Origin of the sequence: Streptococcus moroccensis (assembly GCF_030812835.1) — a bacterium.
GTDB classification, from domain to species: Bacteria; Bacillota; Bacilli; order Lactobacillales; family Streptococcaceae; genus Streptococcus; species Streptococcus moroccensis.
The window spans coordinates 1-57,671 of sequence record NZ_JAUSTM010000001.1 but is presented as its reverse complement, the minus strand read 5'-3'; the positions used below and the strand labels follow the sequence as shown (position 1 = coordinate 57,671).

Annotated in this window: 55 protein-coding genes and 1 pseudogene (1 of these 56 running past the window's edge); 48 read left to right on the top strand and 8 right to left on the bottom strand. The window is 42.3% G+C overall.

Features of this window, described 5'->3' with window-relative positions:
• From J2S23_RS00285 to J2S23_RS00235, 10 genes and pseudogenes are all read left to right on the top strand, one after another.
• Window positions 1-473 carry the 3' end of an HsdM family class I SAM-dependent methyltransferase gene (locus J2S23_RS00285; protein WP_307120766.1) on the top strand. 1,510 nt of this gene lie to the left of the window's left edge, so the window shows 473 of its 1,983 coding nt (coding positions 1,511-1,983); its start codon lies beyond the left edge, outside the window; its stop codon occupies window positions 471-473.
• On the top strand, window positions 466-1,476 hold the full coding sequence (locus J2S23_RS00280; RefSeq protein WP_307120765.1) for a virulence RhuM family protein: 1,011 nt from the start codon (window positions 466-468) through the stop codon (window positions 1,474-1,476). The genes J2S23_RS00285 and J2S23_RS00280 overlap by 8 nt, the downstream gene beginning before the upstream one ends.
• A pseudogene (locus J2S23_RS00275) lies at window positions 1,469-3,090 on the top strand (restriction endonuclease subunit S). Before J2S23_RS00280 ends, J2S23_RS00275 begins: the two are co-directional and overlap by 8 nt.
• A gap of 2 nt (window positions 3,091-3,092) precedes the next feature.
• Window positions 3,093-4,052, top strand: a complete 960-nt coding sequence (locus J2S23_RS00265; RefSeq protein ID WP_307120762.1) for a ribosome-binding factor A — start codon at window positions 3,093-3,095, stop codon at window positions 4,050-4,052.
• Entirely contained in the window at window positions 4,052-6,700 is a 2,649-nt protein-coding gene (locus J2S23_RS00260) for a valine--tRNA ligase (RefSeq protein WP_307120761.1), read from the top strand. The genes J2S23_RS00265 and J2S23_RS00260 overlap by 1 nt, the downstream gene beginning before the upstream one ends.
• A 190-nt stretch (window positions 6,701-6,890) precedes the next feature.
• Complete coding sequence (locus J2S23_RS00255; protein ID WP_307120760.1) at window positions 6,891-8,141, top strand: hypothetical protein; 1,251 nt, start codon at window positions 6,891-6,893, stop codon at window positions 8,139-8,141.
• Window positions 8,142-8,236: 95 nt separating this feature from the next.
• Entirely contained in the window at window positions 8,237-9,469 is a 1,233-nt protein-coding gene (locus J2S23_RS00250) for a DNA cytosine methyltransferase (protein WP_307120759.1), read from the top strand.
• A gap of 69 nt (window positions 9,470-9,538) precedes the next feature.
• A complete protein-coding gene (locus J2S23_RS00245) occupies window positions 9,539-11,122 on the top strand; it encodes a hypothetical protein (RefSeq protein WP_307120758.1) in 1,584 nt (527 codons plus the stop codon).
• Between the two features lie 8 nt (window positions 11,123-11,130).
• Window positions 11,131-11,298, top strand: a complete 168-nt coding sequence (locus J2S23_RS00240) for a hypothetical protein (protein ID WP_307120757.1) — start codon at window positions 11,131-11,133, stop codon at window positions 11,296-11,298.
• Between the two features lie 380 nt (window positions 11,299-11,678).
• The gene (locus tag J2S23_RS00235) at window positions 11,679-12,779 is read left to right on the top strand and encodes a plasmid pRiA4b ORF-3 family protein (protein ID WP_307120756.1); all 1,101 of its coding nucleotides are present in this window, start codon (window positions 11,679-11,681) and stop codon (window positions 12,777-12,779) included.
• Window positions 12,780-12,848: 69 nt separating this feature from the next.
• On the opposite strand, the gene J2S23_RS00230 is transcribed toward J2S23_RS00235, so the two are convergent.
• Together J2S23_RS00230 and J2S23_RS00225 are read right to left on the bottom strand one after the other, a co-directional pair.
• Window positions 12,849-13,697 (bottom strand): metallophosphoesterase family protein, encoded by an 849-nt coding sequence (locus J2S23_RS00230; protein ID WP_307120755.1) that lies wholly within the window; start codon window positions 13,695-13,697, stop codon window positions 12,849-12,851.
• Between the two features lie 11 nt (window positions 13,698-13,708).
• Entirely contained in the window at window positions 13,709-14,578 is an 870-nt protein-coding gene (locus J2S23_RS00225) for an RluA family pseudouridine synthase (RefSeq protein WP_307120754.1), read from the bottom strand.
• A 187-nt stretch (window positions 14,579-14,765) separates the two neighbouring features.
• Here J2S23_RS00225 and J2S23_RS00220 point away from each other — a divergent pair, with 187 nt between their 5' ends.
• The gene (locus J2S23_RS00220) at window positions 14,766-16,058 is read left to right on the top strand and encodes an adenylosuccinate synthase (protein WP_307120753.1); all 1,293 of its coding nucleotides are present in this window, start codon (window positions 14,766-14,768) and stop codon (window positions 16,056-16,058) included.
• 115 nt (window positions 16,059-16,173) lie between these two features.
• Here the strand turns inward: J2S23_RS00220 and J2S23_RS00215 are convergent, their stop codons facing one another.
• The gene (locus tag J2S23_RS00215; protein ID WP_307120752.1) at window positions 16,174-17,550 is read right to left on the bottom strand and encodes an NAD-dependent succinate-semialdehyde dehydrogenase; all 1,377 of its coding nucleotides are present in this window, start codon (window positions 17,548-17,550) and stop codon (window positions 16,174-16,176) included.
• 253 nt (window positions 17,551-17,803) lie between these two features.
• Between J2S23_RS00215 and J2S23_RS00210 the strand changes: the two genes are divergently transcribed.
• From J2S23_RS00210 to J2S23_RS00160, 11 genes are all read left to right on the top strand, one after another.
• A complete protein-coding gene (locus J2S23_RS00210) occupies window positions 17,804-18,232 on the top strand; it encodes a hypothetical protein (RefSeq protein WP_307120751.1) in 429 nt (142 codons plus the stop codon).
• Window positions 18,233-18,326: 94 nt separating this feature from the next.
• Window positions 18,327-19,382, top strand: coding sequence for an MmcQ/YjbR family DNA-binding protein (locus J2S23_RS00205; RefSeq protein WP_307120750.1), 1,056 nt, complete (start codon window positions 18,327-18,329; stop codon window positions 19,380-19,382).
• A gap of 26 nt (window positions 19,383-19,408) precedes the next feature.
• Window positions 19,409-19,948, top strand: a complete 540-nt coding sequence (gene rsmD, locus J2S23_RS00200; RefSeq protein ID WP_307120749.1) for a 16S rRNA (guanine(966)-N(2))-methyltransferase RsmD — start codon at window positions 19,409-19,411, stop codon at window positions 19,946-19,948.
• Between the two features lie 13 nt (window positions 19,949-19,961).
• Window positions 19,962-20,255: a hypothetical protein gene (locus tag J2S23_RS00195; protein WP_307120748.1), complete on the top strand. Its 294-nt coding sequence runs from the start codon at window positions 19,962-19,964 to the stop codon at window positions 20,253-20,255.
• Window positions 20,256-20,263: 8 nt separating this feature from the next.
• A complete protein-coding gene (locus J2S23_RS00190; protein ID WP_307120747.1) occupies window positions 20,264-20,533 on the top strand; it encodes a hypothetical protein in 270 nt (89 codons plus the stop codon).
• A 25-nt stretch (window positions 20,534-20,558) separates the two neighbouring features.
• The gene (coaD, locus tag J2S23_RS00185; RefSeq protein ID WP_307120746.1) at window positions 20,559-21,053 is read left to right on the top strand and encodes a pantetheine-phosphate adenylyltransferase; all 495 of its coding nucleotides are present in this window, start codon (window positions 20,559-20,561) and stop codon (window positions 21,051-21,053) included.
• Between the two features lie 25 nt (window positions 21,054-21,078).
• Window positions 21,079-22,089 carry a SepM family pheromone-processing serine protease gene (locus tag J2S23_RS00180; protein WP_307120902.1) on the top strand — a complete coding sequence of 337 codons (1,011 nt, stop codon included), beginning with the start codon at window positions 21,079-21,081 and terminating at the stop codon, window positions 22,087-22,089.
• A 250-nt stretch (window positions 22,090-22,339) separates the two neighbouring features.
• Complete coding sequence (gene ndk, locus J2S23_RS00175; protein ID WP_307120745.1) at window positions 22,340-22,759, top strand: nucleoside-diphosphate kinase; 420 nt, start codon at window positions 22,340-22,342, stop codon at window positions 22,757-22,759.
• Between the two features lie 447 nt (window positions 22,760-23,206).
• On the top strand, window positions 23,207-23,920 hold the full coding sequence (locus J2S23_RS00170) for a YutD family protein (RefSeq protein WP_307120744.1): 714 nt from the start codon (window positions 23,207-23,209) through the stop codon (window positions 23,918-23,920).
• A 78-nt stretch (window positions 23,921-23,998) separates the two neighbouring features.
• Window positions 23,999-25,078 (top strand): dual-specificity RNA methyltransferase RlmN, encoded by a 1,080-nt coding sequence (gene rlmN, locus J2S23_RS00165; protein WP_307120743.1) that lies wholly within the window; start codon window positions 23,999-24,001, stop codon window positions 25,076-25,078.
• Window positions 25,078-25,626, top strand: coding sequence for a VanZ family protein (locus J2S23_RS00160; RefSeq protein ID WP_307120742.1), 549 nt, complete (start codon window positions 25,078-25,080; stop codon window positions 25,624-25,626). Before rlmN ends, J2S23_RS00160 begins: the two co-directional genes overlap by 1 nt.
• Here the strand turns inward: J2S23_RS00160 and J2S23_RS00155 are convergent.
• Entirely contained in the window at window positions 25,603-26,256 is a 654-nt protein-coding gene (locus J2S23_RS00155) for a prepilin peptidase (RefSeq protein ID WP_307120741.1), read from the bottom strand. The two genes, J2S23_RS00160 and J2S23_RS00155, sit on opposite strands and share 24 nt — an antisense overlap.
• A gap of 120 nt (window positions 26,257-26,376) precedes the next feature.
• On the opposite strand from J2S23_RS00155, the gene J2S23_RS00150 reads away from it, so the two are divergent.
• From J2S23_RS00150 to ileS, 17 genes are all read left to right on the top strand, one after another.
• A complete protein-coding gene (locus J2S23_RS00150) occupies window positions 26,377-26,880 on the top strand; it encodes a Dps family protein (protein ID WP_307120740.1) in 504 nt (167 codons plus the stop codon).
• Window positions 26,881-27,071: 191 nt separating this feature from the next.
• Window positions 27,072-27,821: a metallophosphoesterase gene (locus tag J2S23_RS00145; protein WP_307120739.1), complete on the top strand. Its 750-nt coding sequence runs from the start codon at window positions 27,072-27,074 to the stop codon at window positions 27,819-27,821.
• 210 nt (window positions 27,822-28,031) lie between these two features.
• A complete protein-coding gene (locus J2S23_RS00140) occupies window positions 28,032-28,256 on the top strand; it encodes a YqgQ family protein (protein ID WP_307120738.1) in 225 nt (74 codons plus the stop codon).
• The gene (locus tag J2S23_RS00135; RefSeq protein ID WP_307120737.1) at window positions 28,249-28,641 is read left to right on the top strand and encodes a rhodanese-like domain-containing protein; all 393 of its coding nucleotides are present in this window, start codon (window positions 28,249-28,251) and stop codon (window positions 28,639-28,641) included. The genes J2S23_RS00140 and J2S23_RS00135 overlap by 8 nt, the downstream gene beginning before the upstream one ends.
• A gap of 151 nt (window positions 28,642-28,792) precedes the next feature.
• A complete protein-coding gene (gene typA, locus J2S23_RS00130; RefSeq protein WP_307120736.1) occupies window positions 28,793-30,634 on the top strand; it encodes a translational GTPase TypA in 1,842 nt (613 codons plus the stop codon).
• 25 nt (window positions 30,635-30,659) lie between these two features.
• The gene (locus tag J2S23_RS00125) at window positions 30,660-30,932 is read left to right on the top strand and encodes a DUF3165 family protein (RefSeq protein ID WP_307120735.1); all 273 of its coding nucleotides are present in this window, start codon (window positions 30,660-30,662) and stop codon (window positions 30,930-30,932) included.
• Between the two features lie 260 nt (window positions 30,933-31,192).
• Entirely contained in the window at window positions 31,193-32,554 is a 1,362-nt protein-coding gene (gene murD, locus J2S23_RS00120; RefSeq protein WP_307120734.1) for a UDP-N-acetylmuramoyl-L-alanine--D-glutamate ligase, read from the top strand.
• Window positions 32,555-33,628: a UDP-N-acetylglucosamine--N-acetylmuramyl-(pentapeptide) pyrophosphoryl-undecaprenol N-acetylglucosamine transferase gene (locus tag J2S23_RS00115; RefSeq protein WP_307120733.1), complete on the top strand. Its 1,074-nt coding sequence runs from the start codon at window positions 32,555-32,557 to the stop codon at window positions 33,626-33,628. It begins immediately after the preceding gene.
• 17 nt (window positions 33,629-33,645) lie between these two features.
• Window positions 33,646-34,884 carry a cell division protein FtsQ/DivIB gene (locus tag J2S23_RS00110; protein WP_307120732.1) on the top strand — a complete coding sequence of 413 codons (1,239 nt, stop codon included), beginning with the start codon at window positions 33,646-33,648 and terminating at the stop codon, window positions 34,882-34,884.
• 124 nt (window positions 34,885-35,008) lie between these two features.
• A complete protein-coding gene (gene ftsA, locus J2S23_RS00105) occupies window positions 35,009-36,364 on the top strand; it encodes a cell division protein FtsA (protein WP_307120731.1) in 1,356 nt (451 codons plus the stop codon).
• Between the two features lie 25 nt (window positions 36,365-36,389).
• Window positions 36,390-37,643 carry a cell division protein FtsZ gene (ftsZ, locus tag J2S23_RS00100; RefSeq protein ID WP_307120730.1) on the top strand — a complete coding sequence of 418 codons (1,254 nt, stop codon included), beginning with the start codon at window positions 36,390-36,392 and terminating at the stop codon, window positions 37,641-37,643.
• 2 nt (window positions 37,644-37,645) lie between these two features.
• Window positions 37,646-38,317 carry a YggS family pyridoxal phosphate-dependent enzyme gene (locus J2S23_RS00095; RefSeq protein WP_307120729.1) on the top strand — a complete coding sequence of 224 codons (672 nt, stop codon included), beginning with the start codon at window positions 37,646-37,648 and terminating at the stop codon, window positions 38,315-38,317.
• Window positions 38,318-38,328: 11 nt separating this feature from the next.
• A complete protein-coding gene (locus J2S23_RS00090) occupies window positions 38,329-38,877 on the top strand; it encodes a cell division protein SepF (protein WP_307120728.1) in 549 nt (182 codons plus the stop codon).
• A gap of 3 nt (window positions 38,878-38,880) precedes the next feature.
• A complete protein-coding gene (locus J2S23_RS00085; RefSeq protein WP_307120727.1) occupies window positions 38,881-39,168 on the top strand; it encodes a YggT family protein in 288 nt (95 codons plus the stop codon).
• On the top strand, window positions 39,168-39,968 hold the full coding sequence (locus J2S23_RS00080) for a YlmH family RNA-binding protein (RefSeq protein WP_307120726.1): 801 nt from the start codon (window positions 39,168-39,170) through the stop codon (window positions 39,966-39,968). The genes J2S23_RS00085 and J2S23_RS00080 overlap by 1 nt, the downstream gene beginning before the upstream one ends.
• Complete coding sequence (locus J2S23_RS00075; protein WP_307120725.1) at window positions 39,968-40,723, top strand: DivIVA domain-containing protein; 756 nt, start codon at window positions 39,968-39,970, stop codon at window positions 40,721-40,723. The genes J2S23_RS00080 and J2S23_RS00075 overlap by 1 nt, the downstream gene beginning before the upstream one ends.
• Before the next feature lie 254 nt (window positions 40,724-40,977).
• Window positions 40,978-43,770 carry an isoleucine--tRNA ligase gene (ileS, locus tag J2S23_RS00070; protein ID WP_307120724.1) on the top strand — a complete coding sequence of 931 codons (2,793 nt, stop codon included), beginning with the start codon at window positions 40,978-40,980 and terminating at the stop codon, window positions 43,768-43,770.
• A gap of 88 nt (window positions 43,771-43,858) precedes the next feature.
• Here ileS and J2S23_RS00065 read toward each other — a convergent pair whose 3' ends face one another.
• On the bottom strand, window positions 43,859-45,733 hold the full coding sequence (locus tag J2S23_RS00065) for a subtype A tannase (protein ID WP_307120723.1): 1,875 nt from the start codon (window positions 45,731-45,733) through the stop codon (window positions 43,859-43,861).
• A gap of 125 nt (window positions 45,734-45,858) precedes the next feature.
• Here J2S23_RS00065 and J2S23_RS00060 point away from each other — a divergent pair, with 125 nt between their 5' ends.
• Complete coding sequence (locus J2S23_RS00060; protein WP_307120722.1) at window positions 45,859-46,500, top strand: Crp/Fnr family transcriptional regulator; 642 nt, start codon at window positions 45,859-45,861, stop codon at window positions 46,498-46,500.
• 97 nt (window positions 46,501-46,597) lie between these two features.
• On the opposite strand, the gene J2S23_RS00055 is transcribed toward J2S23_RS00060, so the two are convergent.
• The 3 genes from J2S23_RS00055 to J2S23_RS00045 form a co-directional block, all read right to left on the bottom strand.
• The gene (locus J2S23_RS00055) at window positions 46,598-46,906 is read right to left on the bottom strand and encodes a DUF1827 family protein (RefSeq protein ID WP_307120721.1); all 309 of its coding nucleotides are present in this window, start codon (window positions 46,904-46,906) and stop codon (window positions 46,598-46,600) included.
• Between the two features lie 39 nt (window positions 46,907-46,945).
• Window positions 46,946-47,389, bottom strand: coding sequence for an NUDIX hydrolase (locus J2S23_RS00050; RefSeq protein ID WP_307120720.1), 444 nt, complete (start codon window positions 47,387-47,389; stop codon window positions 46,946-46,948).
• 158 nt (window positions 47,390-47,547) lie between these two features.
• Window positions 47,548-49,797, bottom strand: a complete 2,250-nt coding sequence (locus J2S23_RS00045) for an ATP-dependent Clp protease ATP-binding subunit (RefSeq protein ID WP_307120719.1) — start codon at window positions 49,795-49,797, stop codon at window positions 47,548-47,550.
• A 177-nt stretch (window positions 49,798-49,974) separates the two neighbouring features.
• Between J2S23_RS00045 and argF the strand changes: the two genes are divergently transcribed.
• From argF to J2S23_RS00005, 8 genes are all read left to right on the top strand, one after another.
• A complete protein-coding gene (gene argF, locus J2S23_RS00040; RefSeq protein ID WP_307120718.1) occupies window positions 49,975-50,964 on the top strand; it encodes an ornithine carbamoyltransferase in 990 nt (329 codons plus the stop codon).
• Window positions 50,965-50,996: 32 nt separating this feature from the next.
• Complete coding sequence (gene argC, locus J2S23_RS00035) at window positions 50,997-52,016, top strand: N-acetyl-gamma-glutamyl-phosphate reductase (RefSeq protein WP_307120901.1); 1,020 nt, start codon at window positions 50,997-50,999, stop codon at window positions 52,014-52,016.
• Window positions 52,017-52,027: 11 nt separating this feature from the next.
• Window positions 52,028-53,221: a bifunctional glutamate N-acetyltransferase/amino-acid acetyltransferase ArgJ gene (gene argJ / locus J2S23_RS00030; protein ID WP_307120717.1), complete on the top strand. Its 1,194-nt coding sequence runs from the start codon at window positions 52,028-52,030 to the stop codon at window positions 53,219-53,221.
• A 45-nt stretch (window positions 53,222-53,266) separates the two neighbouring features.
• A complete protein-coding gene (gene argB, locus J2S23_RS00025; RefSeq protein WP_307120716.1) occupies window positions 53,267-54,007 on the top strand; it encodes an acetylglutamate kinase in 741 nt (246 codons plus the stop codon).
• A gap of 18 nt (window positions 54,008-54,025) precedes the next feature.
• Window positions 54,026-55,156: an acetylornithine transaminase gene (locus tag J2S23_RS00020; protein WP_307120715.1), complete on the top strand. Its 1,131-nt coding sequence runs from the start codon at window positions 54,026-54,028 to the stop codon at window positions 55,154-55,156.
• Between the two features lie 405 nt (window positions 55,157-55,561).
• Entirely contained in the window at window positions 55,562-55,792 is a 231-nt protein-coding gene (locus J2S23_RS00015) for a DUF1797 family protein (RefSeq protein WP_307120714.1), read from the top strand.
• Between the two features lie 316 nt (window positions 55,793-56,108).
• Entirely contained in the window at window positions 56,109-56,789 is a 681-nt protein-coding gene (locus tag J2S23_RS00010) for an amino acid ABC transporter permease (protein WP_307120713.1), read from the top strand.
• Window positions 56,790-57,524 carry an amino acid ABC transporter ATP-binding protein gene (locus J2S23_RS00005; RefSeq protein WP_307120712.1) on the top strand — a complete coding sequence of 245 codons (735 nt, stop codon included), beginning with the start codon at window positions 56,790-56,792 and terminating at the stop codon, window positions 57,522-57,524.
• Window positions 57,525-57,671: the final 147 nt, after the last annotated feature.

Here is a 57,671-nt window from a genome sequence, read left to right as displayed (position 1 = left end):
TTACTCTCAATAAAAATACCTTTTATGGTGTTGGAACAAATCCTTGTATTGCAGTTTTTACAGCAGGTATCCCACACAGATCAGACAAAGAGTGTAAATTTATTAACTTTGAAAATGATGGTTTTGAAGTATCCAAACACATAGGTTTGGTTGAGACCGCCTCTGCTAAAGATAAGAAGCAACACTTACTTGATGTTTGGTTTAATCGTATAGAAGCAGAAACAAAATTCTGTGTTCAAACAACCATTGAGCATAGTGATGAGTGGTTACATTCATTCTATTATTTCAATGATGAAATTCCATCTGAGACTGATTTTCAAAAGACTATTGCAGATTACCTCACTTTTGAAGTGAATATGATTACCCATGGACGAGGCTATTTGTTTGGTATCGAAGAGGAGGAACTATCATATCCAGAGGCCGAAGAAGAGGAGATACATCTTGTAGCAGAAGGTGAAGCAGATTATGAGTGATATTTCAAATTTTGTTCTTTACACAACACCTAGTGGTGATGTCCATCTTGATATTCTTTTACAAGATGAAAATCTCTGGTTAACACAAAAAGGAATTGCAGAACTATTTGGTGTTGCTAAATCAACAGTGAGTGAACATTTAACTAATATTTATAACGATGGTGAGTTGGAAAAACTAGCAACTGTTCGGAAATTCCGAACAGTTCAAGAAGAAGGTAATAGAACAGTTCAACGTGAATTAGAGTACTACAATCTCGATGCTATTATCTCAGTCGGTTATCGTGTTAACTCTAATAAGGCGACTCAATTTCGGATTTGGGCGACCAATACCTTGAAAGGATTTATCATCAAGGGCTTTGTACTCGATGATGAACGTTTGAAACAAGGACAAACTGTTTTTGGACAAGATTATTTCCGTGAGCTCTTAGAGCGCATTCGTTCAATCCGTGCTAGTGAGCGTCGTATTTATCAGCAGGTGACCGATATCTTTGCGGAATGTGCCATTGATTACGATAGAAATTCAGAAATTACTAAAAATTTCTATGCTATGGTGCAAAATAAATTTCATTTTGCCATTACTGGAAATACAGCTGCTGAAATTATTTACCAGAAGGCTGATGCAGAAAAAGACCAAATGGGTCTAACAACTTGGAAGAATGCCCCAGATGGTCGTGTGCTGAAATCGGATGTGACTGTTGCTAAAAATTATCTGCAAGAAAATGAAATCCGTCAGCTAGAACGAGCGGTCACTTCTTATTTTGATTATATCGAAGGTTTGATTGAACGTCGCAATACCTTTACTATGAAGGGGTTAGCTGAAAGTATTGACCGTTTCTTATCTTTTAATGAATATGAAATTCTAGAAGGTAAGGGAAAAATTTCCAAAAAACAAGCAGAAGAAAAGGCCAACCAAGAATATGAAAAATTCAATCGTACCCAAAAAATCGTGTCAGATTTTGATAAGCATATCCAAAAATTGATGGCAGGTGACAAAGATGAGTAAGTTAACATTGACCGATGTGGAGTGGAGGGAGTTTTTCATAGGAGGTCGTGAAGGACTTTTTGAGATCACATCAACAAAGAGTGGTATCGATAAGAATAAACTCAATAATACAGAAGGTAGCGTTCCTTATATTACTAGAACTGATTTACAAAACGGCATAAATCTATTTATTACTGAAAATCAATCACCAAAGTTCAAAGTAGATGAAGGAAATGTTATTACAATTGGTTTAGACACTCAAACTGTCTTTTATCAGCCAGTCTCATTTTATACAGGCCAAAATATTCAAGTTTTAAGAAATGAAAATATAAATAAAGAAGTCGCAATGTTTATTATTCCATCTCTTAAAATTCAGATGAAGAAATTTAATTGGGGCGGAAATGGAGCAACTTTAGGGAGACTTAATCGAACCCGTCTCATGCTCTCCATTGATTCCCAAGGTCAACCTAACTGGCAGTTCATGGAAGACTACATCAAGCAGGAACAAAAAGTTCAGGCACAGCAAGTGATTGACTACTATGAACGTAAGTTGATTGAGTTAGCTGGAGGTGTGGTTGGCTTGGATAAGGTTGAATGGAAAACATTTCGCTTAGGAGATGTATTTGATTTAATTACAAAAGGTAGTAAGGGGCTTAATCATCTAGAAAAAGGACTTTCTGAAGGAATCAGTTATGTAGGAGCAACTAATCGTAATAACGGTGTTTTAGACTTTGTTGAACAAAAAGAAAATCTGTTATACTTAGGGAATGCTATAGCGTTTATCCGAAATGGAGAGGGCTCAATGGGTTATAGTGTTTATAAAAAAGAAGATTTTATCGCTTCTCAGGATATAACAGTTGGTTATAATGATAATCTTAATGAATACAACGCTAAATTTATAACAACAATAGCTGATCAAGTGCGAGGAAAATATAATTTTGGGTACAAACGAAACCAAGAAAGATTAAAACGAGAAACTCTAACGCTTCCTGCTGACAAAAATGGTAACCCCAATTTTCAATATATGTCAGACTTTGTGAAAAAATTAGAACTTGATAAAGTCCAAGAAGTGCTTGAATATATATATATATATATATCAAACTGACTAACATTCTATCCGAAAAAGTTTGTGAAATTTCTTGGAAGGCATTTTGGATCGAAGATGTTTGCGATGTAAAATCAGGTGTGCGTCTAACTAAAGCTAATCAAGAAATGGGAGAACGTCCTTTTATTGGAGCTAGTGATAATGAGAATGGCGTAACTGCTTTTGTATCCAATACTAATAAAAGTCTCGATGAAAATGTACTAGGTGTTAATTACAATGGTAGTGTTGTCGAAAATTTCTATCACCCCTACCAAGCTATTTTTTCTGACGATGTGAAACGAGTGAAATGGAAAGACAAGAATCAGGGCAACAAGTACACCTACTTATTCTTAAAAGAGATGATTTTATCACAAAAGGTTAAGTATGCCTATGGTTATAAATTCAATGGTGAACGCATGAAACGTCAAAAAATTATGCTACCAGTTACTGAGGCTGGATTGCCAGATTATGACTACATGAAAACATACATGAAGAAACAAGAATTGGAGCAAATTTTTAAGATTTTGAATTATTTATATAGGGAGGAATAGAATTGTCAAGACCTGATTCAATTTTATCGGATAGTCAAATTAAACAAATTGATGAGAAGTACGCTAAATTAAGTGATAATGATACTATCGAACTCTTAGCCTATTTAAAGGTTGTCAATGATGAAAAGCAAATGGTAATTTCGGATATTAAACCATCTGAGGGACTGCTGCTAATCTCTGAGCAAATTTGGGATATAAAAAAAGATTTTCAAAAAATAAAAACGATGTTTGAGTTATTTGTTTCAGATGTTTCAGACTTTTTAAGTATTAAAAACAAACTTGAGTCTAAAAAGCTATCAATTGAAGAAGTAAATATAAACCGTTTTATGCTCCATCTATTGTCGAGTGGGAAACTGTTTGTTGATTTCAATGAAAATCAGATTAAGCAGAAATATTCTAAGAATAGTGTGGAGTTTGAACATATACACAGACTTGCAAATTATCAATACGATGTTAACTTTGCATATCGATTTTGTTATTCATTGAGAAACTTTTCGCAACATATTGATTTACCAATACATCGAGTTAAAGCTGTCAGTCCAGATGATGAGACGGTTATAGTGGATTTTTATATTGATTTAGATTATCTTTTAAACTCTAGTTTTGATTGGAAGAAGTTAAAGAAGGAATTGTTAGAACTTAGAAATGAATCGTCTCATATTGATGCTATCGTGCTAGTTGAAGATTATCTTCAGGCTATTGCGGAACTGTATAGTAATTATTGTAAATTATTTTTAGAGTTAAATCATAATAGATTAGTTACTCTCAAATCCAAATTAGAAAATTATAATTTGGAACATGCTAGATATTATATTTCAAAAATTAGTAAATATGATTTAAAACATAATCCCGGTAATTATAACTTTTCTCCAATTGCCACCCTTGCTGAGATTGAAGAGTTATATATTGAATTATCAAAAATTGGCTTGGTAAATATCGTTAAAAACAAGGAGAAAAACTAATGTCAAAAGAATTATCACCAAAATACAATCCAGCCGAGGTTGAGGCTGGTCGTTACACCAAATGGCTGGAAGCGGATAGCTTTGCGCCGTCAGGCGATGCTGAGGCCAAGCCTTATTCTATCGTGATTCCACCGCCAAACGTGACAGGCAAATTGCACCTGGGACACGCTTGGGACACAACGCTTCAGGATATTATTATCCGCCAAAAACGCATGCAGGGCTATGATACCTTGTGGTTGCCAGGGATGGACCACGCAGGGATTGCGACTCAGGCTAAGGTGGAGGAGCGCCTGCGCGAGCAGGGGATTTCCCGCTACGACCTCGGTCGCGACAAGTTCCTAGACAAGGTCTGGGAATGGAAGGACGAGTATGCGTCTACCATCAAGGAGCAGTGGGGCAAATTGGGGCTTTCCCTTGATTACTCACGCGAGCGCTTCACCCTTGATGATGGCCTCTCTGACGCGGTTAAGAAGGTCTTTGTGGAACTCTACAAAAAAGGCCTCATCTATCGCGGTGAATTTATCATCAACTGGGATCCTGCTGCCCGCACAGCACTTTCTGATATCGAAGTCATTCACAAGGATGTCGAAGGGGCTTTCTACCACATGAACTACCTCTTGGAAGACGGCTCTGGTGCCCTTGAAGTTGCGACCACGCGCCCTGAGACCATGTTTGGCGATGTGGCTGTTGCGGTCAATCCAGAAGACCTACGCTACAAGGACTTGATTGGCAAGAACGTTATCTTACCAATCGTGAACAAACCTATTCCAATCGTTGGTGATGAGCATGCTGATCCTGAATTTGGAACAGGTGTCGTAAAAGTCACCCCAGCCCATGACCCCAACGACTTTGAGGTCGGCAAGCGCCATGACCTGCCACAAGTCAACGTCATGAACGATGACGGGACCATGAATGAGCTTGCTGGTGAATTTGTCGGCATGGACCGATTTGACGCCCGCAAAGCGACGGTTAAAAAATTAGAAGAGCTTGGCCAGTTGGTCAAGATTGAACAACGTGTCCACTCTGTTGGCCACTCGGAGCGTTCAGGTGCCGTGGTGGAGCCACGCTTGTCCACGCAGTGGTTTGTTAAGATGGACCAGTTGGCCAAAAATGCCATTGCCAACCAAGAGACCGAAGACAAGGTATCCTTCTACCCACCACGTTTCAACGACACCTTCCTCCAGTGGATGGAAAATGTTCACGACTGGGTGATTTCCCGTCAGCTCTGGTGGGGTCACCAAATCCCTGCTTGGTACAATGAAGCTGGGGAGATGTATGTCGGCGAAGAAGCACCAGAAGGCGACGGCTGGGTTCAAGACGAAGACGTCTTAGACACTTGGTTCTCATCTGCCCTTTGGCCATTTTCAACCATGGGTTGGCCAAACGAAGAGGCGACTGACTTCAACCGTTACTTCCCAACCTCAACCTTGGTAACAGGTTACGACATCATCTTCTTCTGGGTGTCTCGCATGATTTTCCAATCCTTGGAATTCACAGACCGCCGTCCATTTAAAAACGTTCTAATCCATGGGCTCATCCGTGACGAGCAAGGTCGTAAGATGTCCAAATCACTTGGCAACGGGATTGACCCGATGGACGTGATCGATCAGTACGGTGCGGATGCCCTGCGCTGGTTCCTCTCAAACGGCTCTGCCCCAGGACAGGATGTCCGTTTCTCATATGAGAAGATGGACGCTTCATGGAACTTCATCAACAAAATCTGGAACATTTCCCGCTATATCCTCATGAACAATGAAGGGCTGACGCTGGCAGATGCCAAGGCTAATGTCGCAAAAGTAGCGGCTGACAAGGCTGGTAACGTGACCGACAAGTGGATCCTCCACAACCTCAATGAAACCATCGGCAAGGTGACCGACGCCTTTGAGAAATTCGAGTTTGGGATTGCGGGTCACCAGTTGTACAACTTCATCTGGGACGAGTTTGCGGACTGGTACGTGGAGCTGACCAAGGAGGTCCTTTACAGCGACAACGAAGACGATAAAGTCATCACACGCTCTGTCCTCCTCTACACCTTGGACCAGATTCTCCGCCTCTTGCACCCGATCATGCCATTTGTGACCGAGGAAATCTTTGGCCAAATCTCAGAAGGTAGCATTGTGTCGGCAGATTATCCAGTGGTGACTCCTGCTTTTGAAAATAAAGCTGCGCACCAAGGCGTGGAAAGCTTGAAGGACCTGATCCGTGCTGTGCGAAATAGCCGGTCAGAGGTAAACGTGGCCCCAAGTAAGCCAATTACCATTCTCATCAAGACCGCTGACAGCCAGCTGGAAGACTTCTTCACAGCCAATGTCAACTACATCAAACGCTTTACCAACCCTGAACATTTGGAAATTAGCTCAACGATTGCAGCGCCAGAATTGGCCATGTCCAGCGTCATCACCGGAGCTGAAATCTTCTTGCCGCTGGCAGACCTTTTAAACGTGACCGAAGAATTAGAACGCCTCAACAAAGAACTAGCCAAGTGGCAAAAAGAACTCGACATGGTTGGCAAAAAGCTCTCTAACGAACGCTTTGTCCAAAACGCCAAACCAGAAGTCGTGGACAAAGAACGCCAAAAACAAGCCGACTACCAAACCAAATACGATGCGACCAAAGAGCGCATCGCTGAGATGGAGAAGCTTGTCTAGTGGTCTAAAATCACTTGAAACTTCGTCAACTCACCTTGCCGTACTCAAGTACTGTCTGCGGTTTCGTTTCCTAGCCTCAAGATGATTTTAGCCACACTAGAACATTCCGAGTAAAGACAAATGCCCAGCCTAAAAGGTTGGGTTTTGTTATAATAATCATGATAAACTTAAAATAGATAAGGGTTAAATTATGGAAAGTAACCTAGTTTCTTTAACAACTATAAAGACTAGCATTGAAGAGTTACAGAATTATTCAGGTTTGTTAGGTAAAAAAGAATTGCAAAAGATTGCGAAATTAAATGATGAACTTAATGACATGAGCGAACAGTATATTACATTTACCAAAAACTTTTCTGATTTAGGGTGGTGTGTGTACGAAAGTCTGGATTATAATCTAGTAAAAAAAGTTAATAGAGAGTTCTTGAATAGCGATATTGAAAGTGCTGAGCGGATTTTACTTGACTATTTTAAAAATGATGCAAAAGAAATAGTTCACTGGATTAAAAAAAGTTCTAAAGAATTTTCTGATAGAGCAGATTTATTACAAGTTTTTTTTGAGAACCATTTTCAAGGTAATTATATTTCAAGTGTTCCATTAGGATTATTAATAATTGATGGAGCAGTTAATGATTATACAAAACGTAAAGGTTTTTTTGCCGAAGGTACAGATTTAAGTGCATGGGATTCATTTGTAGGAAGTGATGAGTCCTTGGGAAAGTTGAAAACAATTTTTACAGAGTCTAGAGTAAAAACAAATAAAGAAGAAATTAGACTGCCATATAGAAATGGAATCCTTCACGGGAGAGATTTGAACTATGGAAATGAATACGTATCCTGTAAGTGTGTTGCTTTAATCTTTGCTGTGGCAGATTGGATTAGAATGAAAAATACTGAAATTGACAGGCAAAATGATTTTATGAAATCTCAAATATCTGTTGATATGACTAGTCAGATAAAATCAATAAATCATTTAAAACAATTCGATAGGGAAATCCAAGCCTGGAAAAAGAAAACATTAATAATAGGAAAAGATATTCCTGAAAGTGGACAAAAAGAAGAATATAAAGATTATTCTTATCTTAATCCACTGTTAGAAATGTTTGAGTTTTGGGAAAAAAGAAATTTTGGTAAACTTTCGAATTGTTTGAAAGAAACCGATATTAAGCCACAATCTAGAGATAAAAGAGCCGGAAAGTTACGGAAAATCTTTGAAAATAAGAACTTTAAGTCATTTAGATTTATATTGATAGAAGAAAAAACATATGCTAGAACTGAGGTTACTGTAAAAGTTGGTTGGGAAGAATGTGGTTATCTTAGAGAAGAAGTCTTGAGATTCAATTGTGTATATAATAGTATTGAAAAAGATAACAAATTTGCCGCTCCGTGGAGAAATAATGGTGAGTGGACACTTATACCACTTGATATTGAAAAAATTTTTTAGTAGTTATTCGTATTATTGAAAATTATCCATATATATTTTTTACGTTTAACATGTTATACTAGTTTAGTTATAAAATATAGAAAGCAGGTGCTTACATGACAAATTCTGTAAGTTCTCCACAGGCTGAGAAGTATGCGATAGCAGCATTTTTCTCGGGTGTTGGTGGAATTGAGTTGGGCTTTGAGCAGACCAACGAGTTCAGAGTGGTGTATGCCAACGAGTTTGATAAGTATGCGAGAATGACTTATCAGTTGAATTACCCCGATACATTTTTGGATGGGCGTGATATTCACGCGGTTGAGGCAGAGGAGATACCTTCTGAAACAGTCGATGTGATTGTTGGTGGTTTCCCTTGCCAGGCCTTTTCGATAGCGGGTTACCGTAAGGGATTTGAAGACGATCGGGGGGATTTGTTCTTTGAATTGCTTCGCATGATTGAAGCCAAGCGACCAAAGGCTATTTTTGTGGAAAACGTGAAAAACATGGTTTCTCATGATCACGGAAATACCTTTAAAGTCATTCGTGAGGCTTTGACGGAGAACAATTATTTCATCAAGTGGAAAGTGCTAAACGGTAAAGACTACGGTAATATTCCTCAAAATCGTGAGCGGATTTACATTGTTGGTTTTGATAACAAGGAAGCTTATGACCTCTTTGAATTTCCAGAGGAAATCAAGCTAACAACTACTTTACAAGATGTGATTGACTTTGGTGCAGAACCAACGGAAAATTATTATTACCGTGAAGGCAAACAACCTTTCTACGAAGAATTAAAACATGCCATAACGAGCCAAGATACGGTTTATCAATGGCGGAGACAGTATGTCCGTGAGAACAAAAACGGTGTAGTACCGACCCTGACGGCTAATATGGGGACTGGTGGGCATAATGTTCCTCTGATTTTGACAGATCAGGGAGAGATTCGCAAACTCACGCCTAAAGAAACCTTCAATGTTCAAGGTTATCCAAAGACGTTCAAGATTCCTGAGAATGTTTCAAATGGGCAACTTTATAAGCAAGCTGGGAATAGCGTTGTAGTGCCTGTGATTAAGCGGATTGCGGCCAACATCGCGACAGCGTTGAATCAAGCAACCGCCCCGTCAGCAGTAGATCGGACTGGAGATATTGCTATTATCTATACAAAGATGAATGGCCAATTTGAAGGGCAGTCCTATGTGAGAGACTTTGTTGATACTTATGAGCAAGCCCTTGAAACAATGGAGGCCTACCAAGATGGTTTAGGAATCTTATCAGATGAGGACTATCTCAGATTGGTTAAAAAAGGTGGTCATTTAGAGTTTTATAGCATTGCTTTTACGAATAAATAAGTATTAGAGGGATTAGTGAAAAACTAATCTCTTTTTGGTATACTAAAGAAGATAAAGTGAGGTAACGTTATGTGGGAAAATCTGAAAACGGAGCAGAAGGAAAAATATCGGACCCTGATTACGAATTTTGCCAGTTTGAGTGAAGCTTTTTCTCAAAAAGCAGAGTTGGAAGATGAGAAAGAGGGATCAAACTATGTGGCTCCGATAGTAAACTCCAAGTTTCAAGAGACTGTTTTCCAGAAGGCTTTTCATGCAGTTGCAGAAGATATCGCCAATACTTCTTATGATGCGTCTGTTGTTGTAGATGATAACCACAAGTACCTTGTAGGGATTAAATCTTTTGGGATCAATTCTGGTGATCAGAAAGTTGCTCAGTTCAAGAAAGATTCTCAGTCATGGACGGACATTCTCAATGCCATTAAGTTCTATGCGGATATTGCTCCTGATAAGGAAACCGCTGATCGTGAGAACAAGGACCGTTATAAAGACTTGGCTGTTCGAATTGCCTTGCTTCGAAATCAATGCATTGCGTCTTCTAAGGCTCAAATCAAAGGGTTTAAGTCAGATGATGTGTCGGTTGATTCGGTGTACCATGTTCTTATGCCAACGGCTAAAGGACAGTCACCTCAGATTTTTGTAGGAGAGACTTCCTATCTGCCAATTGAGATTGATAAGCTCGAAGTTCTAGGCTCTACAAGTCATAAAACACCGACCAATTTCCGCTTTACAGATGGGAATCATACCTATAAGTACACAGCAGCGGATAGTCAGCTTCACATGACCTTCAATAACAAAGAAATTGTTGTGGACCAATGGGATGTCAACTATATTGAGGATCCGTTTTCAGTTTTTGAACAGTTGCATTTATTAACAGGAACAAAAAAAGAATCGGAAATTCTTGAAACAGTTTCATGGGTCATCACAGACAAGCATGGGCATGTGGAAGAAAGTTCGGGTTTTAATGCTTTTGATGGTGGCTCAAAATTAGCAAAGAAAGACCGCATTGCTCGCATTGAAAAGATTCAAGACCACTTTAAAGATGAGTTGTCGTCTGAAGAGAGAGCCTATGTCACGGAAGCTCTTGAAGCGATTTTGTTGAAAAAATGGACGACTAAAGAAGAAAAAGTAGAAATGAAGGCACGTCGTTCGGAACTACTTGCTTTTGCGAAGTCATCTGGCGTGAAAAACCTAACCAAAGAAATCGAGAAATTGGTCTTTCGACCAGTTAGTGAAGTCTACATTCCATTGCCAGATTCTAAAAATTTCCACGAACAGAATCCTCATTTCTTTGGTGTCAATATTGGAACCTTTGAAAAAGGAAGCAAAAAATTGGCTCTACCAAAGGAGAATCGCACCTTTGATTTGAAATTCTTGTCTTCTGGTGACGTGATCAAGGCCTATATCAATCAAGAAACGGGCAAGGCGATTCAATCAACGGAAAAGCAGGATATTCTAGGAGAATGGATTTTGCGTGGGGTTTTCCAGTTGGAAGAACGTGAAGTCTTGACGGGCAAAAAGTTAGAAGAACTGCAGATCAACGGTATTCGCCTGAGCAAATTTAAAGATGGTGTTATAGGGATTGAATTTATTTGGATTGATGTTGACAATCCCCCGAAAGATGCGATTGGTTGGGTGACGAAGAATAAAGGTTAGGAGAAGATATGTCTAGAGAGATATTTTTTAATTTGCCAGATGAGTTAGATGAAAAATTAACATTGTGGGCAAATTTCCATAATATCAATAAATCTGAATTTATTGTACAGGTTTTATCTGAGAAATTAGAGGCTCTTTATGCAATACAAGATGCAGACAGATCTTTGCAAGAATGATTAGATGATGATCGAGCTAATTTGTTTCTACTTATAGTTGGTATCAATGAAGCAAGAGGTATAGGGGTGATTTTCGCAAAAACTCTTAAGTTTTCTTCAAGTTTTCTTTCAGGTTGCCTTAAGAAAGTAGCGCTATACTATGATCATCCTAGAAATAGGACTCCTAAATTTTTTCTTTTTTCCTAAAGGAATCCGTACCCGTCAACTTGCTTTGCTTCGTACGGTTACGTATCATATCTCCGAAAATGAGTCCGGCCGTGTGGCTGGGCTTGTTTTTTTGTGAGGCTAGCTGGTTTAAATGATGATTGTTGTATAAAATACTATAAAGATAATTGAACAATCAGATAATCTGGTATAATTAAAACAAGGAGGACTAAGTGATGGAAATTGCCTTAACTCAGAAACTTAAAAAAAGATTGCCCAATGTGATACTTGATTCAGGAGAGGACCTGGATCCGTTTTATAAATGGACGATCAATGTGACGAATGTGTTTGAAGATGGAGAGGATGATCTTTTGGTTATGACTAATCAAGAGACACGATTTCCTGTTTTAATCTACAATATCGATGAGTTTGAACTCGAAGAAATGCCCCAAGAAGAGTTCATAAGGTTCTTGATGGATAAATTACGGGAAAGTTTAAAGCAATACGGCTATAGTAACAAAGCTATCGAAGCATATTGCGATCAGGCGGGAGCAGTCACTTTTACTAAAAATAGCCAAGCGAAACAAACCTCATGGAACACGAACACCGCTTTAAAAGCTTCTCTTTATATTGGTGATGAGGTGAATAGCGAGCGGCTTGTGGAGGAAGAGCCAAATCAAGTATTATCCTATCTTTTACGGAATTTCCCGTTTAAGATTGGCGATGACTACCACACACCAAATGAAAGTATGTCTGATAGATTGGAAGCATTGACAGAAGAATCGGTCTATGAGCAAGAGGCATTTGAACTGAGGGTATCTCTGAATTTGGAAACTTTTACCATTGTTAGACAGATAATGCTATCAGCTTCGGTTAGTTTTCTAGAGTTGCATAAAGTGATTCAGAAATTAATGCGATGGCAAGATTATCATTTGTATCTGTTTGAACTAGAGAAAAATGGCAGTGTTGAGAAATTCTATCCGTTTGAGGATGAACTGTGGGATGGTAAACTAGCCAGGGATTACCGCTTAGAATCCTTCTTAGAGGTTGGGAATAAGTTTTCTTATACCTATGATTTTGGAAACAATTGGGAATTTGACATAGAAGTACTATCCTTTCAACCGAACTTCCAAAAGGAATTACCATATGTCATTAAGACTAAGGGAAATGCTCCTTCCGAGGATGCGTCTTTTGATGATTCCTACTTCAAAATTCTGGAGGTTTTAAGCGATCCTGAACATCCTGAATATGATGCCGTCAACACGATCTTTGGTAAGGTATTTTATGAAGAGCGTGAAGTTGACTTGCCACTATCAAAAACGAATATTTTTTGGTGATTTATACACTATACACCAGTACCAAAAAGAACCAGAGAATTACTGAATGAGTTTTCTGGTTCTTTTCTGTTAGTTTTTTCTCCCCTCCCCAAAATACTGCATGACGTCTTGGTAGTAACCACGGTCTTGGTTGATTTGAGTAAGGAGAGGTTTGTCGTGGGTATGGGCGATGCCGTCTTTCATGATCTCGGTGTAGAGGTCTAGGTAGGGAAGGTGGGCTTCGCGGGCTCGCTCGAGCTCAAGGTCTAGGTCAAAGCTGACTTTTTTAAAGAGAACTTGACTGACACCCTGTTCATCAATCTCAAGGATGGCGTACTGGGCGCGGAGGTCCTTTCTGAGCTTGTCCCAGGGGTAGTAGGGCTGTCCGATAGAGCCTGGATTGATGACCAACTGGCCTTTGCTGGCATAGCGCTGGGTCTGGACATGGATGTGGCCATAGATGGCGATGTCCGCGGAGCTATCTATAAAGAGGTCATCTAGGCGTTCAGCCGGTGCATCGTAGACCAATTCGCGCCCGTAATTTTTTTGGGGCAAATGATGGCTGACACTGATGGTTAAGCCATTGATGGTACGGGTTTCCTGCAAGGGAAGCTCTCGTAGCGTAGCAATTTCCCTATCAGAAAGATGAGGATGAAGGTACTGGCTGAGTTTGGCAAGATAGATATCTGTTGGATTATTTGGGTCAAAGCGGTTGTCTAGGGACTCTAGGAAACAATCTTCCCAGTTCCCTCGAACTTGAAGAGAGATGGGGATGGTATCGAGAAGAGCGATCAAATCGCGCGTGCCGGGACCAGGCATAAAAATATCGCCGAGAAGCCAGTAGCCGGTAATCTCTTGATTTTTAAGGTCTTCTAAAACGGCCTCTAAGGCTGTGCGATTGCCGTGGATGTCCGAGAGTAGGGCGATACGGTGTTTCATAGGGTCTCCAATCAGGATAGGCTGTCTAAATAGCGGTCAAAGCTCGCTGACGTAGCAGTGACCGTTAGTGTTTCAAGGGTAAAGGGGTGTTGGAAGCTCAAGGTCTTAGCATGGAGCATGAGACGAGGGGCTTTCTGAGGATGATAGAGGGGGTCGCCAATCAGGGGATGGCCGTGATGGCTCAGGTGGACCCGAATCTGGTGGGTCCGTCCGGTCTTGAGTTGACAGTTAACCAAACTATTTCGCCCGTGATGGCTTTGGAGTGTGACATGGGTTTCAGCGGTTTGCCCTTTTCGGTTATCAACTAGTCGCTTGCGCCGATCGTGGCGATCGCGTCCGATCTTATCGGTAATGACCCACTGGTCTTTGGCAATCTTTCCCTGACAGAGCGCTAGATAGGTTCTGGAAATCTTGCGGTCTTCTAGGAGTCTATTTAAGATAGGCAGGACAAAGGGATTCTTGGCAAAAAGCACTGCGCCACTAGTCTCCATATCCAGACGATGCACGACATAGCAAGTCGCACCGACTTCAGTAGAGACATGGTTTAACAGAGCGATTTCAGTAGGTTCATTGCCATGTGTTTTCATGCCTTCTGGCTTATTGACGATGACCAAGTGCTCGTCCTCGTAGAGGACCTCGATTACTCCTTTTTGCCCAGCAGGCAGACTTTTCTTTGGGTAATCATCTTGATCAAAGGTTAGGCTTAGCAGGTCACCGGGGCGGATGGTTGACTGCCAATTGATCAACTCGCCGTTGACCTGCACGTGTTTTTTTGTCCGCAAAAAATGCCTGATTTTCCGTGGAATCAGGAAATAATCTTCTAACACTTCTTTGACGGTCATCTCAGGAAAGGCTTGGGGTATGGTAATTGTGTACTGCATGACCCTATTTTAACATAAAAAGGGAAAAAGAGGAGCTTGCAATAAACGAACGTTACGGGTCTTATCTTGAAAAAAAACAGCAAATTCTGTATAATAGGAAGGTATGAGCAAAACTCGCAGGTGAGATTCCTGCCATGTTTGATCAAGAAAGGATGGGAGTGGCTCGCCGCTTCCAAAAGTAGAGGATATGACATCAGTTGTTGTTGTTGGAACCCAGTGGGGTGATGAAGGTAAGGGTAAGATTACGGATTTCCTATCTGCCAATGCCGAGGTGATTGCGCGTTATCAGGGTGGTGACAATGCCGGCCATACCATCGTTATCGATGGCTTTAAATACAAGTTGCACTTGATTCCTTCAGGGATTTTCTTCCCCGAAAAAATCTCGGTGATCGGAAACGGGATGGTGGTTAACCCTAAATCTCTCGTTAAAGAATTGGCTTACTTGCATGAAAACGGCGTGACAACGGATAACCTCAGAATTTCAGACCGTGCCCATGTCATCTTGCCTTACCACATCAAGTTGGACCAGTTGCAAGAAGACGCTAAAGGGGACAACAAGATCGGAACAACCATCAAGGGAATTGGCCCAGCCTATATGGACAAGGCTGCGCGTGTAGGTATTCGTATCGCAGATCTCTTGGACCGTGAGATTTTTGCGGAGCGCCTCAAGATTAACCTTGCGGATAAAAACCGCCAGTTCACCAAACTTTACGATTCTGATGAAATCAGCTTTGATGAGATTTTTGAAGAGTACTATGACTACGGTCAGCAAATTAAAAAATACGTGACGGATACCTCTGTAATCCTTAACGACGCCCTTGACCAGGGCAAACGGGTCCTTTTTGAAGGGGCACAAGGGGTGATGTTGGATATCGATCAAGGAACTTACCCTTATGTAACGTCCTCTAACCCGGTCGCTGGCGGGGTAACCATCGGTTCTGGTGTCGGCCCAAGCAAGATCGATAAGGTAGTAGGTGTCTGCAAGGCCTATACCAGCCGTGTAGGAGATGGGCCATTCCCTACCGAACTCTTTGATGAAGTAGGCGACCGTATCCGTGAAGTTGGTAAAGAATACGGGACAACCACTGGTCGTCCGCGTCGCGTCGGCTGGTTTGACTCTGTTGTCATGCGCCATAGCCGCCGTGTATCAGGGATTACCAACCTCTGCCTTAACTCGATCGACGTTCTATCAGGTCTTGATACAGTTAAGATCTGTGTGGCCTATGACCTTGATGGTGAGCGTATTGATTACTACCCAGCAAGTCTTGAAACCCTCAAACGTTGCCAGCCAATCTACGAGGAAATGCCAGGATGGTCTGAAGACATCACAGGCGCTCGCAGTTTGGACGATCTACCAGAAAATGCCCGCAACTATGTACGCCGTGTCAGTGAGTTGACCGGTATTCGTATCTCGACCTTCTCCGTTGGTCCAGGTCGTGAGCAGACCAACATCCTTGAGTCTGTTTGGTCTAGTAAATAAGACTGGCTCAAGATAATGGCTATTAGCCATGGGCTTCACTATATTGTAAGTTAGCAACATGACATCATCAAAAAAGCCTTCTGACATCCTAATTGTCAGAAGGCTTTTGGTGTGCTTAGGCTTTTTTAGGTGTAAACACCAAGTGTTCATTGATAAAGGTATCAAATCCGAGTTGGCTAAGTTCACGCCCATAGCCTGAATTCTTAATACCACCAAACGGAAGTTCAGGTAGGGATGCCCAACCAGAATTGATGAAGGACATACCGGTTTCAATCTGGGCAGCAACACGCGCAGCATGGTCTGGATCGCTTGAAAAGACTGTTCCACCAAGGCCATAACTTGAATCATTGGCGAGGGCAATAGCCTCTTCTTCTGTGTCGACTTTGTAGACAGAAGCAACCGGACCAAAGATTTCTTGGTTAAAGATTGGGTTATCTTTGGTGATGTCTGTCAGAATGGTTGGCATAACAAAGTTACCAGGATGGTCGATCGGCTCATTGCCATAGACCAGACGAGCACCATTATCAAGAGCTAAGGTAATCTGTTCAAGGACTTCTTCCTTAGCACTTGCTGAAGAGAGCGGTGCTAGTGTCGTATCAGCCTCCATTGGGTCCCCCCATTTAGCAGCCTTAAAGCCTTCAGTTAATAGCTCTAGGAAAGCATCGTAATGCTCAGCCATGACAATAAAGCGTTTTGATGAGGTACAGACTTGTCCAGCATTGTAGAGGCGAACATCTGGAATCACTGCCTTAAGCTCCTCCCAATCGGCATCGTCAAGAATGATAAACGCATCATTACCGCCAAGCTCAAGAGATGATTTTTTCAGGTTTTTACCAGCTTCAGCAGCGATAGAAGCACCACCACGTTCCGAACCGGTCAAGCAGACACCTGAAACGCGTGGGTCAGCAATGACCTTAGAGATTTGATCGTAATCCGCAAAGAGATTTTTATAAGCACCTTCGGCGACTCCAGCTTCAGCCACAAGGTCCTCAAAGGCTTGAGCAGAGCCTGGACAGATTGAAGCGTGTTTTAAAACCATGGGATTACCAATCATAAAGTTCGGCGCAAAGACCCGCATGATTTGATAAAATGGGAAGTTCCAAGGCTCCACCGCTAGGAGGACACCTGTTGCCTGTTTCAGATAGTAGGCTTCACCAGCATCTGTTTCCAGTGGAACAGGCTTCAGGAAGTCTTCAGCCTTATCAGCATAGTAATCAGCGATTGAGGCACAAAGTTCAATTTCACCTTGAGCTTCTGAGAAAAGTTTCCCCATATCTTTGGTCATGACTTCGGCATACTTGTCTCGATCGCGCCTTAGAATGTCAGCAACCTTATGGAGCTGTTCTTTTCGCTCTTGGAGTTTATCGTCTTGACGCCAGGTTTTGTATAACTGGTGACCTATTTCAAGAGCCTTGTCGATGTCTGCATCAGAGCAGTTGTCGTAAGTCTTTAAGACTTCGTTTGTGTAAGGGTAAATGGTTTGGTAGGCCATAACTAATCCTCCTTTTCTCTATTTCTAATAGTGTACCATGTTTTGGTAAGCGTTTTCAAGCACAAACCGTCAAATGGTGCGAAAAATCAATCCTCTTGTCCGAGGGATGAAATGTTAGCCCCTCCTGAAATACCTTTGAAAAAATCAGGATAAGGTCAGGATTTCTGCTAGCTGCCCGGATAATGCGTTTTATCTTGACAAACAGGCTGGCCCAGTGATAGACTTATATCAAAAAGTAAAGAGGGAGATTGAAGTGACTATTAAAAAATCATCGCTTACCCCAATCTTACAATTTATATTCAGTGCTTTCATTTTAATTGTAACCAGTAGCTTTTACCTAAAAACCTACCAAGAAGCGGTTGATGTCCGTAGGCAAGCAGAAGCAGCCAAAGCAGTCGAGGTGCAAGCAGAAACACCTCAAGCAGAAGAAAAAGAGGAGATAGCCAGTGAGCCTGTTGCAGAGGAAGTGGCTGAAGCGGTAGCTGTTGTAGAGCAAGTCCAAGAGGTCGCCCCTGTCTATGTGCAGGAAACGCCTGTTGTCGATTATGTGGCGCCAGTCCCAGCAATCGAGGAAGTTGTGGTTGCTGAAAGCCCCGTTGTTCTTGAACCTGCTCAGGAGGAGCCAGCTGTTGCAGCCGTTGCTGAAGAAACGCTTGAAACAGAAGCCGTTCCTGCTGAATAAGTGACCTAAAGAATAGTATACGTTACAGAAAGTATAAAGAAGCCATCACTCTGGGGGTGACGGCTTCTTTTTTCACAAGAGAGGAGTGTGTTTGATGTCTTTTGAAGCAACATTTTTTGAGAAAAAACAGGTTGATTGGGCACGGTTAGCTGCCTTTGGTTTTGTCAAAGAGGGTGAAAGCTGGGCGTATCGGGAAACATTTTTGGAAAATAGTTTTGAAGCTTATATCCGTGTTTTAGCAGATGGGGAAGTTGTGGGAGAAATCATTGATCTTGATCTGGGAGAACCCTATCTCGCCTATCAGGTGGTAAGTCCTGTTGGCGCCTTTGTCAATCAGGTGAGAGATCAGTATGCTCAGATTTTAGAAAAGATAGCCCAAGCTTGTTTTACAGATCACCTGTTCCGGTCAGACCAAGCCAATCGCCTGGCTCAAGCTATAGTAAAAACTTATGGAGACGTCCCTGATCATCCTTTTCAACGCATTCCAGATGCGGTTGTTTTTCGCAGTCCAGTTAATCAAAAATGGTATGCTCTTTTCATGTCCGTAACACGTGACAAGGTTGACCATGGGAAATCAGGGCGATCAGAACTGGTCGATATTCTAAACATCAAGATAGATGAAAAAGTCCTGCCCAGTCTCCTGGGTCAAGATGGCTACTATCCCAGTTATCACATGAATAAGAAGAGTTGGCTAACCATTATATTAGACAATTCTGTTTCTGATGAAGCCATTCTCGCTTTAGTTGGAAATAGTCGTCACTTGGTTTCGCCAAAAGGCTATCAAGCTAGAGATGGGGAACCAGATTATTGGATCATTCCTGCTAACCTCAACTTATATGATATTGGTCTGGATTTTGCGACCAGTAAGGAGCAAATTTGGCCCCATAAAGGCAACATCAAGGCTGGAGACACGATGGGCATCTACATCACAGCACCGACACGCGCCATGCGATACCTCTGTCAGATCACGGCTATTTTTAAGGAAGGTGGCAAGGACTGGATGAAGGTCTCTTTATTAAAAACGTTAACTGACACAGATTTTCCCATTGGACGCTTGAGTGAGTTGGGCGTAACAACCGTTCGAGGACCAAGGCGGATGACGCCCGATTTAGTAAGGGCTGTTCAGGCTGTTTTGGCAGATGTCAAATAGAATAGGATTGTGCTATAATAAGGGTTATGAGAATTGTATCAGGTTTATATGGTGGTAGACCTCTAAAAACCTTGGATGGCAACACCACTCGCCCAACCTCAGACAAGGTGAGAGGTGCCATTTTTAACATGATAGGGCCTTACTTTGATGGTGGTCGCGTTCTGGACTTGTATGCTGGCAGTGGAGGCTTAGCGATTGAAGCAGTCTCTCGTGGCATGTCAGAGGCTGTCTTAGTTGACAAGGATCGTCGTGCCCAATCCATCATTTCAGAAAATATCAGTATGACCAAGGAACCCCAAAAATTTGATTTGCTTAAGATGAATGATCAGCAGGCCTTAAAGCAACTATCCGGGGCCTTTAACTTGGTGTTTCTTGATCCGCCCTATGCCCAGGAGCAAATTGTTGCTATGGTGACTTTGCTCGATCAACAAGGACTTCTCAGTCCAGACGTCATGGTGGTTTGTGAGACGGATAAGGGCGTTGATTTGCCAGAGGAAATTGGCGCCTTAGGGATATGGAAACAAAAGGTTTATGGGATATCAAAAATAACGGTTTATATTCATTGATGAGGTGTGATTGATGACCAAAGTCTGGCTTTACGTATTGATTGTTAGTGTCATAGTCATCTTGATTTATCTCTTATGGCGCTTGAACCGCTTGGAGAACCTTGTTCGTCACTACAAGCTCAAGAATCAAGAAGGTGTGGGTGCTTGGACGAGAACGCGCAATCCCCTCTTTTTAGTTTTAGCTTTTTTTCAAGGGATATACTGCTTAGCGGATTGGATCAATACGGGGTTTGAGCCCAGTGATGCCTATCGCTTTTTGCTCTTGGTTGGATTGCCTTTATACCTCTATTTTAGAGATGATACTTAGGAGATAGGATGACTGAATTTGTAGATGTTTTGACTTGGGTATTGGTTGTCTTTGCCTACCTTATGATGATTTTTTTAGTAAGAGGGCAGTTAGCAGGGCGTCTTGATAAACCCAAGTGGAAACCAGCTCTGTGGCTTTTTGTTCTCCTGCTCATTTTGCTAGGGGCAGAAATCCTTTTAGAGGGATTTGATCAAAGACCAGTTGGTCGGTTCCTCCTTATTTTAGCAGGGGCGTATTTTTCTGCTAGTCATACCGCTATCAACGAAAATGGCAACTAGTCATCCAGATGAGGAGATAAAAAACATGTCAAAAAAAATTGGATTGTTTACAGGATCGTTTGATCCCATGACTCTGGGGCATTTAGACCTTATCGAGCGAGCTAGTCAGCTCTTTGACGAGTTGCTTGTCGGAATTTTTTATAATCCTCATAAACAGGGCTTGCTTACGCTTGAACAACGGTTAGCCGTGCTCGAAAAAGCCCTGTCTCATCTGGATAATGTTCGGGTGTTGACTGCGGAAAATCAATTGGTGGTTGAAGTTGCAAGAAGAGAAGGGGTGACGCATTTGGTCCGTGGCCTTAGAAATGCGTCGGATTTAGAATATGAGGCCAGTTTTGATTTTTACAATCGAAATCTTGCTCCTGAACTCGAGACGGTTTACCTCTTAGCTAAGCCTGAGTACAAGTATGTTAGCTCAAGCGGTGTTCGTGAATTAATCACCTTTAAGGCCGATTTTTCAGCCTATGTCCCTGACAGTATTGCAGTAGAATTGGAGAAATATCTTGAAACAAAACAATAGCCGACGGAAAGAACGTCACCTCTTGATGAGTTTAGTCTTGTTGTTGGTTGCCTTGCTTGCAGCCTTTATAGTGCCCTTGCCTTATTACATAGAGGCACCTGGTGGCGCTCAGGATGTCAGAACAGTCTTAACAGTAGATGGTGAAACAGACTCGGAAGACGGCTCCTATAATTTCACCTACATTACCATGATGCCTGCTACACTTGCTGGTTTAGTTCATGCTTGGGTCACACCTTTTACGGATATTTATTCCCAGAATGAAGTGACTGGAGGCGCCAGTACAGAGGACTTTACGCGAATTAATAATTTTTATATGGAAACCTCACAAAACATGGCCGAGTATCAAGCCTTGACCTTGGCAGGGGAAGAGATTTCTATGGATTATTTGGGTGTCTATGTCTTGCAAATCATGGAGGATTCAACTTTTCAAGGGATCCTTCATATCGCTGATACGGTAACAAAGGTCAATGGGCAATCCTTTGAATCGTCACAAGACTTGATCGATTATGTTTCTAAACAGGAGTTGGGGGATGATGTGGAAGTGACCTTCCAATCCAATGGCCAAACCTTGACCGAAAAAGGCCAAATCATCAAGTTAGACAATGGCAAAAATGGGATTGGTATAGGCTTGACCGACCATACTCAAGTTGCTAGTTCGCACGATGTCGCCTTTAGCACAGCGGGTATTGGAGGCCCTTCTGCAGGACTGATGTTTACCCTGAGCATTTACACTCAAGTTGCAGACCCTGATTTGCGGTCAGGGCGCCATATCGCTGGTTCTGGAACCATTGAAAAAGAGGGGACAGTTGGCGATATTGGTGGGATTGACAAGAAAGTTGTCTCAGCGGCCAATAGCGGAGCAGAAATCTTTTTTGCCCCAGACAATCCGGTAGATGAAGAAATCCTAAAGACAGACCCATCCGCTAAAAATAACTACCAAACAGCCCTGGAAGCAGCGAAAAAAATAGACACAGACATGGTCATCGTTCCTGTCAAAACAGTTCAAGATGCTATTGATTATTTGGAGAAAGGTTAGCTAGACTGGCGAACTGTCGAAGACATTTAAGACTACCAATAAGCGAATAGTCCGTTACCATCTTCTACAGCTATTGTTTATAGGATTGATACAAAATGAGAGAGCAGGAAGAACTTGACTAAAAAAGTCTTCCTACTCTTTTTTGATACCATTATGAAATGATAGTAGCATGTTAATTCTTTCTGGAAAAACTTCTGAAACATTAAAAATATGGTAAAATAAAGCTAACGCAAGAAACGGAGGAAGTTGCATGCAAGAAACATTGTTTATCATTAAACCAGATGGTGTTAGACGTGGTCTCGTTGGTGAAGTGCTAAGGCGAATTGAGCGTCGAGGCTTTCAATTGACACGGATGGAGTTGCGCCAAGCCAATAAAGATATCTTGGCCCAACACTATGCTGACTTATTAGAAAAACCATTTTACCATCAGATTGAAACCTACATGCTTGAAGGGCCTATAGTAGTTGGCACGTTTTATGGGTCTGATGCCGTTAAAACATGGCGCAAAACGATGGGAGTAACCAACCCGGCTGAGGCTGAGTTGGGAACGATTCGAGCTGATTTTGCGCAAGGTCCAGATTCAAATGGCGATATGCGCAACATGGTTCATGGATCGGACTCTGTTGAATCTGCCCAGAGAGAAATTGCTATTTGGTTTGGCGAAGACTGATTTGACGAGGAACTGTCTTGCAGAAATTCTTTATAGTAATGTCTCTTAGGAAACTAGCTCAAAATACGTGTTCCAATGTTATGATTGTTTTATCTGAATCAGTCTATCCTAAAATAACCTGCTGGATAGACTGGTTTGTTTTTTGATGCCTCTTGCTTGAATATTTCCTTGATGCTCCCACTAATCTATAAAATAATGTATAATAGAGGTATTTAAAAAGTGTTAATATAATCAGAAAAAAGATTGGGAGAATCTTGCACTTTGGAAATGATGAGATAAAAAGTATGGCATGCGGACTGGTAGTTTAGGAGATGATGCAGAGACGTCTCCAGTACCAAGCAATCATTTGATAAAAGAAATAGCCATTTCAAGACTAGGACGATAGTAGGAGCCTAGTCTATTAAAGTGCTAAGCATAGGATGATCCTAATTGTGAGAAAGGAACTGTATGAAACGCGAAATTACGCCGGAAATGTACAATTATAATAAATACCCAGGACCTAAATTTGAACGCCTCATGGACCAAGTTCGGTCAGAAGATATAGCTTTAACCTTGGTTGATAATTATAAGGAAGCTTTTGATCTGACTGCTTTTGAACAGCGATTCACGACTTACATGCTTAAATTTGACTACATTGTCGGTGATTGGGGTAATGAACAACTTCGGTTAAAAGGATTTTATAAGGATGACAACACACAAGACACTGCCCTAAAAATAAGTCGTTTGGAAGATTATCTCTTAGAGTTCTGTAATTACGGGTGTGCTTATTTTGTGCTAGAAAACCCTAATCCTAAAGAGCCTGAGGTAGATGCAGAGGAATTACGGACATCCAGGCAGCAGGATAAGGGACGGCGACGTAGACGTCGCCCAAGACAAAATCAGAATCAAGAAAGAAACGTTGACAATCAAGCTCAACAGGCATCGAAACGCTCAGAACCCCGTCGTCAGACGAAACCATCTAATCGCGTGACGGAAAAAGTGTCCGAACAATCTTCGGAAAACCCTAAACGAAACCGTAAACGCAATAATCGTCCTAAAACAGAAAAAAGACATTTTGATATCAAAAATGACAAATCTTCAAGTCCTAAACAAAAGAGCACTCCAACAACCAAAAAAGAAGTGAGTTCTGGAAAACGGGACTTTGTCATCCGTCAAAAATAGGATGCCACGGGAAAAAGGCATTTTAGCAAGTTTTCATCAAGTGCTTATAGAGTAGATTTTAAAAAAAGGAATGATAAAATGACCCCATCAATTTATGGATTGACCAGAGCCCAATTAAAAGATTGGGTTTTGGAGCAAGGAGAAAAAGCCTTTAGAGCAGACCAAATATGGGACTGGCTCTATACTAAGCGCGTGCAAGGTTTTGAAGAGATGACTAATCTCTCTAAAGAATTGTTAGCAAAATTATCGGAACATTTTGTTCTCAATCCTCTCCAACAACGCATTGTACAAGAGTCTGCCGATGGTACTGTCAAATATCTGTTTGAACTACCAGATGGTATGCTGATTGAGACCGTGTTGATGCGTCAGCACTACGGTTTATCTGTCTGTGTGACAACCCAAGTTGGCTGCAATATTGGTTGTACCTTCTGCGCTTCAGGTCTCATCAAAAAACAGAGGGATTTGACTGCTGGGGAAATCGTTTCTCAGATCATGTTGGTTCAAAAGTATTTCGACGAGCGTGGTCAAGGTGAGCGCGTCAGCCACGTTGTGGTCATGGGAATTGGGGAACCTTTTGATAACTATCAGAATGTCCTCAATTTCCTCAGGACCATTAATGATGATAAGGGACTTGCTATCGGTGCCCGCCATATCACCGTCTCAACCTCTGGCTTAGCCCACAAGATTCGTGAGTTTGCCGATGAAGGCATTCAGGTTAATCTTGCGGTATCGCTTCACGCACCTAATAATGACCTGCGCAGCTCGATTATGCGGATCAATCGTTCCTTCCCACTTGAGAAGTTGTTTGCGGCCATTGATTATTACATCAAAACAACCAACCGTCGGGTGACCTTTGAATACATAATGCTAAACGAAGTTAATGATGGCGTTAAAGAGGCCCAGGAATTGGCTTTGCTCCTTAAGGACATCAAAAAACTCAGCTATGTTAACCTGATTCCCTATAACCCAGTTACTGAGCATGACCAATACAGCCGCAGTCCCAAAGAGCGCGTGATGGCCTTTTACGACACCCTCAAAAAGAATGGGGTCAACTGTGTCATTCGCCAAGAGCACGGAACGGATATCGATGCAGCATGTGGCCAATTACGGTCTAACATTATGAAGCGAGATGCTGCAAAAATCAAGGAGCAGGCTTGATGACACGCTTTCTCACCCCTGACTTTGAGCTAACCCCTAAAGGGCAACGGGTAGCACGTTGGTTAACTGGTATCTATGGTTTTCTGGTCGCCTTGATGTGCTTCTTACCTCAGGATGTCTTTCCTGAGGTAAAAGAAGTCTCAACGCCTGGCATTATGCAGATAGGCAGGCTCTATATCTTACCTGTACCATTCAACAGTCTTGTGAATGCCAACCAAGTGGAGAGTCCACTGGATTATTTCTGGATTCTACTGCAAAATGTGGCCAATATTTTCTTGCTTTTTCCCCTGGTTTTGGGGCTTCTTTTTCTCTTTCCCAAATGGCGGAGCTGGCAGAAAGCCCTTCTCTATAGTTTTTATATCAGCTTAACCATTGAGTGTACTCAGCTGTTAATTGACCTCTTGATTGATGCCAAACGTGTTTTTGAAGTGGACGATCTCTGGACCAATGCACTAGGTGGCTTATTGGCTTATGTGGTGTATATGGGATTAAAAAAAGCCATAAAACGATTTTCTAAAAACGTCTCACCAGACCTTCACGAGCATTAACGCTACATAAGCCAAGCCCATAAAGGGAACAAATGGGATACTGCCTTTTGTTTTTCGAATCGCATAGTAGGCGATGCCTAAGAGACTTGCTAGCTGAAGGAGCCAGAGGAGTTCTTGAACCGAAAAAACGAGGCTAATGCTAGCTAGGACAAGGAAATCGCCTGCTCCCATAGGAAGGTATCCGAATTGTGATAATCCAGCTAACAAGAAGCAAATAAGCGTTGACCACTGCCAAGGAACCAATAAACTGGTTACCACAAAGAAAACCAACCAGACCATCAGCGGATAGGTCTGGTTTTTACTATCGTAAATAGCAAGAACCAGTAGAGTGTAGGAGACAATCAATTCACCCCAGCTCAGGAGATCTAGAAAGGCCAATAAAAAAAGGGAACCACAAGCAATTTCTAACAGCCAATACCAAGACGAAAAGGGTTGCTGGCAAAAACGACAGCGAAAGAGATTAGCTAGCTGTGAGAAGATAGGAACCAAATCACGACAGGCTAATTTGTGTTGGCAGTGATCACAATGACTACTAGGAGTCACAATAGATTGGTCAGGAAAGCGCGTAATGACAAGGCCAAAAAAGGATCCAAAACTCGCTCCCATGAAAAAAAGTAAAATATATCTCATATCTCTTTATTCGTAATGGACCTAAAATTGTGCAACTTTTCTAATCTAGTCACTAATCTTTGCGGAGCTATTTTTAAAGCGTTATAATAAAAGTAACAAAAGAAAGAGAAGGAGACAATTATGACCAATACAAAACCATCTGTTGTATCACTTAATAAGGCGGATACCCTTCAAACGACAAAAGCTGTTTTAAACCAGTCTGTCGCTGATTTATCAAAAGCTCATAGCATTCTCCATCAAATCCATTGGTATATGCGTGGCCAAGGCTTCTTGGTATACCATCCAAGAATGGATGATTACATGGAGGAATTGGACGGATACCTGGATGAATTGAGCGAACGTCTCATAACCTTAGGTGGTGCCCCTTATTCAACGCTTAAGGAGTTTGATGAAGCTTCAAAATTAGTCGAGGTTAAAGGGGACTTTACCCTTTCGATGACAGATCAGTTAACCCGTGTCGTAGACGTTTTCCGCTACTTGGCAGATCACTTCCAAGTTGCGCTTGACGTAACAGACAAAGAGGGTGATGATGTTACGAATGACATCTATGTTGGCGCTAAAGCTAGTCTAGAAAAACACATTTGGATGCTCCAAGCCGAACTTGGAAATGCACCAAAATTGTAATGGATAGCTGTCATTCAGTAGCTTTAGTGGATCTTATAGGGAGCTGGACAATTCTCTAAAAGAATTGTCTAGCTTTTTTTGTTAATGGAGCTGTGGAATATTTTTTAATTTTGCCTTTGTTTCCTAAGTAAGATTTTTTTCTGCAAAAAGATCAGTCCCGTGGTATACTAATGTCAGAACGAGGAGACAATATGAAGGAGAAATGGTTTGTCGTTGGGGATGTCCACGGAGAATTTGATCTGCTAGAAAAGCTACTGAAGCACTGGGATGAAGAAACGGAAGACCTGGTCTTTTTGGGAGACTTGGCAGACCGAGGGCCAAAAAGCAAGGATTGCCTGTTAACTGTCATGGACTTAGTGGCTTCTGGTAGGGCGAAGTGCCTCAAGGGCAACCATGAGGACATGCTTCAAAATTGGTTGGAGGATCCAGAGCAACGGTTTTTAAATTACCTAAGAAATGGTGGCAAGGAAACCATAGATGATTTGCTGTATGAGGGGGCCAGTGAAACCTTATCACCGGTAGAATTAGCGCAGGCCATCTGTCAAACTTATCCAGATTTGGTATCTTTTTTAGAAAGTTTGCCTTATTACAGTGAGAATGACTTTTGTATTGCTGTTCATGCAGGGATTAATTTAGATCTTCCGGATTGGCGTCAAACGAGTGACAGAGATTTTGTATGGATGAGGGAGGAGTTCTACAATCATCCCGCCCGACCTGAAAAATTAGTGGTTTTTGGCCATACCCCAGTTCAATACCTCCATTCTAATGCAGGAGATACTCAGCTATGGTATCAAAATAACCGGCTAAACATTGATGGAGGTGCTGCTTATCAGGGAGCGCTTCATGGAGTTGTTCTTTCTTCTCAGGGCATTGAAGCTGACTATCAGTTATTTCACCCCCAGTATCAATGGCAGGAAAATTTGGACCAAGACACCTTCTAGTCCCTTGTCAGCGTATGGAAGAGCTCATCTCTAGCATTTACTAGATTTTGCAGAATCTCGCAGGTCATGCGGGTTTCCCAATCAGGATCGTAAGTCTATTGTGTTTTTGAGGGCCACAACTTTGGCTTAGATCGATGGCCTGCTTCCCTTTGGTGTGAAAACGAGGAAGAAATTTGATTAAACCTTAAACTTTTGATAAAATAAGGGAACATGAAAACCTTTTACGACGTTCAGCAATTGTTGAAGAGATTTGGGATATTGGTTTATATGGGGAATCGCCTCTACGATATTGAAATGAGTCAGATTGAACTGAAACAAGTCCATGAAAATGGGCTTATTTCAACCCCTGAATATCTTCAAGCAGAGCTAATCCTGCGACAAGAACATCGGAGAGAATTAGCATATATTGACAAGAGAAGGAAGAAAGATGAATAATTGGTTGATTTTAGGCTTAACAGTAGTCATTGTAGCAGCATATATAGGTTACCGCTATTGGCGTTTACGTCAAGCGGCTACACTGCTTGAAAATGATGATTTTAGGCATATGATGCGCAGTGGCCAGCTGATCGATGTGAGAGACCCTTCAGCCTTTAATCGCAAGCATATCTTAGGTGCCCGCAATATTCCTCAAGCTCAGCTCAAAGATAGCCTCAGCGCCCTGCGTAAGGATAAGCCTGTTTTGCTCTATGAAAATCTTCGGGGAGGCCTAGTGACCAATGCGGCTTTCTTGCTCAAAAAAAATGGCTTTAAAGAAATCTACATCCTCAGTTACGGTCTTGAAAACTGGGAAGGAAAAGTGAAAGAAAATAAGGTTGTCTAAGGACGGCCTTTTTCCTTTGACAATAGGAAATCTTCTGGGAATTTTCGTTAAAAATGATGAAAACATTTACAGTAGGGTCTAGTCAGCAATTTGAAAAAGATTGTGCTATACTGAATAGTTGAAAGAATTTTAAATATAATAAAGAGGAAACATGACTAAATTAAGAGAAGATATCCGTAACATTGCTATCATTGCCCACGTTGACCACGGAAAAACAACCTTGGTTGATGAACTATTGAAGCAATCGCAAACGCTTGATGCCCGTACTCACTTGGACGAGCGTGCTATGGACTCAAACGATATCGAAAAAGAGCGTGGGATTACCATCCTTGCGAAAAACACAGCAGTAGCTTATAACGATGTTCGGATCAACATCATGGACACGCCAGGACACGCGGACTTCGGTGGAGAAGTGGAACGTATCATGAAAATGGTTGACGGTGTTGTCCTTGTCGTGGATGCCTACGAAGGAACCATGCCACAAACCCGTTTCGTCCTTAAAAAGGCCTTGGAGCAAGACTTGATTCCAATCGTTGTTGTTAACAAGATTGACAAGCCGTCGGCTCGTCCTGAAGAAGTGGTTGATGAAGTCCTTGAACTTTTCATTGAACTTGGTGCAGATGACGACCAGCTGGAGTTCCCTGTGGTATATGCATCAGCCATCAACGGAACATCGTCTTTATCTGATAATCCTGCTGACCAAGAAGCTACTATGGCGCCAATCTTTGACACCATTATTGAGCATATTCCAGCACCAGTGGATAACTCAGATGAGCCCCTTCAGTTCCAAGTATCCCTTCTTGACTACAATGACTTTGTTGGACGTATCGGTATCGGCCGTGTCTTCCGTGGGACAGTTAAGGTTGGTGACCAAGTGACCTTGTCTAAATTAGACGGTTCAACTAAGAACTTCCGAGTTACTAAACTCTTTGGGTTCTTCGGTCTTGAGCGCCGCGAAATCCAAGAAGCCAAAGCTGGTGACTTGATTGCTGTCTCAGGCATGGAGGATATCTTTGTCGGCGAAACAATCACACCGACTGATGCCGTTGAAGCTTTACCAATTCTTCGCATTGATGAACCAACCCTCCAAATGACTTTCTTGGTCAATAACTCACCATTTGCTGGTCGTGAAGGGAAATGGGTAACCTCCCGTAAGGTAGAAGAACGCCTCTTGGCGGAACTTCAAACGGACGTTTCTCTCCGTGTTGAACCAACAGATTCTCCAGATAAATGGACCGTTTCAGGCCGTGGAGAATTGCACTTGTCTATCCTGATTGAGACCATGCGTCGTGAAGGGTATGAGCTTCAAGTGTCTCGTCCAGAAGTTATCATCAAAGAGATTGATGGCGTCAAATGTGAGCCATTTGAGCGTGTGCAAATCGATACACCTGAGGAATACCAAGGGTCTGTTATCCAATCCCTTTCTGAACGTAAGGGTGACATGCTTGATATGCAAATGGTAGGTAACGGTCAAACCCGCCTTATCTTCCTCGTGCCAGCTCGTGGTTTGATCGGCTACTCAACTGAGTTCTTGTCAATGACCCGTGGCTACGGAATCATGAACCACACCTTTGACCAGTACTTGCCGGTCGTACCAGGTGAAATCGGTGGTCGCCACCGCGGTGCCCTTGTCTCTATCGATGCTGGTAAGGCAACGACATATTCCATCATGCGTATTGAAGAGCGTGGAACGATCTTTGTTAACCCAGGTACTGAGGTTTACGAAGGGATGATCATCGGTGAAAACTCACGAGACAATGACTTGACGGTCAACATCACAACAGCTAAACAGATGACCAACGTCCGTTCAGCAACTAAGGATCAAACCTCTGTTATCAAGACACCACGTATCTTGACGCTTGAGGAATCCCTTGAATTCTTGAATGACGATGAGTATATGGAAGTCACTCCAGAATCCATCCGTTTGCGCAAGCAAATCCTTGATAAGGCTGGGCGCGATAAAGCAAATAAATACAAAAAACAAGCTGACTAAGAAAATCATATAGAAAGGAGCAACTATGTTTTACCTGATTTTAGCCATTTTGCTGGTACTGTTTTATATCTTTGCCGCACCTAAAGCTATTAAAGGGACGCTGAACTTGATGCTCCTTGTGTTTGCAGTGGTCTTAGTCGTGACCTTTGTCATATTAGCCATCATCAGCCTAACACGTTCTACCCTTGAAGTTTGGGTCGGTGGCATAGTTGTCTTTTTAGGATTTTGGGCCATCTGGGATATGGAAAAGATGGTTACAAAAACAAAACCTAAAAATAAAACTGTAAGCAAGCCATGACTCTAAAGCTATAGAGTGAGAGTTGTTACGAAACTGAGATAAATGATATCAACTTTTAATTTAGGTCTTTAACAATTGCTAGCTGAATTCAGATTAGCTATGAACTTGCCAGAGTAAGGGCCTTCAATTAAAACACATTCCGGACGGGGATGAAACAGAAAACGTGTGTTTTCTGTCTCATCTCCGTTCTTTTCTTGAAAATATCAGGTTTTCAAGGTAGAATAGTAAGAAAAACGACGCGTTAAAGAAAAAGAGATAGTATGAAAAATCCCACAACTTTTGAAAATCAAAAAGTCCTTGTCTTAGGTCTAGCAAAATCTGGTGAATCCGCAGCTCGATTATTGAGCCAATTAGGGGCTATTGTGACCGTTAACGATGGTAAACCTTTTGAGGAAAACCAAGCCGCTCAAGGCCTCTTAGAAGATGGCATCAAAGTAATTTGTGGCAGTCATCCAACAGAACTCTTAGATGAAGACTTTGCCCTCATGGTGAAAAATCCAGGTATTCCCTACACCAATCCTATGGTAGAGCGTGCCCTTGAAAAAGAGATTCCAATTCTAACAGAAGTTGAGTTGGCTTATTTGGTGTCAGAAGCACCAATCATTGGGATTACAGGGTCAAACGGTAAAACAACAACGACAACCATGATTGCTGAGGTGCTAAATGCTGGTGGACAAGTTGCTCATCTAAGTGGTAATATTGGATTTCCAGCTTCTGGCGTTGCTCAAAAAGCGACTAAGAATGATACCCTGGTGATGGAGTTATCGAGTTTCCAACTGATGGGAATTGACGACTTTAAGCCACATATTGCCGTGATCACTAATCTCATGCCGACACATTTGGACTATCATGGTGATTTTGATAGCTATGTGACCGCAAAGTGGCAATTGCAGAAAAACATGACAGAAGAGGATTACCTCATTCTGAATTTTAACCAAGATACAGCTAAGTATTTGGCAGCACAGACCCAGGCCACCATCGTGCCTTTTTCAACAGAAGAAAAAGTTAACGGGGCATACCTCTTAGATGGAGTTCTTTATTTTCAAGATGAGCCCATTATGTCAGCGACCGCTGTTGGTGTCCCTGGACTTCACAATGTCGAAAATGCACTTGCGACAATTGCTGTTGCCAAACTAACGGGTATCGACAATGAGACTATCAAGGAGATCTTGATGCATTTTGGTGGGGTTAAGCATCGCCTGCAATATGTTGGAGAGGTCCAAGAAGTTAAATTCTTTAATGATAGTAAGTCAACTAATATTCTAGCCACTCAAAAGGCTCTTTCAGGCTTTGACAATGAAAAGGTTATCTTGATTGCAGGTGGTCTTGATCGAGGCAATGATTTTGACGAATTGGTGCCTGATTTAAAAGGGTTGAAACATATGGTTATTCTTGGAGAGTCTACGCCTCGTATGGTCGAGGCTGCAGAGGCTGCAGGAGTTCCTTTTGTGACGGCAACTGACATTGCAGATGCGACATGTCAAGCCTTTGAGCTAGCAACTTCTGGTGATACAGTCCTTCTCAGCCCTGCCAATGCGAGCTGGGATATGTATGCCAACTTTGAAGTTAGAGGAGATGTCTTCTTGGAGACTTTTGCGCAATTAAAAGAAACGGTATTATAAATGAAGAAAATAGTATTGACTGGAGGAGGAACGGTAGGGCATGTGACCCTCAATCTCCTCCTTATTCCAAAGTTACTTGAAGATGACTGGGATGTTCACTACATTGGAAACAAAGAAGGCATTGAGCATAGTCAAATAACAGAGTCGGGCTATCCTGTGACCTATCATGGGATTTCTTCTGGTAAGCTTCGTCGCTATTTTAGTTGGGAGAACCTCAAAGACGTCTTTAAAGTGATTTGGGGTGTCCTTCAGTCTTTTTTTATCATGCTCAAGCTCAGACCACAAGCCCTTTTTTCAAAAGGTGGATTTGTGTCAGTGCCTCCGGTTATTGCTGCTAAGCTAGCTGGCGTTCCAGTATTTATTCATGAATCGGATTTGTCTATGGGTCTTGCCAATAAAATTGCCTATAAGTTTGCTAGTAAGATGTACACAACCTTTGATCAAGGGCATGGTTTGACAAAAGCAAAACACATCGGGGCAGTCACTAAGGTCGTTGAAGCAGCTGAGAAGTTACCAGATGGCCTTAAACCGGTCCTAGAAGTATTTGATGCCAAAAAGCCAACCCTCTTATTTGTAGGGGGCTCTGGTGGTGCCAAAGTATTTAATGAGTTTATCACAAATCACAAACTGGTTCTGACGCAAAACTACAATGTTATTAACTTAACAGGAGATGAAACGCTTAACGACTTAAGCCAAGGTCTCTATCGCTTAGCTTACGCAACAGACCTTTATCAGCCCTTAATGAGTCTGGCCGATATCGTGGTGACACGAGGTGGATCCAATACGATTTTTGAACTCTTAGCCATGAAAAAACTTCATGTGATCGTGCCACTCGGTAAAAAAGCTAGCCGTGGTGACCAGCTTGAGAATGCTGCTTATTTTGAGAAACAGGGCTATGCACCAACCCTTCAAGAAGACGCATTGACAGTTGCCAACTTAAATCAGATGGTTAATCAATTACTGGCCCAAAAAGAGACTTATGAGCAAACCATGGGCCAATCAAAAGAAATCCAAACGTTAGAGAGTTTTTACCAACTCTTAATGACGGATATTAATAGCAAAAAAGAAAATTAATTAAGAGAAGAGTTATTATGTCTGAAAAAGATACTTCCCATGAGGCATGGGGCGAAGAGAAAGAGCAGGAATCTAGCAAAACCATCGACTTAGCCGAGTGGTTGCGTAAAAACCATGCTTATCTTGAAAAAAGAGCTAGAGAAAAGGCTGAAAATCCACCATCGGATGCTCTCATTTCAGACATGGATGGGTTGATTTCTGAGTCAGACAGTTTTTCAGAACAGGCTAGCCATGGTATGGAAGACGAAGGTCAAGATTTTGATCAGACCAGTGAGTTATCCGAAAAACATGAAAACATGGAGAGTCCTGAGCTGGTAGATTTAGACTCCTCTCAAGAGGCACTCAATTCTGAGGAAGAAGAGACAGCTCCATCAGATGATACAGCAGATGGCCAAAGGGATGAAGAAGAGTCTGAAACAGAATCTGAAACCGAAACGGATGCTACTGAAGAGCCTGAAGAAGGTGAAGAATTAATTCAGGAAGGAGCTCCTGCTGTAGCTGATGAGGCTTTGCCAGAACGGACAGACGCACACCAAAAACAGCCTCTTTTTTGGAAGTGGGGATTAAAAGAAAAAGGCGCTTTACGTCTAGCAACCCTCGTTTTGGCAGTATTGTTGACCATTGTGTTTGCGGGATATTTTGTATCTCCTTTGTCTAAAGTTAAAACGATGACGGTTGAAGGTCAAAGTCAAGTCAGTGCTGAAGATATTCTTGCTAATACAGGGATTTACAAAGAAGACTACACGCTGACGACCTTTTTCAAACAAGATCAAATGGTTAAATTGATCGAAGAGAAGGTTGTCTGGGTTAAGGATGCAGCGGTTTCTTACCAGTTTCCGACCGACTTTAAGATAACTGTTGAAGAACATCAAGTGATTGGCTATGTCAAAGATGGCAATATTTACCATCCAGTGCTATCTAGTGGCGATGTTCTTGATTCAACAGTAGCTACTGAAAATCTCCCGTCTCCTTTTTTAACATTTGAGTTGACGGATTTAAGTCAGATTAAAGAATTTATTGTTAATCTATCCAAGTTAGAGCAAGCCTCACCCCTGTCAAGGTTCCTGAGCGTCAAGCATACCCCAACAAATGCCACAGAAGACCTGTTAACGATAGAGACTGTTGAGGGCCATACCATCATGGTTCCTTTATCAGAAGTAGCTGTAAAATTGCCCTACTATGAAAAAGTGATTAAAGATCTTTATGTGCCAAGCTATATAGATATGGAAGTCGGCATTTTTACCTATGCAAAATAATTCAAAAAGAAAGAAAAAACACTAGGTTTTCAGCTATTTTATGGTATAATGAAATTTGGATAATTCTAAATAAATAAGATTATTTTAAACTGAGAGCAATCAAAGGACAGAGAGGACTGATGTAATGGTTAGAGATGGCTTCTTTACAGGTTTAGATATTGGGTCAAGCTCAATCAAAGTGCTTGTAGCAGAATTTGTAAATGGTGAATTAAATATTATTGGCGTGAGTAACGCTAAAAGTGCTGGTGTAAAAGACGGTATTATTATTAATATCGAGGTGGCTGCTTCAGCTATTCGTAAGGCTTTAAAAGAAGCTGAAGAAAAGGCTGGTGTTGCTATTGATAAAGTGAGTGTTGGACTTCCAGCTAACCTCCTACAGATTGAACCAGCACAAGGGATGATTCCGGTAACGAGTAACTCCCAGGAGATTACAGATCAAGATGTAGACAATGTTATCAAGTCTTCCTTGACCAAAAACATGACGCCTGAGCGTGAAATTGTTGCTTTTGTTCCTGAAGAATTCATGGTTGATTCGTTTGCAGGCATTAAAGACCCACGCGGGATGATGGGGATTCGTTTAGAAGTTCACGGTCTTCTCTATACTGGGCCTAAGACTATCTTACATAACCTACGTAAGACCGTTTCTCAAGCTGGCGTAGCTGTTGATAATATTATCATCAGTCCATTGGCTATTGGGCAATACGTCCTCAACGAAGGGGAACGTGAGTTTGGAACCACAGTCATTGATTTGGGTGGCGGTCAAACTACAGTTGCTTGTGTTAGCAATCAAAAACTGGTTTATACAAATGTTTACCAGGAAGGTGGCGATTACGTCACTAAGGATATTTCAAAAGTTCTCACAACGTCACAATCCATTGCAGAAAACTTGAAATATAACTTTGGTATTGCCTATCCCGCACTTGCCAGTCACAAAGAAACAATGCAAGTGGACGTTATTGGAGAGAGTTCTCCAAAGGATATTACAGAAGTCCATCTATCAGAAATTATTGCAGCCAGACTGCAACATATTCTTGACCGCGTGAAGCAAGACTTAGACAGAACGCATAACCTTGACCTTCCTGGTGGCATTGTACTAATTGGTGGCGGCGCTACTATTCCAGGTGTTGTAGAGCTGGCTCAAGATGTGTTCAATCGTCCGGTTAAACTTTATGTGCCGAATCAAATTGGTATTCGTAACCCTGCCTTTGCCCATGTTATTAGCATTGTGGAATACGCTGGTAATATGGATGATATTGAACAAATCGCTCAAGCAGCGGTCAATGGGGAAGAGTACTTACGGTCTAAACCGATTGATGTACCGAACTACCGCCCAGCACCGCAGGGTAGTAACCAACAAATCGATGATAACCCTTATGTGGCTGTAGATGATATGCCAAATTATGCCGCTAATGATGACGATGACAATCGTCAGAAGCTTGGAGATAAGGTTCGTGGTATTTTCGGTAGCATGTTTGAATAATAAGTAAAAGAAAAGGTGAATAGTTATGACATTTTCATTTGAAGCGGCATATGCCCAAGGCGCTGTCATTAAAGTAATTGGTGTCGGCGGTGGTGGCGGAAACGCAATTAATCGTATGATTACAGAAGGTGTTGCTGGTGTTGAATTTATCGCAGCTAACACGGATGTTCAAGCCTTGAGTAATTCTAAAGCAGAAACCGTTATTCAGCTCGGTCCGAAATTAACTCGTGGTCTTGGTGCCGGAGGTCAACCTGAAGTTGGTCGTAAAGCAGCAGAAGAAAGTGAAGAAACCATTCGTGAAGCCTTGAATGGTGCAGATATGGTCTTTATCACTGCTGGTATGGGTGGTGGCTCAGGTACAGGAGCTGCTCCAGTTATTGCGCGTGTCGCTAAAGAAATCGGAGCCTTAACAGTAGCAGTTGTGACTCGTCCATTTGGTTTTGAAGGTGGCAAACGTGGCAATTTTGCCATCGAAGGGATTAATGAGTTACGCAACAATGTTGATACCTTGTTGATTATTTCCAATAATAACTTGTTAGAAATTGTTGACAAGAAGACACCTCTTCTTGAAGCTTTGAGTGAAGCAGACAATGTTCTTCGTCAGGGTGTTCAAGGGATTTCAGACTTGATCACTAATCCAGGTCTCATCAACCTTGACTTTGCAGACGTGAAAACAGTTATGGAGAACAAGGGGAATGCTCTTATGGGTATCGGTATCGGTACTGGTGATGAGCGTGTTCAAGAGGCTGCTCGTAAGGCTATCTATTCTCCTCTCCTTGAAACAACTATTGACGGCGCTGAAGACGTTATTGTTAATGTCACTGGTGGTCTTGACATGAGCTTGATTGAAGCAGAAGAAGCTTCTGAAATTGTTCATCAGGCAGCTGGCAAGGGTGTCAACATCTGGTTGGGTACTTCAATCGATGAAAGCATGCAAGATGAAATCCGCGTAACAGTTGTTGCGACAGGTGTTCGTCAAGAACGTGCTAATGCAGTGTCTGGTTTTGGTAACGACACAGCGACAGCATCACGCCCAGCACCAAATCCTTATGAACGAAATTTTGATATGGCAGATCGGTTTGAACAACCTTCTGCACCTCAATCTTCTCGTCAAGAAGCACCTAAAGGAGCTTCGTTTGGAGATTGGGATCTCAGACGCAACAATATCGTTCGTCCGTTGACTGAAACTCACGGTGTCTCTGTTGAAAAATATACTCCAGCAGATGATTTTGATAATGATGAAGAATTGGATACACCACCGTTCTTCCGTAACCGTTAAAAATGACTCTTAAAGCGAATGCTCAACAGGTTTTTGACAAGGTTTCACAGGCCTGTCAAGCAGCTGGTGTTCCTGAATCATCTGTAAAAGTAATAGCTGTCACAAAATATGTTGACAGCTCTATTACTAAAGAACTGATTGATGCTGGGGCTACAGATTTAGGAGAAAATCGAGTTGATCGTTTTTTGGAAAAAAAGACGCAGTTAAAAGACGAACATGTCAAATGGCATTTTATAGGAAGTCTTCAGCGTCGTAAGGTAAAGGATGTTATTAATGAAGTTGATTATTTCCATGCTTTAGACTCCTTAAAACTTGCAGCGGAAATTCAAAAAAGGGCGAATCGACCAATCAAGTGTTTTATACAGGTTAACATTTCTAAAGAAGAGAGCAAACACGGTTTTCAAGTAGAGGAGCTAGAGTTAGTTTTGCCTGAACTAGCAACCTACACGAACATTGAGCTTGTTGGCCTGATGACAATGGCACCATTTGATGCTGATCCTACAACCATCAAGGCTATTTTTGACCAAACAGAAGCCCTGCGTCAAACCATTCAACACCAAGGTTGGGCAAATATGCCGATGACGGAACTGAGTATGGGAATGAGTCAGGATTACCCACTTGCCATAGCAGCAGGGGCAACCTATGTGCGTATTGGTACAGCATTTTTCAAGTAAGGACATAACGTATGGCATTATTAGATAAAATCAGTAGATTGATGGGTTATTTTGACACAGATGATGTGTCTGATGAGGATTTTGAGGATTTTACTGAATATGAAAAGGAAGTGCCCGTAGCAACAACTCCTAAACCTGAACCTCCCCAATTCACTGAAACCAGACAAGAAAGAACAAAACCAATGGCAAATCAAGCAGTAGCAACCCAAATGAGTCACAAGGATGTTGCGCGTAATGCAGAATCTCGTCATGCGCATGCAGAAGTGACAACTATAGACATTAAGTTTCCTAAAAAATACGAAGAAGCCCGTGAAATTGTCAATCTTTTGTTGCAGGAAGTCAGTGTCTTAATTGATTTTCAACACATGACAGACTCACAAGCAAGACGTTGCATTGATTATTTAGATGGCGCACGCTTTGTCTTAGATGGTAATTTGAAAAAAATCTCATCAACCATGTGGTTATTGACGCCTGCTAATGTTGTCGTTAATATTGAAGATATGGGATTACGAGGAGAACCTAGTGATTCCCAATATGATTTTGATATGAAACGTCGGTAAATTATGATTCAATTAATTCAATACATAGCAATTGTCTTTACTAGGGTGATTGAGGTTTATTCCTTTATTTTGGTGGTGTATGCCTTGATGTCATGGTTTCCTGGGGCCCATCAAAGTAAATTAGGACAAATCATAACACGAATAGCAGAACCCTATATCAGCATTTTTAGAAGGTTTAATTTAACTTTCGGGATGATGGACTTCTCAGTGGCTGCAGCAATTCTTTCCTTGCAGGTCATTCAAATGCTTGGTATTCGTTTGTTAAATATGCTTTTAATAATCTTTTTGTGATGGCAAGTAAAACAGATTCTAATTCCTTATTTCAACATTTCAATGCCGATGAGAAGGTCTTTGTTGAAAAAATGCTTGACAAGATTGATCAGGTTCAAACTCAATATGCCATTGCCCTAACACCTTTTTTGAATCCTAGAGAAAGAGATATCACGGTTTCTTTGGTGAAAAGGGCAGGATTGCAAGTTTATAGTAGCGATCTTCTAATGCCTACTGAGTTTTGCCGATTGCTTATAGCAGCAGATTATTATGTCTTAGAAGAAAGAGATTTTGAGATTCAACTTCTGGAGCTTCAGTATGCCAGAAAGTTTAACACGCTAACCCATTCTCAGATTTTAGGCAATTTAGTCAATCAATTAGGGATTCAAAGGCACTTGCTTGGCGACATTATTTTGGGTGAGGAAACAACACAAATTGTGCTAGATGCTAAGTTAAGTCAACTGGTGATTCAACACATTACTAGACTGTCGAGAGTTCCTGTGACATGGCGGGAAGTCCCTTACTCAAAATTAGTGATGCCTAACGAAGTGACGTCAATAAAGCAGCTCCTAACAACTAGTCTTCGACTGGATAGTTTAATTGCGTCGGCTTACAACTTGTCTCGACAAGAAGCGTCTAAATTGATTGAACAACACAAGGTTAAATTAAACCATCAACTGATGGAAAACCCAAGCTATTCCCTAAAAATAGGTGACTTGGTTAGTTGCAGAGGTTTTGGTCGTTTTAAAATTGACGAAGACAATGGCTTAACCAGACATGGCAAACATAAATTGGTGATTACCAAAATTGGAGGAAAATAATGGCTCTTACACCTTTAGATATTAGAGATAAAACCTTTGCGGGTAAATTCCGTGGTTACAATATCCAAGAAGTGGATGAATTTTTAGATATTGTAACTCGCGATTATGAGGATTTAGTCCGTAAAAATCTTGAACAAGAAACAACAATCAAAATGCTTAACGAGCGTTTGGCTTACTTTGATGAGATGAAAGAATCTCTCAGTCAGTCTGTCATTTTAGCTCAAGATACTGCAGATAAGTTAAAAGCAACCTCTGCCAGTGAAAGTCAAAACATCATCAAGCAGGCTGAGCATGATGCGGCGTTCCTATTGGACACAGCTAAAGCTAAAGCCAACGAAATTCTTCGTGAAGCCACAGATAATGCTAAACGTGTAGCAGTAGAAACAGAAGAGCTTAAAAATAAATCTCGTGTCTTCCAACAACGCCTTAAGTCTACGATCGAGAGTCAATTGGCCATTGTGGATTCCTCCGAATGGGAAGAAATTCTACGCCCGACAGCTACATACCTTCAAACTAGTGACGAAGCCTTCAAAGAAGTAGTAGCAACAGCTCTTTCTGAAGAAGTTCATACGCATGAAGATGACTCACTAGACATGACGCGTCAATTGTCACCAGAAGAATTGGCAGAAATCGCTCGTCGTGCTGAAGAAGCCAACCAAGAGTTGCAAGCTTACCAAGAAACACAAATTTTAAATCGACAAGAAATCACAGACGCTGTTCAGCAAGCTGAAGCAGAGTCGGTTGATCTTTTCTAAATATATCTCAGCAAAAACACGAGATACTCCTATATGTTCAGCGAGCAGGCGTTGGTGGAAGGCCTGTCATCCCTAGGAAATGTCTTATCCTTTTGCAGATTCTGACTGAACAGTGCATTAAGTCAGGAGGTTTAGCACCCCTTACGTGCCAAGAGGGATAGGGGATACCCCTGTCTAAATTAAGGTGGTACCACGAAACTGTCGTCCTTAGCGATCGTTTTGTGGGCCCTTTTTTGATGAATAAGGAGTTGAAGATGAAATTAAAAGAAACACTAAATCTGGGCCAAACAGCTTTTCCAATGCGAGCTGGTTTGCCTAACAAAGAGCCTGAGTGGCAAAAAGCTTGGGATGAAGCGGAGCTTTATAAGAAGCGTCAAGAGTTGAATGCTGGAAAACCTGGTTTTCACCTCCATGATGGACCTCCCTATGCGAACGGGAATATCCACGTCGGCCATGCATTGAATAAGATTTCAAAGGATATCATTGTGCGTTCCAAATCGATGATGGGCTATCAAGCACCGTTTGTACCAGGTTGGGACACACACGGTCTTCCAATTGAGCAGGTCTTGGCTAAGCAGGGTGTTAAACGCAAAGAAATTGACTTGGCTACCTATCTTGAAATGTGTCGCGATTACGCTCTGTCTCAAGTGGATAAGCAACGTGACGATTTTAAACGTTTAGGTGTTTCAGCAGACTGGGAAAATCCTTACATCACCTTGACACCAGATTTTGAAGCTGCTCAAATTCGTGTTTTTGGGGCTATGGCGGATAAAGGCTTTATCTACCGCGGTGCTAAGCCAGTTTACTGGTCATGGTCTTCAGAATCTGCCTTAGCAGAAGCTGAAATTGAATACCATGATATTGATTCGACCTCGCTTTATTATGCTAACAAGGTCAAAGACGGTAAAGGGGTCCTTGATACAGACACCTACATTGTCGTCTGGACGACTACACCATTTACCATTACAGCGTCACGCGGCTTAACGGTTGGACCTGATGTCCCTTACGTAGTGGTCAAACCTTCTGGATCGGATCGTAAATACCTCATTGCCGAAGCCTTGGTGGATAGCCTTGCGGCTAAATTTGGCTGGGAAACCTTTGAGCTCGTGGCGACTTACAAAGGCTCAGAGCTTGAATACATCGTGACAGAGCACCCTTGGGATGAAGCGGTGGATGAGCTGGTTATACTAGGTGAACATGTGACGACTGACTCTGGTACAGGGGTTATCCATACGGCACCGTCATTTGGTGAGGACGACTACAATGTCGGTATGAAATATGACCTTGAAGTCTATGTAACGGTCAATGAGCGTGGTCTCATGAATGAACTAGCGGGTCCTGACTTTGAAGGACAATTCTATGATAAGGTCCTGCCAACAGTGACTGAAAAACTGGGTGATCTTTTGCTGGCTTCAGAAGTGATTAACCACTCTTATCCATTTGATTGGCGGACTAAAAAGCCAATTATCTGGCGGGCAGTGCCTCAGTGGTTTGCTTCTGTCTCTAAATTCCGTCAGGAAATCCTTGATGAAATTGAAGCGACCAACTTCTATCCAACATGGGGGAAAACACGTCTCTACAATATGATTCGCGACCGTGGTGACTGGGTTATCTCTCGTCAGCGTGCTTGGGGTGTGCCATTGCCAATCTTTTATGCAGAAGACGGCACAGCCATCATGACCAAAGAGGTAACAGACCATGTAGCAGCTCTCTTTGAAGAGCACGGCTCTATCATCTGGTGGAAATCTGAAGCTAAGGACCTTCTACCAGCAGGCTTTACGCATCCTGGTTCGCCAAATGGCCTCTTCGAAAAAGAAACAGATATCATGGACGTGTGGTTCGATTCAGGGTCTTCTTGGAATGGGGTGATGAATGCCCGTGAAGGTCTATCTTACCCAGCAGACCTTTACCTTGAAGGGTCTGACCAGTACCGTGGTTGGTTTAACTCATCTTTGATCACATCAGTAGCAGTCAATGGGCATGCACCTTATAAATCAGTCTTGTCACAAGGTTTTGTCCTTGATGGTAAGGGTGAGAAAATGTCTAAGTCTAAAGGGAATATCATTTCACCAAATGATGTTGCAAAACAATACGGAGCTGAAATCTTGCGCCTATGGGTTGCTTCTGTTGATACAGACAACGATGTACGTGTGTCTATGGATATCTTAGGACAAGTTTCTGAAACCTACCGTAAGATCCGTAATACCATGCGTTTCTTGATTGCTAATACTAGTGATTTTGCACCATCAGATGCGGTCGCCTTTGAAGACTTGCGCCCTGTTGATAAGTACATGACCTTGAAGTTTAACCAATTGGTCGCTCAAATTACAGACGCCTATGAAAAATATGACTTCATGGCTATCTACAAGAGCGTGGTTAACTTTATTACCATTGATCTGTCAGCCTTCTATCTGGATTTTGCCAAGGATGTGGTCTACATTGAAGCAGCAGAGAGTCCTGTTCGTCGTCAAATGCAGACCGTCTTCTATGAGATTTTAGTTAAATTGACCAAGCTCTTAACACCAATCTTGCCACATACCGCAGAAGAAATCTGGTCATACTTAGAGCACGAAACAGAAGAATTTGTTCAACTCTCAGAAATGCCAGAAGTTGTGGATTATGCTTCTTATGATACCATTTTAACGGATTGGGAAAACTTTATGACCTTCCGGACTCAGGCGCAAAAGGCCTTGGAAGAAGCGCGTAATGCGAAAGTCATCGGGAAATCCTTAGAAGCGCACTTGACGGTCTATGCGCCAGAACCTGTTCGTGTTATGTTGGCGACTCTAGGCAGTGATATTGCGCAGTTGCTGATCGTATCGCAATTAACCATTTCTGAAGAGACGGCTCCAAGTGATGCTGTTGTCGTTGATGAGATTGCCTTTACAGTAGAGCGCGCTACGGGAGAGGTGTGTGAGCGTTGCCGTCGTATCGATGAAACAGTAGCAGAGCGTCCTTATCATGCGACAATCTGTGACCACTGTGCTCAAATCGTTGAGACAGCCTTCCCAGAAGCAGTTGCTGAAGGCTTTGAAGTGAAAGCTTAATAACAGTTATCTGGACGGTTAAACGGATAGTATAAATTAACATTACTAAAACACCTTACTACATTTTTAGTAAGGTGTTTTTGCTGCCTTATTCTTGATTTTTTAAACTCTCATTGATCCAATTGATAAAGTTTTCGGTTGAATCACCAGAGACTTCAGCATTGGTATGACCTTGTCCCCAAACGGTGGCAAAGTCGACATTCTCGATACCGTAGTTCTCGAGGGCAAGGGCAAGATTAGCTTCAGTTGAGAGGGCAGTATCGCCTTGATTGATACCTGAACGAATCCGCCAGTATTTAGCGACCGTTGATGTTCCAGTGCCATCGTAGTAGTCTGAAAGGTAGTAGAGTGGTGTATACATATTGATACGTGTGGTTAGATCAGTACCGAGACTATCTGTCAAGGACATGTCTTCCTCGTAAGCTGATTCATAACTGGTTCCTTTGAGAATCTCAGTCATGCGTGAGTCCCAGTGAGTGCTAGAGCCATCAACACCGAAGAGTTGATTTTCCCCTTGGGCTTCGTTGAGGTCATCAAAGGCACCGACATCTTTGGAAGGATTTTTAAGGTATTTAACAAAATCAGCTACGCTGGGAATGGTGGCAGTATTGGTTGATGCATCATAAGTAACCCACTCACCATTAGCATTGAGGGCATCAATATAGGCTTCGACAGTGTCGTAGGTCCCTGAGAGGCTCAAGGCAGAGCTAGATGAGGAGCTACTGCGTGTAATCCCGTCAGAAGCTTCTAAAGAAGCTTCTGTATCGTCTGAGCTACTAGTTGTGTCAGAGTTAGATTCACTAGTAGTGGTACTGTCTGATGTACCTGGAGCTTGTCCAGATGGTGCTTCGCCACTAGGCATTTCACCAGTTGGTGGTTCTCCGCTTGGCATTTCCCCAGAAGGTGCTCCGCCTCCGCCAGGCATGCCAGATGAACTTGAGCTAGCATCGTAAGGGAAGGTTGTATTTTCTAAGAAGGTATTAAGGGAATCTTCAATCGTTTCCTTGATAAAATCATAGTAACTACCCGCTTGGTAAATACCTTCATCAGAAGCTTCCAAGGTTAAGGTATTTCCGTCACTGTCTTTGAGACCAAGGTCGTTGATGTATTCAGCGTAGGCTGTAGCTAGATCATCTGAGATTGCCTGAGTTTCATCATCCAAGTCGGTACGGGCAGAACCTAGATTCCATTCGTAAGCGAGGTTTCCAGTATCGAGGTTGGTAATCGGTACCCACGCCATGACACCTGAGATAGCGTCAGAGACTCCTGTGGCAGCACCGATCTCTTCTAGATAAGCGTCATACAAGGCACTGTCTCCAGATGCGCCCAAGATTGAGGCTTGTGCTCCACCACCAGATGTTCCAAAGGCAAAGATAGTTTCAGTATCGCCAGCAATATTGCCTTGGTTGTAACGGATATAGCGAATAGCAGCCTTAGCATCAGTTACGCCTAATGGTGCTCCACTATCTCGACCTCGTAATCCAGCAGAAACATAAATCATTCCTTCGGCAGTGTAAGTTGCTGCTTCACTGCTATAGTCTGTCAGAGCTGACATGGCTGAATAGCCTGGCGTATTGATTGGGATAACGATAGGAGCTGTTTCAGCAGTGTACTGACCAACTGTAGTATCCGTGTTGAGTTCTGCCGTATAAGTGCCATCGCCATTATCAGTGGCGGTCATGTAATCACCTGGAACAAAGATAGAGAGAGTCTGCTGATCCGCATCAGCGGGGTTGGCAGCATAGGAAATGCCAATCTGGTAGTAAACATTGTCATCGGCATTATAGAGCCACTTACTGTTATCGACTTGATCCAGTGTGGTCGAAACCTCTCCAGTGGATAGGGAGGAGGTTGACGCGGTTGTCTCTGTAGAAGTACTTGACGTGCTTGTCGCACAAGCGGTTAATAAAGCTCCAGTAGCCAGTAAGGTGACACCTGCTATGAACCATTTTGTTTTTGCCATCGGTTAAGTCCTCTTTTCATCGAAATTGTTAACGGGATAGTGTATAATAAAACTATCATTGTGTTATTCTAACGGGATTGACGAGAAATTACCATAACCTATGTTAAGATTTAAGGAGGATTGGGATGGATTTAGCATTCTTTAAGAAATCAGGTGAACACCAAACCGTTCCTAAGGGCGAGGTCATTACAGTCACTCGAACCCAAGAAAGCATTTCTGCTATCTATTTCTTAGAAACCGGAATAGCGTCATTGATGTCTATCAATGAAAAAGGTGAGAAACAAACATTTCAATATTTTACCAAACCAGGCTTTTTAAATAGTATCCCCTATTTAACCCGGTCACGCCTAGGTTTTGAAAATGACCGTGAAATTGAAGTCATCGCAAAATCATCCTGTGATGTTTGGAAAATACCGGTTGATCGTTTTGAATGCTATCGAAACAATCCTGATTTTTTAAATCTCTTGTTAGATAATGTGCTTCAGGACTATATTTTTGCCATGGATAAGCAGCAAAATGGATCTAATGGGAATACATTGTCAAATCTTTGCCAGTTTATCGATCAATACGCTCAGCCTGGAGATTCCTATCGTCGTCTCAATAAACTCTTTACCTATGCTGAAATCGCTAGTTTTTTACAGGTGCATGAAGTTTCTGTCGCTAGGCTCATGAAAGAGTTAAAAGAAGCTGGAGTAATCGTCAAAGAAGGTCATGAATTAGTGATACGAGATGAAGAAACCCTAAGACAATGGCAGTATATCCAGTAAGACAGGATGTTGTGTTTGGTCAAAATCGGTCTTCGTCATCAGGAAAAAGTCCAAACTAAAAAGCAACCCCCAGTTGAAGTGAACTGGGGGTTTATGGTTATTGTGGTTTGATAATGGGGATTGACATTTCAATCAGAGTTGGGCAAACCAAGGTTTGGATATTTTCTTGGTCAATAATAGTCGTGTCTATTTTTCGTTTTAAAAAGAAAGCTCTAATTTTTTCAACTTCTTCATGACGGATAGCGCGGTGCTTATTACTGATTAGAAGTTCGTAGTGTTTAGGCGCCTGTGTGAAAATGACATCAGTATTTCCAGCAGAATAGGTCTCTACCAATGTCGCATCAGTGTTTTCAAGTTGGTTGGTCACGAGTTCAGCGTGACTGTTTGTTGTATTGATTAATTTCATGACAATCTCCTTTTCAATCTTGAGCGCATGAGTTTAGGGTCACTGTCTTTTTTGCCATTCTTGGATGCCCCATTGATGGCTGCCACGCTTGAGATGAGTGATGGCTTCGCCTATTGGGAACCATGCGAGGTGGTTAAAGTCCTCTAAGGGTTGCTGGACTTCTGAAAAAGAGGTGACAGCATAGAGGTGGGCAGGATGATAGTAGTGAGTGTCGCGGTGGCGCGAGTAAAAATACTCATCAGCTTGACCTAGGTAGTCTCCAATTGTCGCAGTAAATCCTAATTCTTCGATAAGTTCTCGAGTGAGGGCTTGCTCATGATTTTCACCAGCTTCGATTTCTCCACCCGGTAAAAACCAAGCTCCGTTCGGTGCTTGAACTAGAATAATTTCTGTTTTTTCTGGATTTGGGATAATCGCATAGACGCCATACCGATTCTGATAATCAGCTCCGTCTACCTTTTGACCAAAAGTTGGGTTTGCCATGGGCTTCTCCTTCGACACCTCGGATGGGATGATGTCCTCCCAAGTATCAGCAGGGTATCATCTTCAAATCCTTTTGTTCTATTATACTAAAAAATTAGAATTTTGGTGATTTTAGAGTAAAAAACTCTTAAACATTTTCAGTTTAAGAGTCATAAAAACTACTTTTTGACGTCATCGACAGGGACAGTTTCGGCTGTTTTTTTGGCTGCTTTAATCACAATATTACCAGCAGACGTCATGACAGCACGGAGGTCTTTCTCAGTTGGATTTTCCAAGTAGAAGTCTGTAATAGCGTCTTCGATATGATCCTGAATGGTTCTACGGAGTGGTCTAGCTCCCATTTTAGGGTCATAACCCAGATCGACTAATTTTTCCTTAACCTTATCGGTTACATGTAGCGTGATACCGTTTTGGGCGAGCCTATCGTTAACGGTTGCTAACATGAGATCAACAATCTTGAGGAGATTGTCTTTGCTGAGGCTTTGGAATTCGATGATGCCGTCAAAACGGTTCATGAATTCTGGACTGAAGAAGTCACCGAGTTGTCCGAGAACAGAGTTTGTCCGGTTCTCACGGGCCGCCCCAAAGCCAACCGACGCTTCAGCTTTGCCAGTACCAGCATTAGACGTCATGATGATAATGGTATCCTTGAAGCTGACAGTGCGACCTTGACCATCCGTCAGACGACCGTCGTCTAAGACCTGTAGGAACATGTGCATCACATCTGGATGGGCTTTTTCAACCTCATCTAAGAGGATAAGTGAGTAAGGATTGCGACGGACTTTTTCTGTCAATTGGCCAGCTTCTTCGTAGCCGACGTAGCCTGGAGGGGCTCCGACGAGTTTGGCTGTACTGTGTTTTTCCATGTACTCGGACATATCAAAGCGAATCATACTATCGGCAGAGCCAAAGAGTTCAATAGCCAGTTGTTTAGAAAGCTCGGTTTTACCGACACCCGTTGGCCCGACAAAGAGGAAGGAGCCGATCGGACGGTTAGGTGCGCCGAGTCCAACACGATTACGGCGGATAGCCTTAGCAATCTTGTCAACGGCCTCGTCTTGGCCAATCACTTGCGACTTGAGGTCGCTAGCGAGATTGATCAGCTGACTTTGCTCTTTTTCTTTGAGGTCACCGACCGGAATATTAGTCTTGCGCTCGACGATGGCTTCGATTTCTTTTTCAGAAATGACAGGAATATCTTTCTCGTCGAGAGTTGCTTTTTGCATTTCCTTGAACTTAGCAATTTGGTCACGGAAGTAGGCTGCTTTTTCGTAGTCTTCATCGCGCGTGGCTTGTGCCTTGAGATTTTCAGCTTCCACCAAACGTTGGTCGATTTCTTTTGGATCGACAAAGTTGAGTGTTAGGTTCATCTTAGAACCCGCTTCATCCAAAAGGTCAATGGCCTTGTCTGGCAAGAAGCGGTCTTGGATGTAACGATTGGATAAAGTTGCAGCGGATTCGATGGCTTCATCAGTGTAACGAACATGATGGTAGTCTTCGTAACGCTTTTGAATCCCTTTTAGAATGGTAATGGTTTCCTCGACACTTGGCTCATCCACACGAACAGGCTGCATGCGGCGTTCCAGGGCTGCGTCTTTTTCGATAATACGGTATTCATTGAGCGTAGTAGCCCCCACTAATTGGAGCTCGCCACGAGCAAGAGCTGGTTTCAAAATGTTTCCAGCATCCATATTCCCATCACCAGCAGCACCAGCTCCGACGATTTCATGGATTTCATCGATAAAGAGAATAACATCTTGGCGCTCACGAATTTCTTCCATGAGTTTTTGCATGCGCTCTTCAAACTGGCCGCGGATACCTGTTCCTTGAACAAGGCTAACCACATCTAAGCGGATGACTTGTTTGTTTTGGAGTTTATGGGGAACATCAGCATCGACGATTTTCTGGGCAAGTCCTTCAACGACAGCGGTCTTACCAACACCTGGTTCTCCGATCAGAACGGGGTTATTTTTGGTACGACGGTTAAGAATTTCGATCACACGAACAATTTCCTCATCGCGTCCAATAACAGGATCGATGCCTCCACGATGAGCAATCTCAGTGACATTGATTCCAAACTCATCCAAGAGGCCCTGTGGTTTAGGTGGCTGTTGATTTCCACCACGGTTGCCACCATTTCCACCCTGACGGCCAGCTTGAGTTGGAGGTGTTTGATTACCTGGGCCCTGCTGAGGACGTTGGAAGTTGCTTAAATTATCAAAGAAGTCATCAAAAGGACTTTTTTGTTGGTTTTGGATATTGGATAACCCACCTAATATAGGATTTTCTGGGTCTGTTTTCATAATTTGATAACAATTTTGGCAGAGGTCAACCTGCTGTTGGCGACCATTGAAATTGCTATATAGGTGAATGGTTGCATCGTTAATTTGACAGTTATGACAAAGCATTGAAGTACCCCTTTTCTAGAAGATAAGATTTTTCCACCGAAAGGTCAAAGATGGTCAAATCATGATTTCATTATATCACTTATTAGGGAGAATGCAAGAAAAAAGTTTTCTTTAGGACTTGACTATTTTTCATGATTATGCAATAATTACATAAATATTCAAAAAAGGTGATATAATATGCAATCGTTTGTAAAAGAAATAGACTTCAGTAAAAGTGAAATACTTAGTTTAATCGAGTTATCTATAACATTTAAGACATTAAAGAAAAATAAAATTTCGCATAAATATTTAGAAGGCAACAATATTGCTCTGATATTTGAAAAAGCATCGACACGAACAAGAGCAGCCTTCACGGTTGCCGCTCAGGATTTGGGAATGGCAGCCACCTATCTGGGTGCGAGTGAAATTCAGCTCGGAAAAAAAGAATCTGTTGTCGACACAGCTAAGGTTTTAGGATCAATGTTCGACGGGATTGAATACCGCGGCTTTTCCCAGGAAGATGTCGAAACCTTAGCTCAACACGCAGGGGTGCCAGTGTGGAATGGGCTAACGGATACTTGGCATCCGACCCAGATGATTGCAGATTTTATGACCTTAAAAGAAAGATTTGGTTATTTAGAAGGACTGACTATCGCCTACTTGGGAGATGGGCGAAACAATGTTGCTAATTCACTCTTAGTAACGGGAGCTATGTTAGGTCTCCACGTTAAAATCATTGCGCCTAAAGACCTGCAACCAGACTCAGAAATTGTAGCCATCGCTCAGCAATTGAGCCATGGGAATACACTGACCATCACAGAAGATGTAACTGCTGTTGAAGGGGCAGATGCCCTCTATACGGATGTCTGGGTGTCCATGGGAGAGGATGTCGACTTTAAGGAGCGGATTGATCAGCTTTTGCCTTATCAAATCAACCAAGCCTTACTGGCTAAAACCAATAAATCAGAAACGATTGTACTGCATTGTTTACCAGCTTTCCATGATAAAAACACTCTTATTGGTCAAGAAATCTATGAAACATATGGATTGGAAGCGATGGAAATCACGGATGATGTGTTTCAGGAGCAGGCAGATGTCATTTTCCAGGAGGCTGAAAACCGCCTACACTCCATCAAGGCCATTTTATACATGACAATGACAGGAAACGATCACTTACCAAAAGCATAATCGACAGAAGAAGGGGAACGTATATGGAGACTATCAAGGCAGCTATTATCGGGGTTACAGGTTACAGTGGCATAGAATTGTACCGCTTACTGAGACAGCACCCACATATTGAAGTGCAAAGTGTCCATGCCAGTCAATCCGTAGGACAAAATCTCAGCGACTTGTTTCCCCATATCGGTAATGGACAGGAGATCATAATAGAAGCTGTAGATTCTGAGCAAATCATGAAGACTGTTGACTTGGTATTTCTAGCTACACCAAGCGGTTACTCCAAGGACATGGCTGGTCTCTTTTTAGAGCAGGATTTCCCAGTGGTGGACTTGTCTGGAGACTATCGCCTACCCGCTGAAGCCTATGAAAAATGGTATGACAAACCTGCAGCGCCTGCTTCAGAGCAAGAGCGATTCACCTATGGCCTGAGTGAATGGACAAACTTATTTGGCAAAAAATTTATTTCGAATCCTGGTTGCTACGCAACGGCGACGCTACTAAGTCTGCTTCCTTTAGTTGATATTATTGATGAAAAAAGCATTATTGTGGATGCTAAATCGGGACTTACGGGAGCTGGAAAAAGCTTAACTGCGTCCAGTCATTTTGTTCAAGCCTATGGCAACTACAGCACTTACAAGCTGAATCGCCATCAGCACATTCCAGAAATCATGCAGGTGTTACAGGCGCATAACCCAGATATTCCTCACCTTCAATTTTCAACGTCTCTTCTTCCTATTAATAGAGGTATCGTCGCAACCAGTTACCTTCATTTAAAAGATGGAATGACAGAAGAAGATGTTGATCTTGCTTTTAAGGAGGCTTATAAGGAAAGTGCTTTTGTTCAGTTACATGGGCATCAATTTCCAGATTTACACCAGGTGGTCGGCTCTAACCGCGTCGCTATTGGTTGGGAATACAATCCCCGAACAGAGGTTCTAACCGTTATGACAGTACTGGATAATTTAATTAAGGGTGCTGCTGGCCAAGCCATTCAAAATGTCAACCTCATGTACGGTTTCCCAGAAACAGCAGGATTGGATAACCTCGCTAGTTATATATAAAAGGAGAAAAAATGAAGATCATCGAAGGAACCATTGCCTCACCAAAAGGATTTTCAGCAGATGGTGTAAACGCTGGTTTTAAGCGCAAAAAACTAGATTTTGGTTGGGTTGTTTCAAGTTGTCCAGCCAGCGTTGCTGGTGTTTATACAACCAACCAAGTCATTGCAGCTCCTTTAGTCGTCACACGAGACACAATCGCTTCTAGTGGAAAAATCCAGGCTATCGTGGTGAACTCAGGAATTGCCAATTCATGCACAGGCCAAGAAGGTTACGATAATGCCTTATTAATGCAGAAGTTAACAGCTGAAACGCTTGGTCTTCCGGTGGAATATGTGGCTATCGCTTCAACAGGACTGATCGGAGAACAACTTTCCATTGATAAGGTTAAAGTCGGTTTGGACAGCCTTGAGAAAGGAGGAAATCCAGCATTATTTGCGCAGGCCATTTTAACAACAGACTTAAAAACCAAAACAATCGTGATGGAAGAAGAAATTGCTGGGACAACCATTACCATGGCTGGGGTGGCTAAGGGCTCAGGGATGATTCATCCCAACATGGCGACCATGCTAGGGTTCGTGACCTGCGACGCTAATATTTCCAGTGATTTGCTGCAAAAAGCGCTCAAGAAAGAAGTAGAGACAACCTTTAATCAAATCACAGTTGATGGCGACACGTCGACCAATGACATGGTTCTGGTTCTGGCGAATGGCTGTGCAGACCATGAGGAAATCAAGGACAATACGCCTGAATATGCAACCTTTTGCCAACTGCTCAACCAGACCATGACCATCTTAGCCAAAAAGATAGCAGAAGATGGTGAAGGGGCTACTAAGCTGATTCAAGTGGATGTTGATGGCGCTCCTGATGATCTTTCTGCCCGCATGATTGCTAAAACAGTTGTGGGGTCGAGTTTGGTAAAAACGGCTATGTTTGGAGAGGATCCCAATTGGGGACGGATCTTGTCAGCAGTCGGCTATGCGGGTGTTCATTTGAATGTTTCTGCTGTCGATTTATATCTGGCAGATATTCCAGTTTTGAAGGGGTCGGCTCCTGTTCCCTATGATCAGGACATAATGGCAGAGCGACTTGGTCAGGATACGATTATCATTCACGTTCATCTCAATCAAGGACAGGGACAAGGACGAGCTTGGGGCTGTGACTTATCTTATGACTACGTCAAGATTAATGCCCTCTACCATACGTAAATTATCAAAAGTAAAACAAATCTGAGCAAGAGGAAGGTCAGAATTATGAAAGAAATTATTGTCATTAAACTTGGTGGTGTAGCAGCGACATCCATTACACCGAAATTCATCAAAATCGTTAAAGAGTGGCAAGGTCAGGGCAAGCAAATTGTTATCGTCCATGGTGGAGGATTTGTGATCGATGACCTGATGGCCAATTGCCAATTGCCTATTGAGAAACTAGACGGTCTCAGAGTCACTTCTAAGAAAGCGATGATTTGTGTTGAACAAGGACTGTGTCAGATTGTAGGACCAAGCCTTACTCAGACTCTGAATGATGCTGATTTGGACGCTTTGCAAATTCACCAAAAATTACCCCAGATTCTGAATGTTGATTACCTCGATCAAGCTCGATATGGCCAAGTCGGAACCGTAACAGGTGTTTCTTTGGACTATATCACAAAGCTTCTGGATCAAGGGATCATCCCTGTTCTACCTTCAATGGGTCAAACAGAGGATGGCGAATGGCTCAATATCAATGCCGATGATGTTGCTAGCCAGTTAGCGGTCGGCCTCCAAGCAGCGCAATTGATCATGATGACAGATGTTGCCGGTGTCAAGGAGTCAGGCAATATTCTTGAGCAACTGACACCTCAGGATGTTACCCAAAAAATTGATTCAGGAATTATTACAGGGAATATGATTCCGAAGGTTCTTGGGGCGACTCAGGCTGTCTTATCAGGAGTAGGAAGGGTTTCTATCGGACAAACCCTCTACGGAGGCACCCATGTCCTAAAAGGAGCATAATCAGAAAAAGGAGGCGCTATGAGTCATCTATTTCCAAATTACCATCGGTCGCCAATTACTTTTGTCAAGGCAGAAAACAATAGCTTGTACGATTCTTCTGGCAAGGCCTATCTCGATTTTTCAAGTGGTATTGGGGTCACCAACTTAGGTTTTCACTCTGCACTGGTTGCAAGCCTTTCAGAGCAAGTGCAAACCCTCTGGCACACACCGAATCTGTATCAGAATCCTTTGCAAGAAGAAGTGGCCGATCTTCTGATTGGTGAGAGAGATTATCTAGCCTATTTTTGCAACAGCGGGGCTGAAAGCAATGAAGCAGCGATTAAATTAGCCCGGAAAGCAACGGGCAAGTCTGACATCATCGCCTTTAAAAACTCTTTTCATGGCCGAACGTTTGGAGCCATGTCCGCAACAGGACAAGAAAAAATCCAAAAAGGCTTTGGTCCGTTACTATCTGGCTTTCAATATGCTAGCTTTAATGACCTTGCAAGCGTGGAAGCTTTAATTAGTGAAAACACTGCTGCAGTGATGCTGGAATTGGTTCAGGGCGAATCGGGCGTTCATCCTGCTGATAAGGCATTTATCAAGGGTCTTGAAACCCTGTGTCATGAGCAGAATATCCTGCTAATCGTGGACGAGGTTCAGACAGGCATGGGGCGCACAGGAACGCTGTTTGCCTTTGAACAGTACGAGATTGAACCTGATATCGTCACCCTTGCCAAAGGTTTAGCTAATGGTGTTCCAGTGGGAGCCATGTTAGGCCGGACTTCTTTAGCCCATGCTTTTGGTCCAGGTAGCCATGGATCGACCTTTGGGGGCAATGTCCTTGCCATGTCTGCCAGCAAAGCCACACTTCAGATTTTAAAAGAACCTGGTTTTCTGGAAGAAGCCTCTGCCAAAGGAGACTACTTAATGACCCAGCTCAAAGATAAGCTTCAGGACTGCGTATCCGTCTTTGATTTGAGAGGTCTTGGCTTAATGGTTGGGATTGAGACAAGTTTAGAGTTAAGCAAGGTTGTTGAGCAAGCTAGAGCAGGAGGGTTGATTCTCCTGACTGCTGGCACCAACACCATCCGTCTTTTACCGCCATTGACTGTGACTTCTGCAGAGATTGATCAGGCGGTAAATGTCCTCCAAAAAGTATTAGCCTAGTGTGGTTAACAAATGATGAATGGGTAGAGAAATCCAATTGTTTCAACTGGTTTCTCACCCACTTTTATGATTTCTCAGGACAGGGAAGAAGGGCTTTCTCTGTACGCCTTTTTACCGGAGAAAGGTCTCTCTAGATAACTAGGGCAGTCGTTCTCCTTATTCAATCCTCCCCATTTTTTATGGAGATTTTGGTTAAATGTCACCGCTTTTGTGATTATCATCGTCTAAAAACAAAAAGGAAACAGCGTTAAACAGAGCCTTAGCTTGGTTTTTGGTGTTTTTCCTAGGCTAACCGGCTCTTTTTATGGTAAAATAGAGACATAGATTAGAATTGTAGCTGAAATAATTGGTTTTGAGAACGAATAAATAACTCAAGCGTGTTTCAGCGGTTTAAAGGAGAAAAACATGGAATCACATTTGGTGAGAATTATCAATCGACTTGAATTGATGGCTAAAGATGGTGGCACGTTAAAACGGAATTTTGAGCGCGACGGCGTTGTTGTTGCTGAAGTATCCTATAGCTTCGATGAAGAAAATGGGTCTATTTTTACATTACGTGATGTTGAAGCGCATGAGACGTACACCTTTGACTCTATTGATTTGATTGCGATGGAAATTTACGAATTGCTTTACTAAGCGAATTGTTTAAAAAGCTTTGGTTCTGTTTAACAGAGCCAATTTTTTGTGTCATCATAGGTGCAGATTATGTCACAGAATAGAGAGAAGTCGTGTATCTACACACTGACAATCAAGAAAATTAGCCAAGGCAGTAGCGGATAGAAGGGGCGGTTATCACCTTAAAACAATACCCCTACGGTCGCATTTAAGTGTCTCATCTTAAAGAAGGGGGGATTTCCTAATATTTAAGAGATTTTGATTAAATCAGGTTCGGCTATATTGCATTATTATGCAAATCATTGTATAATATGATTTATCTAGAAACGGAGACCTTATGAATCTTTCATTTTTACCAGATTTTTGGCCCTATTTTAATTATGGTGCCCTGATTACTCTTATCATTTCTCTTTGCGTTGTCTTTTTTGGAACGATTTTGGGAGTGCTGTTGGCATTGGCTCAACGGTCTAAATGGCGCGTGTTAGGCTGGTTAGCCAGTGTTTATATTTGGATTTTCCGTGGAACACCCATGGTTGTTCAAATCATGATTTCCTTTATTCTTATTCGGATATCTGCTCCAATTGTCGAAATTGGGATTTTGGATATGGATTTATCAAGACTGCTACCCGGGATAATCATTATTTCAATGAATAGTGGGGCTTATGTCTCTGAAATCGTGAGGGCAGGGCTAAATGCTGTCCCATCCGGTCAGATGGAAGCTGCTTATTCCCTTGGTATGCGTCCGTGGCCAACCATGCGCTATGTTATCATGCCACAAGCTATTAAAAACATTTTGCCAGCTTTAGGGAATGAATTTATTACCATTATTAAGGATAGTTCTCTCCTGTCGACAATCGGAGTTATGGAGCTGTGGAATGGGGCGACAACCGTATCAGTTACGACCTACTTGCCTCTCAGTCCTTTGCTCTTTGCGGCAGCTTATTACTTGGCCATGACCAGTTTAATGTCCTTTGTCGTTAAACAAGCCGAGAAACGTTTGAATAAGGGAGGCAATTAAATGCAAGATCCGATTATTGATATCAGAAACCTTTACAAATCCTTTGGAGATAATGAGGTTTTAAAAGGGATTAATTTAACGATTAACCCAGGCGAGGTTGTCGTTATTATTGGTCCATCTGGCTCAGGGAAATCAACCCTTCTCAGGTCTATGAATCTGCTAGAGGATGCAACAGATGGCCAAGTCATTTTTGAAGGGGTCGATATTACAGATAAATCCAATGATCTCTTTAAAATGCGTGAAAAAATGGGAATGGTTTTTCAGCAGTTTAACCTTTTCCCCAATATGACCGTACTGGATAACATTACCCTTTCACCGATGAAAACCAAGGGCTTGTCTAAGGATGAAGCCGAGGCAAAAGCTAGAGCTCTGCTTGACAAGGTAGGGCTTCCGGATAAGGCAGAGGCTTACCCACAGAGTTTATCAGGGGGGCAACAACAGCGGATTGCTATCGCTAGAGGCTTAGCCATGGATCCTGATGTTCTCTTGTTTGACGAGCCAACGTCAGCACTTGACCCAGAAATGGTTGGGGAAGTTCTAGCCGTTATGTTAGACTTGGCCAAGTCAGGGATGACGATGGCTATTGTCACCCATGAAATGGGCTTCGCTAAGGAAGTGGCAGACCGGGTCCTCTTTATGGATGGTGGTGTCATTGTAGAAGAAGGCACCCCTCAGGAAATCTTTGAAACTCCTAGGGAAGAAAGAACGAAAGACTTTCTCTCAAAAGTCTTATAAGATAGAAATATTAGAGTAACACAGCTTGTCTTTTAAAAGATGAGCTGTTTTGTTATGTGACTTTAAGTCCGTTTCGCTCCGCAGGTGCGAAACAAATAAACCACCCGCTATGCGGGTGCGCATCGCTGGTTATACCAAAAAACTCCA

Coding starts and splice junctions, on each gene's coding strand:
- J2S23_RS00245 (WP_307120758.1), top strand. CDS start 9,539: ATGTGGGAAAATCTGAAAACGGAGCAGAAGGAAAAATATCGGACCCTG.
- J2S23_RS00255 (WP_307120760.1), top strand. CDS start 6,891: ATGGAAAGTAACCTAGTTTCTTTAACAACTATAAAGACTAGCATTGAA.
- ftsZ (WP_307120730.1), top strand. CDS start 36,390: ATGACATTTTCATTTGAAGCGGCATATGCCCAAGGCGCTGTCATTAAA.
- J2S23_RS00235 (WP_307120756.1), top strand. CDS start 11,679: ATGGAAATTGCCTTAACTCAGAAACTTAAAAAAAGATTGCCCAATGTG.
- rsmD (WP_307120749.1), top strand. CDS start 19,409: ATGAGAATTGTATCAGGTTTATATGGTGGTAGACCTCTAAAAACCTTG.
- J2S23_RS00015 (WP_307120714.1), top strand. CDS start 55,562: ATGGAATCACATTTGGTGAGAATTATCAATCGACTTGAATTGATGGCT.
- argJ (WP_307120717.1), top strand. CDS start 52,028: ATGAAGATCATCGAAGGAACCATTGCCTCACCAAAAGGATTTTCAGCA.
- J2S23_RS00060 (WP_307120722.1), top strand. CDS start 45,859: ATGGATTTAGCATTCTTTAAGAAATCAGGTGAACACCAAACCGTTCCT.
- ftsA (WP_307120731.1), top strand. CDS start 35,009: ATGGTTAGAGATGGCTTCTTTACAGGTTTAGATATTGGGTCAAGCTCA.
- J2S23_RS00240 (WP_307120757.1), top strand. CDS start 11,131: ATGTCTAGAGAGATATTTTTTAATTTGCCAGATGAGTTAGATGAAAAA.
- J2S23_RS00110 (WP_307120732.1), top strand. CDS start 33,646: ATGTCTGAAAAAGATACTTCCCATGAGGCATGGGGCGAAGAGAAAGAG.
- rlmN (WP_307120743.1), top strand. CDS start 23,999: ATGACCCCATCAATTTATGGATTGACCAGAGCCCAATTAAAAGATTGG.
- ileS (WP_307120724.1), top strand. CDS start 40,978: ATGAAATTAAAAGAAACACTAAATCTGGGCCAAACAGCTTTTCCAATG.
- murD (WP_307120734.1), top strand. CDS start 31,193: ATGAAAAATCCCACAACTTTTGAAAATCAAAAAGTCCTTGTCTTAGGT.
- J2S23_RS00145 (WP_307120739.1), top strand. CDS start 27,072: ATGAAGGAGAAATGGTTTGTCGTTGGGGATGTCCACGGAGAATTTGAT.
- J2S23_RS00080 (WP_307120726.1), top strand. CDS start 39,168: ATGGCAAGTAAAACAGATTCTAATTCCTTATTTCAACATTTCAATGCC.
- J2S23_RS00020 (WP_307120715.1), top strand. CDS start 54,026: ATGAGTCATCTATTTCCAAATTACCATCGGTCGCCAATTACTTTTGTC.
- J2S23_RS00010 (WP_307120713.1), top strand. CDS start 56,109: ATGAATCTTTCATTTTTACCAGATTTTTGGCCCTATTTTAATTATGGT.
- ndk (WP_307120745.1), top strand. CDS start 22,340: ATGCAAGAAACATTGTTTATCATTAAACCAGATGGTGTTAGACGTGGT.
- J2S23_RS00125 (WP_307120735.1), top strand. CDS start 30,660: ATGTTTTACCTGATTTTAGCCATTTTGCTGGTACTGTTTTATATCTTT.
- J2S23_RS00045 (WP_307120719.1), bottom strand. CDS start 49,797: ATGCTTTGTCATAACTGTCAAATTAACGATGCAACCATTCACCTATAT.
- J2S23_RS00220 (WP_307120753.1), top strand. CDS start 14,766: ATGACATCAGTTGTTGTTGTTGGAACCCAGTGGGGTGATGAAGGTAAG.
- J2S23_RS00055 (WP_307120721.1), bottom strand. CDS start 46,906: ATGAAATTAATCAATACAACAAACAGTCACGCTGAACTCGTGACCAAC.
- J2S23_RS00095 (WP_307120729.1), top strand. CDS start 37,646: ATGACTCTTAAAGCGAATGCTCAACAGGTTTTTGACAAGGTTTCACAG.
- J2S23_RS00050 (WP_307120720.1), bottom strand. CDS start 47,389: ATGGCAAACCCAACTTTTGGTCAAAAGGTAGACGGAGCTGATTATCAG.
- argB (WP_307120716.1), top strand. CDS start 53,267: ATGAAAGAAATTATTGTCATTAAACTTGGTGGTGTAGCAGCGACATCC.
- J2S23_RS00155 (WP_307120741.1), bottom strand. CDS start 26,256: ATGAGATATATTTTACTTTTTTTCATGGGAGCGAGTTTTGGATCCTTT.
- J2S23_RS00160 (WP_307120742.1), top strand. CDS start 25,078: ATGACACGCTTTCTCACCCCTGACTTTGAGCTAACCCCTAAAGGGCAA.
- J2S23_RS00005 (WP_307120712.1), top strand. CDS start 56,790: ATGCAAGATCCGATTATTGATATCAGAAACCTTTACAAATCCTTTGGA.
- J2S23_RS00190 (WP_307120747.1), top strand. CDS start 20,264: ATGACTGAATTTGTAGATGTTTTGACTTGGGTATTGGTTGTCTTTGCC.
- J2S23_RS00195 (WP_307120748.1), top strand. CDS start 19,962: ATGACCAAAGTCTGGCTTTACGTATTGATTGTTAGTGTCATAGTCATC.
- J2S23_RS00115 (WP_307120733.1), top strand. CDS start 32,555: ATGAAGAAAATAGTATTGACTGGAGGAGGAACGGTAGGGCATGTGACC.
- J2S23_RS00180 (WP_307120902.1), top strand. CDS start 21,079: ATGAGTTTAGTCTTGTTGTTGGTTGCCTTGCTTGCAGCCTTTATAGTG.
- J2S23_RS00090 (WP_307120728.1), top strand. CDS start 38,329: ATGGCATTATTAGATAAAATCAGTAGATTGATGGGTTATTTTGACACA.
- J2S23_RS00280 (WP_307120765.1), top strand. CDS start 466: ATGAGTGATATTTCAAATTTTGTTCTTTACACAACACCTAGTGGTGAT.
- J2S23_RS00225 (WP_307120754.1), bottom strand. CDS start 14,578: ATGCAGTACACAATTACCATACCCCAAGCCTTTCCTGAGATGACCGTC.
- J2S23_RS00065 (WP_307120723.1), bottom strand. CDS start 45,733: ATGGCAAAAACAAAATGGTTCATAGCAGGTGTCACCTTACTGGCTACT.
- argF (WP_307120718.1), top strand. CDS start 49,975: ATGCAATCGTTTGTAAAAGAAATAGACTTCAGTAAAAGTGAAATACTT.
- J2S23_RS00075 (WP_307120725.1), top strand. CDS start 39,968: ATGGCTCTTACACCTTTAGATATTAGAGATAAAACCTTTGCGGGTAAA.
- J2S23_RS00150 (WP_307120740.1), top strand. CDS start 26,377: ATGACCAATACAAAACCATCTGTTGTATCACTTAATAAGGCGGATACC.
- J2S23_RS00170 (WP_307120744.1), top strand. CDS start 23,207: ATGAAACGCGAAATTACGCCGGAAATGTACAATTATAATAAATACCCA.
- coaD (WP_307120746.1), top strand. CDS start 20,559: ATGTCAAAAAAAATTGGATTGTTTACAGGATCGTTTGATCCCATGACT.
- J2S23_RS00135 (WP_307120737.1), top strand. CDS start 28,249: ATGAATAATTGGTTGATTTTAGGCTTAACAGTAGTCATTGTAGCAGCA.
- J2S23_RS00085 (WP_307120727.1), top strand. CDS start 38,881: ATGATTCAATTAATTCAATACATAGCAATTGTCTTTACTAGGGTGATT.
- J2S23_RS00140 (WP_307120738.1), top strand. CDS start 28,032: ATGAAAACCTTTTACGACGTTCAGCAATTGTTGAAGAGATTTGGGATA.
- J2S23_RS00260 (WP_307120761.1), top strand. CDS start 4,052: ATGTCAAAAGAATTATCACCAAAATACAATCCAGCCGAGGTTGAGGCT.
- J2S23_RS00215 (WP_307120752.1), bottom strand. CDS start 17,550: ATGGCCTACCAAACCATTTACCCTTACACAAACGAAGTCTTAAAGACT.
- J2S23_RS00250 (WP_307120759.1), top strand. CDS start 8,237: ATGACAAATTCTGTAAGTTCTCCACAGGCTGAGAAGTATGCGATAGCA.
- typA (WP_307120736.1), top strand. CDS start 28,793: ATGACTAAATTAAGAGAAGATATCCGTAACATTGCTATCATTGCCCAC.
- J2S23_RS00205 (WP_307120750.1), top strand. CDS start 18,327: ATGTCTTTTGAAGCAACATTTTTTGAGAAAAAACAGGTTGATTGGGCA.
- J2S23_RS00230 (WP_307120755.1), bottom strand. CDS start 13,697: ATGAAACACCGTATCGCCCTACTCTCGGACATCCACGGCAATCGCACA.